The sequence below is a fragment of the Allolucifera butyrica genome (assembly GCF_900476375.1).
Taxonomy (GTDB): Bacteria; Bacillota; Negativicutes; order Sporomusales; family UPPP01; genus Lucifera; species Lucifera butyrica.
On sequence record NZ_UPPP01000054.1, the window covers coordinates 57672 to 115342 of the forward strand.

Here is a 57671-nt window from a genome sequence, read left to right on the forward strand (position 1 = left end):
AGTTATATGAACGAGTATAATTCAAGGGGAGTAGCCATACGCAGCAGGACCGTCATCCCGGGTTTATACCCCGGCCCTGCTGGCAACTGTTGTTGTTGGTAAGACCTTGCCTATGCTTTTTAGGCAGGGTCTTTTTGCATAGTTATGAATTTTGATTCGAAAAGGGAGGCGAAGAGATGGTGGAATTTTTTCAGGGGCTAATAGCCGTTGTTTTTATTGATTTGATTTTAGCCGGCGATAACGCCATTGTGATTGGTATGGCTGCCGGACAGTTGCCGGCAGCCCGACAAAAACAGGCAATTATCTGGGGTACGGCGGGGGCTGTGATGATCCGGACATTTACTACCATAGCCGTTGTCTGGATGCTTACGATTCCGGCCTTGTTAGCCGGCGGCGGAGTCCTGCTGCTGTGGATTGCCTATAAATTGCTGACCGGCTCGAAACGGCACAGCAAGATTGCCGCGCAGGGGAGTTTGCTGGATGCTGTGCGGACAATTGTTGTTGCCGACGGGGTTATGGGAATTGATAATGTGATGGGGGTGGCCGGCGTTGCCCATGGTGATGTTTTACTGGTCATTCTGGGGCTTTTAGTCAGCGTGCCGATTATGGTGTGGGGAAGTACTCTTTTCCTGCGGCTGATGGAGAAGTTTCCATTTATTTTGGATCTAGGCGGTGTAGTTTTGGCTTGGACGGCCGGAACCATGATTGGGGAGGATCCCCTTCTACGGTCTGTTTTAATTTCGTTTCCGGCTGCTAAGTGGCTGATTCCGGCCGGAGCAGTTGTGGCAGTATTCGCGGCGGTCCGTCTGTCGGCGGGCTGGAAGAGAACCCATTAACGGGTGAAGGCATCCGGGGAGGGAATCGATTTGCTGGTAGGATATTTATTGTGGAACGCGGCTGTTTTTTGGCTGATGCGACTGGATAAAAAACGGGCCCGGCAAGGTGGCTGGCGCATCCGGGAGCGAACATTGTTTCTTTGCGCTCTGGGCGGGGGTGCCGGCGGGGCTTGGCTGGGCATGTATGCTTTCCGGCACAAGACCCGTCATATTGCGTTCGTCATAGGCATGCCGCTGCTATGGTTTATTAATCTTGTTTGTTTGTATTTTTGGCAGGGACGGTAAGACAAGGGGGCAGCCAATCCGTCCGGACTGGTACCTTTGGCGGTGCAGGTGATATAATATAAAGTAGTTTTATAAATAGTGGAGGGCATTTTATGAATGAGAAAATATTAAAAGCAATTGAGGAAATTAATAAACAAAATGAAGAACGGTGCGAGGCCATTTACGCACCGCAAAATCTGGTTGAAGCTCAGAAAAAACTGGATCAGGCAGCTGCTTACGCAGTAATCGGGCTGGACGGTCTTTTTAAAGACGGCTTGATTATCGCTGAGGATAAGGGGAATGCATTTGTCGAATTACAGGAGCGCATTTATCATGCGTTGATGCTATATTCGCCGGATGAGGCAGAAAAAATCGCCCAAAAAATCCGGGAAGCCTTAAAAAAGTAGCTGTCATATTCCCAGGTCTTCGGGGCCGACTGAGAAGAAATTCTTCTGTTAATTTTTTTCTCCCTAATACCGATATAATAATAAACAAAGTCACTTTAAGCAGAATTTGATAAGAAAGGTGGCGGTTGGAATGGACAGGGAGCTGCTATCGGTGGAGCCGGTTGGGCGGATAAGCAGGGTTGCCGGTGTGCGTCCGGTAAAGGGAAAAAAGGATGATCCCGGAAAGCAGCGGCGGGATGAGAAAAGAAATCCTTCCTCCGCCGCAGTAGAAGGAAATTCGTCAGAGACGAATGGGTGCGTTTTTACCGGGAGCAAAGTGGATTGCAAAATATAACCGGGGATGAATAGCAGCCTGAATTCCCGCACAATCTAGAAAGAGACAGCGCTTGCTGCGGGAAGGTGAGTTATATGGCGCTATGGCTGGAATTGATTCTTATCGCTATTGGGGCTGCTGTTCTGGATAAGGCCGTTGAGCTATTTTTTACCCTGCTTTCCTATTTAACCCGCCTTTGAGGAGTGAATGAAAAACCGTCCTGATTGGACGGTTTTTTAATATTATACTATATAGAAGGAAAAGGCTGGTTAAGAAATAGGCCGGAAAAAACGATATTATATATAGGAATCCACTATCAAACCAGGGAGGGATATGATATGGTACCGAAAGTTGCGGCGATAGAAAACGTTAAAAATCAAACCCGCAATGGAAAGCCTCCCTATTTCACCAAGGATGGATATAAGAAACAGGGGGCTAATTCGTTTGATCTTGCATTACGGAAAGTAATGCGGCGAACCCCGTAAAGGAGCCTTCGGGCTCCTTTTCTTCTGCCTGGATTGTTCGCCCAAGATGCTTTCCAGATGGTTTCCCTTATTTTTAAAGGATACATTCTCCCGCTAATTCATAAACTTCTTCCGTTTGGCCCTCATTAGTCAAAACATAGAGGTAGTCACCGGCAATGATTTTGGTGTCACCCTTGGGGATAATTTCCATTTCTCCGCGCCGGATGCTGACTAGTAAACAATGGGAAGGCCAACTGATATTTTTAATTTTTTGACCGTCCAGTTTAGAACCGACGCAAACAACCAGTTCGGTAACCATACGGTTGCGGGGACCCATGCTGGCAGGCTCGCTGCCGCTTTTGGCCAGTGACCGTTCCATCAGTTCGTCATATACGGGTTTGGATTTGACAATGTCCGTAGTAAGATAAGCCGTCATCGAGACCGCGATAAGGGATAGCAGGTGAGTAAAGGAACCCGTCATTTCCAGGATCAGGATACTGCCGGTAATAGGGGCCTTTACTACGGCGGTGAAAAAGGCGGCCATAGCCAGAACAATAAAGTTATTATAATAGAAAGGATCGACTCCCAGATAATGAACGGCCACAGTTCCGGAGATACCGCCGGTTAAAGCACCAACGACCAGCAACGGCAGGAAAATGCCGCCGGGTACGCCGGAACCGTAGCTGATCATGGTGAAAATAAATTTAGCCGCAATTAAAATCAGCATAAAGTCAAGAGTAAACCGTCCCGAAGAGATCACATTTACCAAGTCATTGCCGCCGCCTAAAATTTCCGGCAGAACAAATCCGGCCAGCCCGCCAAGCAGCAGGGGAATGGCCGCTTGCATGCCTTTGGGCAGCACTCGCTGCCGGTCATAGAAATTTAATGTGCCAATTAATACTCTGTTGAATAAAACTCCTAACAAACCGGTTACAATGCCGAGAATTACCAGATAGCCATAATACCGGAAAGGAAAGACAGGGATGCCGGTAAAGCTGAAAATTGGATTGGCGCCGAAAAAACTCTGCGTTACCAGAGCGGCAGTTAATGAGGCGGCCATAGCCGACATGAGAACGGCGGGGGAAAAATTTTTATGCAATTCTTCCAGGGAGAAAATCACGCCTGCCAGTGGTGCGCTAAAGGCTGCCGCTAATCCGGCGCTGGCCCCGCTGGTGAGCAGGTAGCGTTCTTCCATCTTGGTCCGTCCCATAAGCCGGCTTAATCCCTGGCCGATGGCAGCTCCCAATTGAATGGAGGGGCCTTCCCGGCCAAGGGAAAGACCAGCGCCAATCGCTAAAACACCGCCAACAAATTTACTGGCAATAATTCTTTGCCAGTTCATTTTCATCAACCGCAAAATTACCGCTTTTACCTGGGGAATGCCACTGCCGCCGGACATCGGTTCATAAGCCACGATTTTGCCTAAGAGATAGGCAATAAACAGTAAACTGAGAAACCAAAGCAGGGTAAGACTCCACGGGCCCGTATGTAAATGCACATACAGTGCATTACGCATCTTTTCAGCCAATTCCAGGATATAACGAAAGAGAACAACGGTTATGCCGGCAATAAGACCGATGAAAATACCCTCAAGAAAAATTTTAAAGCGGAAATCGCGCCAATGTAAGAGTGCATGATATACTTTGCTTGCTTCCGGTCTGGTCATTTCATTTCCTCCATATACTGTACTGCTAAGGGATTGCAAAATAAAAAAGGTTTCACCGCAGCGAACCTATTGTTCCAGCAATAAAATTGGTTTCACACTATTTTAAACAAGATATCGCCTTCTTAGTCAATACTATTATTCTTACACGGGTGTAGGCAATTGTCAACGCCGGAAAAAATATTGGGACAAATAAATGGACGAAAGCTTGTGCCATAGCCACAAGGACTGGGGCACAAGCTTTCGTCTTGGGGTATATTTTTTTGACCCGGTGTTCACGCTTGGCGCCCAAGCCCTTATTCTAGGATCCCCGTCCAAGTAGTATAGTAGTTGCCGCCATAATGGCGGCAAAGAAATTCCCGGGTTCATATTTGTGTCAGCGGGAGCCGGACGCCGGAGCATAAGGCTTGCATCAGGGATAGCAACTGCGCTTCGGATAACAATTGGATTTCGGATAACAGTTGCTATTGGGATAACAGTTGGTGTGGGGGTAGCAGTTCGATTTGGGATAACAATTGGTGTTGGGATAACAACTGGTATTGGGATAGCAATTCGTATGGGGATAACAGTTGGTGTTAGGATAGCAGTTAGTATTGGGATAGCAACTGCTGTTAGGGTAGCAATTACTGCTGGGATAGCAGTTGCTACTGGGATAACAAGGAACTATGTTAGGCAGACAGCCGATCCCTCCAGGCCGGCAGCCGTAACCGCCGCCCCCGCCCCCTCCCTGTGGACGGCAGCCGTGTTGAGGATAACACTGGGGTGCACGATATTCCTCATTGTATTCATCCCAATAATTAATTTCCGGACTTTCAAATTTGGTGTCCTTTTTGCTGGAACTTCTTCTTTTGTGCGACACTCTGATCGCCTCCCTCCTTATATATGTTATGTGGTATATTTACCTTGGGTGATTGCTCCGAAAAAAACTGTCCGGTCTTAGTACCTTGGCCACATTATGTTTTAGTTTGATAACGGCAAAAATTCCAAATTACTACGTCAGCACCTCCTAGCAGACCCCTTCCAGTATGGGGCGTCGCTGCTTCCTTGCCCTTTGAAATTTTTGTTCGCTCTAAAACTAAACTCTAACATGGTCAAGGTACTAGTGGGGGCCGTTCACCGGACAGCAGTACGGCTGAGACTGAAAAACTACCAGCACTTTTGAGGGCTGTCCGCGCATTTCGGCGGTGACCCGGGCAAAACAGGCATAGTGGTCGGCGGTTAGCACGACCCGGTCCGTAATAAGCAGCGGCGGGGGAGTAAGGGTTATAATTGTGCTGTCAAGAAACCAGTCTTTGCAGTTATAGCTGGTTTGTACGTAGACCCTGACGGCGGGACCGCATAGGATTCTTATAAAAAAGGAAAAACGGAATAGTCCTGTAATATTATGAGGCTTGGCAGGGGATACCGTTTGCCGGACATCGAGAATCTCCGAATCTGTTACACACGCAGGCAATCCAGCGGTAACCGCCGGGTAGTGAAGGATGTTTGCTGTCGTCATACTACGCACCTCACAATGTTGCATCCTCCTTGTCGCATTCCTCTCTCTGTCATTCGTCAATAATTTTTTCCGATTTATCGCCGAAAGCTCAGGGTGCGAAATGGGGGGATCCAGCAGGATAGTATATTATATGAAAGGATTCCTACGAACGAAACAGTAAGAGAGCAGGCGTAACCTGCTCTCTTACTGTTTTTACTTGGTTGTTTTAATTCCCGGTTTTAATCTTTCCATTTAAAGAGAATCATGCCTGTCAGCATAAGGAAAAAACCAAATACTTTATAAAGGTCAAACGGGCGTGGTTCAGTGCCGAAAAGGCCGAATGTATCAACGGCGGCGGCGCTTAAAAGCTGGGCCGATAAAACAAGGGCAACGGAAAATGTAGTACCGAGCAGTGAGATCCCTTTCATTACTGAAAAAACAATCATGACTCCCAGCGTTCCGCCGAGGAGATACCATTTGTTGGCAGTGGCGATGTTTTTAAAATAGCCGTCGCCGGTGAACAGTAATATGAGTAAAGCTACGATCAGACCGCTGCCATGCACAAGTACATTAGTGCCCCATAAGCCGGTCTTTTCGCTGAGGCGGGTGTTGAAGACCGATTGTATGCAGATTAGAATACCGGCCATAAGAGAAAATAAGATACCTTTTATCATAATGCCTCCTGAATTGTGAAATGATGGAATTTATTTAATTCGTTGCAGTGGTCCGAAATCCTGTTTGTCTGAAAAGGAAAAGCCGTTTTGGCAAAATGCACTTTATGACAATAAAAGAACATAATGTTCAAAAACTTCAATTCCTTTGGCCGCAGTGCTATTCTGAAAATTGCAACGCACAGGAACGGGAGATGTCAAAAAAACAAAGCGGGTCCAAAAGAAAAAAAGGAGGAATCGATTTGTGGTTTGGCTGGGATTAGGCAGCAATTGCCGGAAGATACCCGGCCTTTGGTAACGCATTCAATTTATCGGATAAACCGTATCCGCAAAGGCTATCGCCCTTGTGGATACCATTATTTACTGGAGGTAATATTATGTCGCTTATTTCTCGCCCCGGACAGGCCGGTACTGTCGAATCCAACGATATTATGGTTACGGTTGCCCCGGCTGAACCGGGCAAAGGGATTGCCATTGAATTAAAAAGTCCTGTAGCCAAACAATTTGGCCGGCAAATCCGGGCGGTTATTATAGATACATTGCAGGAATGCGGGATTAGTGATGCCGCTGTTTTTGCCAATGACAAAGGAGCGCTTGACTGCACTATCCGGGCAAGAGTAAAAACCGCTGTAGGCCGGGCGCTAAAGCAGGAGGAAGAGAAATGAAACTGCGCAGAACGATGATGTTTGTTCCCGGCAATAATCCCGGAATGGTTCAGAATGCCGGGATCTATGGTGCCGATACCCTTATTTTTGATCTGGAGGATTCCGTAGCCATTACAGAAAAAGACGCCGCCCGCAATTTGGTGGAAAGCGCTATCCAGTCAATTCAGTATCCTTGTGAAATTGCGGTGCGTATTAACCATATCAGTACGCCCTTCGGCCATGCGGATTTGGCTTCGGTTCTGTCCGTAAAACCGGATCTTATCCGGCTTCCTAAGGCAGAAACGGCGGCGGAAATTCAGGAAATTGACGCAATGATTACGGAAGCGGAACGCAAGTATGGATTTCCTGCCGGTTCCATCCGGATGATGGCAGCAATCGAGACGGCCAAGGGGCTGATGAATGCCTATCAAATTGCGTCCGCCAGTCCCCGGATGGTGGCGATTGCGATTGGCGGCGAAGACTTTATTGCCGATTTGAAAACTTCCCGCAGCAAAGACGGGCGGGAATTATTTGCCGCCCGGGGGCAGTTGGTGCTGGCCGCCCGGGCAGCCGGTATCAATGCAATTGATACGGTTTTTTCCGATGTAAACGATGAGGAAACCTTTATTAATGAAGTCAAATTGATTAAACAAATGGGGTTTGACGGCAAATCGGTGGTTAATCCGCGCCAGATCAAACTGGTACATCAAGTTTTCAGCCCGACGGACAAGGAAATTGAAAAGGCCGAGGCTATCGTAGCGGCTTATCAGGAGGCACTGGCCCGTAATTCCGGAGTTATTTCGCTGAATGGAAAAATGATTGATCTCCCTGTAGTGGCCAGAGCGGAACGGGTCCTTTCCTACGCACAGGCAACGGGGTATAAAAGCGGGGAGGCGGTACAATGAGTAAGAATGCAGCAGGCCGGGAGATTCCCGAAGTTATAGCGGGAATGAATGTCCGTCCCTATGCGGGGCCATTTGCAGTGACACCGTCGGGACGGGCAGTAGGACCTAAATTGACAGTAAACAAACCACGGTCGGAAAAAGTTTTGAAATCTATCGAACAGGCCATTGACGCCGCCGGTCTTAAAGACGGCATGACGATTTCTTTTCATCATCACTTTCGTAACGGCGATTATATTTTAAATAATGTTATGGAAGTCATTGCCCGCAAAAAGATTAAAAATCTTACGCTGGCACCCAGTTCTCTGAGCACGGTTAATGATGCCATTATTCCTTATATTGAGCAAGGTATTATTACGGCCATTGAAACGAGCGGCGCCCGGGGGAATTTGGGCCGGTTCCTGACGGAAGGAAAACTGGCTAAACCGGTTATCATCCGGTCGCACGGCGGCCGGGCCCGGGCCATTGAATGCGGGGAACTGTCCATTGACGTAGCCTTTATCGGCGCTCCCTGTTGTGACTCTTACGGCAATATCAACGGACTGGACGGAAAATCAGCCTGCGGCTCCATGGGGTATGCCATGGTAGACGCAGCTCATGCGGATAAAGTAATCGTCGTTACGGACAACCTGGTGCCGCATCCCCTATATCCGGTTAGTATTCCTCAGACCCAGGTGGATTTCATTGTCGTTGTCGACAGTATTGGGGACCCCCAGGGGATTGCATCCGGCGCTCTGCGCATCAGCCGTGACCCCCGGGAACTCTTAATTGCCGAATATGCTTCGGCCGTCATTGAGTATTCCGGCTATTTCCGGGAGGGTTATTCACTCCAACTGGGCAGCGGCGGTGCATCCTTAGCTGTGGCCAAATTTATGAAGGAAAAAATGCAGCAGCAGAAGATCACCGGCAGCTTCGGCGTGGGCGGTATTACCGCGCCGTTTGCGGAAATGCTGGAGGAAGGACTGTTTAAAGTACTGTTTGACGTGCAGGATTTTGATATTCCTTCCATTCAATCCTTGAAAAAGAACCCCAATCATCGGGAGATGTCGGCTTCGTTTTATGCCAATCCCCACAACCGGGGCTGTATTGTGAATAACCTGGACGTAGTAATTCTGAGCGCAACCGAAGTGGATGTCGACTTTAACGTAAATGTGATAACCGATTCCAACGGGGTTATTATGGGGGCTTCCGGCGGACATTCCGATACGGCGGCCGGGGCCGGACTGTCCATCGTTGTGGCGCCGCTGCTGCGCGGCAGGCTGCCGATGGTGCGGGACCGGGTACATACCATTGTTACGCCGGGCGAATCGGTCGATGTAATTGTTACGGAACGGGGCGTAGCGGTCAACCCGCGCCGGCAGGAACTGCTGGACAATTTAAAAGAAGCCAATATTCCCTTGGTAGCCATTGAAGATCTTCATCGGACAGCCATTGGCCTGGCAGGAACACCGGAACCGGTTCCGGTGGATGAGGCGTGCATCGTGGGTTTGATTGAATACCGGGATGGAACAATCATTGATGCAATCCGCCGGCCGTTGTAAATACTTGCCGGTACGCATCACTCTTTCCTATGCAGGTCAAAGGGAGAATTTGTCGAAGAAATATAAGGGTGATGTTTGGTTGATAACAAAGCAAACAAGATTAAGGTTGGAATACAAGGTTGCCATTCTTATTATTTTGATGGTTTTCTTTGTTTTAGCTGTTACCGGGGCGATTGTCATCCGTATCAGCGATCAATACATTGAGAACAGCACCGGTAAAAAGGCGCTGGCGATTGGCGAGGTGATTGCCAGTGTTCCGTCGGTACAGGAGGCTCTTCTGTCCGATAATCCGTCGGCGGTTTTACAGCCCTTTGCGGAACGCTGGCGCCGGGCAACCGGGGCCGCTTTTATTGTTATCAGTAATATGCATGAGGTTCGGTTGTCCTATCCCCTGCCGGATATGGTCGGCACTCCCATGGCGGACCTTTACCGGGAACCGGTCTTGGAAGGCAAGGAATATGTTTATACCGGCCAGGGACATCTGGCGCCTTCGCTGCGGGCCAATGTGCCGATTTTTGCCCGCAGCGGCCGGCAAGTCGGCTTTGTTTCCGTGGGATTTTACCTGAATGACATTTCCAAAGTCATTCTGACTAATTCCCGCCATATTATGTTTACTCTTGTGTTTGCCCTGGTTCTTAGTGCAATGGGGGCTTTTTTGCTGGCCCGCAATATAAAGCAAGCCATCTTTGGGTTGGAGCCTTATGAAATTGCTATGGTTCTTAAAGAACGGGAAGCGACACTGGAGGCCATCCGGGAAGGAGTTGTGGCGGTCGACACGGCCGGGATAATTCGTTTGATGAACCGGGAGGCGGAGCATATTCTGGGACTGCGGGACCAAGAGGCCGCCGCCAGGCCGATCACGGACATTCTGCCGCAAAACGGGCTGGATACGGTAATCCGGGAAGGCCGGCCGCTGTATAATGAAGAGCAGCGGGTCGGAGATATTACCATATTGGCCAACAGTGTGCCGATTATGGTCGACGGGCAAGTTGCAGGCGCTGTGATTAGCTTCCGGGACCGGACCGAAATCAACCGGTTAGCGGAGGAAATGACCGGCGTGCATCGCTTTGTGGACGTACTGCGGGCTCAGACTCATGAATTTAAAAATAAGCTGCATACGATTGCCGGCCTGATACAACTGGGGCGTCACCAGGAAGCGGTGAATTACGCCGTGGATACAACCGAAGAAAACAAAGAAGTTATCAGCCAGCTTAGCGGAAAAATCAAGGACTCACTCTTGTACGGAATGCTCTTAGGCAAGGCCAGCCATATGCGGGAACAGGGGATTGCCTTTTCCATTTTGCCGGAAACCGAGTTGAGATATCTCCCGGCGTGTGTATCGGTCGGCGATGTACTGCTAATTCTTGGCAACCTGCTGCAAAATGCGGTTGAGGCCACCGCCGGTGCGTCGGAAAAAAAGATTGTTGTTGGAGTGATCCAGCAGCCTGAAGTTTTAACGATGATTGTCTGCAATTCCGGCGGGGAAATTGACGATGCGACGGCGGCACGGATGTATCAGCGGGGTGTAACGACCAAGAATGGCAACAGCGGATTGGGACTGGCCCTGGTGGCCGAGAAACTCAAGCTGGTGCACGGATCGATTGTTCATCGGAACTTGCCGGAGGGCGGTGTGGAATTTACCGTACGTATTCCCTATGAAACGGGTGATGCTGATGGATATTAAAGTGCTTATTGTGGAAGATGATCCGATGGTGGCCGAAATTAATAAAAAGTTTACTGAGGCGGTCAAGGGCTTTCTGGTTGTAGGACAGGCGCGGAACGGCATGGAAGCTATGGCGCAGATCCCTGTAAAACAGCCTGATTTGGTCATCTTGGATATATACATGCCCCAATGCGACGGCATGGAGGTATTGCAGGAGATACGCAAGCAGGACCGGCCGGTGGATATTATTATGATTACGGCCGCTGACGACACGGTTACCGTCAGTAAAGCGCTACGGCAGGGTGTCGTGGCGTATATTACCAAACCTTTCAAGTTTGAACGGTATAAAGCAGTACTGGAAGGATACCGGCATTTTAAGCAAACCATTATGCAGAAGGAAAACCTGGGACAGGAAGAAATCGACGGACTGTTGCCGGTACGGATGACCCGGGAAGAACGGGACATGCCCAAAAATATTCAGGCCCAGACGCTGCAGCGGATTTCCCAGTACCTTTTGGAACAGGCACAGTCCTTTTCTGCCGAGGAAGTGGCTGCCGGCGTAGGAATGTCCCGGGTTACTTCCCGGCGTTATCTGGAATACATGGCCGAACAGGGTCTGGCTGAACGGGAATTGTATTACATCGCCGTCGGCCGGCCGATTCACCGTTTTAGATTAGTGAGGCAACCGGAAAAGTAAAGAAATAATATAAGAGAGAGACCGCCGGGCAATCCCGGCGGCCTCTTTTTAGAAATTTCCCCGCGCCCTAGGCTCTGCGCCATGGACCGAAAGTATAAGTTTTATTAGCCATTAGCGGCAGAAGAATCGCCTTATCAACGCTGCGCCGTTACCACGTAACCTCCGCTTATGACAAGACGATCCTTCTACCGAGGTGGCTGCCCAAAATCATTTTTAGACGGGTTTTCCGCGCCCTGAGCCTTGCGCCATGGACCGAAAGACCGCGCTGGCGGTCTTTCTTAGGAGGTTGCCGGACGATTGCCGTATTTCTTTTTTTCGGACGAGGCGGGAGCCTCCTCTGTGCAGGGATCTATTATTATAAAGGTCGGTCCGGTGCCGGTTACACCGGAGAATGTATGGCAATGATTATCATCGTAACTGGTGGTGCCCTGGAAGTAATGGGTGTGATTACCGTCCGGCAGGTCAATAGGCGGACAGGTCATGACATCGACCCAGTGCCAGTGTCCGCCGTCTTCCTCGGCCAGAAAGGATGTACGAACGTGCAACCGGTGAACATGGACCGGCATATCCAGGCGAGCCGGTCCCGTGACGCCAACAATGACATGCTGGTGCTCCGCCGCTACATCGGCTTCCGTTAAAAAAGTATGCACATGCCTTTCATGAAGAACATCGTCGGCAGTAATTCGCTCTTCTTCGTTCGCAGGCATGGAAATAACACCTCCTTCATCATGACTCATAGTATTTTATGCAGCCGTAGCGGTTTTGGTTAGCTTGGAAAGGAAGAAAAGCGGCCAGGAAAGAATAAAGTAGGCAGGGAATATACAACTGTGCCGCTTTAATGGCATGGAAAAAATCGGCTTATCGTTTGGAAGGAATTTTCCCAAAATGATCGAATGAAAATTAGGATAAACTATCAACAAAATGAAGAATCAGCAGAAAGGTGGCTTTACAATGGCGAAATTGAGGGGCAATGCCGTCGTAGCTCAATCGGGTGGGCCGACAGCAGTAATTAACGCCAGCGCATGCGGTGTTATACAGGAAGCTCTGAAACATGAAGAAATTGAAAATGTATATGGAGCGCAGAATGGAATTGTCGGGATTCTAAACGGTGATTTATTCGATGTACGGAAAGAAAATCCCGCCGTAGTGGAGGGACTTAAATATACTCCGGGTGCCGCACTTGGTTCGGTACGTTATAAAGTAAAGACCAGGGAAGATTATGAACGGATTTTTGAGGCATTGAAGAAACATAATATTCGTTATTTCTTCTATAACGGCGGTAATGATTCCATGGATACGGCCGATAAGGTAAATAAGCTGGCCGTAGAAAAGGGTTATGAAATGCGCTGCATCGGCGTACCGAAAACAGTGGATAATGATTTACCCTTTACGGATCACTGTCCCGGTTACGCCAGCGCTGCAAAATATCTGGCAACAACGGTGGCGGAATCCTGGATTGACCAGCGCGACCTGCCGTCTACTAAAATTCTGATTGTAGAAGCCATGGGCCGTCATGCCGGCTGGCTGGCTGCGGCCGGCGCCCTGGCAAAGCGGGCCGATGACGATGGTCCCCATCTGGTTTATTTGCCGGAAGTGGTTTTTGATACTAATCAGTTTGTTAAAGATGTTCAAAATATATATAAAGCGGTTGACAGAGTGCTGATTGTGGTTTCGGAAGGGATTCATACCGCCGATGGTACGCTCTTGGGCGAAAGCGGCGCTCGCGACGCTTTTGGCCATGCCCAGCTCGGCGGTTGTGCGCAGGTATTGAAAGATATTCTTGATAAAGAAGTGGGCGCCAAGAGCCGATACATCATTCCGGCTTCGGCGCAACGGGCCGCGGCCCATGTGGCTTCTTTAACCGATATCAATGAAGCCTGGCTGGTAGGCAAAAAAGCCGTTGAATATGCGGTAGAAGGAATTTCCGGCGTTATGGTGACACTGGAACGTGAACCGGGTAATGGATACCGGATAACGACAGGGAAGGCCAATCTTTCGGAAGTGGCCAATGTCGAAAAGAAAGTGCCTCTGGAATGGATCAATGCCGAAGGCAATAATGTAACGGCGGATTTCATTAATTATGCCCGTCCCCTGTTAGAAGGCGAACCGCCGCTCCGTTATGAAGGCGGTATTCCCGTGTTCTCCCGCTTAGCGAAGCATTTCATAGTTAAATAAGATAAACTGTTAATAGAAAAAACGTGGCTGTCTGGCTAGACAGCCACGTTTTTTTACCGTTCCAGTGTATTTGTGTTGTTACGGCTACATGATTCCTAGCCGCTTCCATCCAATTTTCACCGTGCCCGGTGGTTAAGCAATTTCCTGAATTTCGGGACGGATTCTATCCTTTTATCTCCAGCTCCCGTTCTATCTCCAATTTCCAACATCTAACATCAATATCCAACATCCACCGTCTAATTTCCTGCCTCATTCCAAAAATTCGCTAAAAAATTCTATTTCTGTAAGGCTGGTCTAAAGGAGAATTTGTTTTTCTCAAGAATATGATCAAAAAAAGAATCATAAAGGCGGGAGTAAGGAATGAAAGGAACCGTAGTCGGAACCTGGGTAAATACGGCTCACAAAGTTTGGGGCAGTGAGCTTACGATAGAAGCGATGAAACAGGTTGGCTGGCCTAAGGATAAAATGTTTTTGCCGACGGAAGAGGTAGAAGATGACAAGCCAAGACAATTTGTCGCTTTTTTGGCCAGCCGTCTGAATAAGACGGAAGATGCCGTTTGGCTGGATATTGGTAAGGATAATGTAAAAACGTTTTTTCAAGTCTATCCAGCCTTTTTTCGTCAGGAAAATCTTTATTCGTTCTTGCGCTCCATGTATGATGTTCATGTTGTAATGGTGAAACGGATTCCCGGTGCCAAGCCGCCGGAATTGTTGATCGAGCCGGTATCCGAATATGAAGCCGTTCTAAGTTACCGTTCCCGGCGGGGAATGTTTGGTTATCTAAAGGGATTGCTGGCTGGAGCGGCGGAGCATTTTCAGGAAAATATTCAGACCGAGACGATCGAGTCTTCAGCGGAACATATGAAGATTAAAATTCGTTTTCCCCAAGCGATTACATATACTACTACCTATCATCTGAATCGTTTGTTATCGTTTGGCGTAATCCGCAGCGTGCCGGTTAAGGTGGCAGTGGCGGTAACGGTACTTTCCCTGATTGTGGACGGGGGACTGGCTGCGGCCGGAACCGGAATCCCGCTTTGGACGGCCGTTTTAAACGGGGTGCTGGCGGGGGGAACTGCGGCCTTCTTATTACGTCCGTTCACGGCCATCCGGGAAGAAATTCGCGCTATTCAGGAGCATCGCTATTTTGCCGAAACCAAGCTGGTAACCGGGGACTTGTTTGAAGATATTATGCAGATGCTGGCGCAGTATAAGAAACGGGTAAAAAGTGAATTCACCGGCTTCAAGGGCATCGGGGACGAAATGAGCCGGTTTGCCGATGACTTTAATATGCTGGCTGACCGCATGAAAGGTACGTCCAGTGAAATATCGGGTGTCGTTCATGATGTAGCGAATGCGGCAACTAGTCAGGCCATGGAGACGGAAGAGGCTGTGGGAATTTTAAACGGCAATTTGGAAATGCTGAAAACGGTGGTTAGAGAACAGAGCGAAAATAAACTGCAATTGGAAGTGGCGGTTGAGGAAATCAACAAAGGTTTTGGCGAGGTAAGAAGCTCCAGTGAAAAGTTGATGCAGAGTGTTGCTAAAACGGCAGATGTGAAGAAATCGGCAGAAAATCTGTTGGCGCAAGCAACTAAAATTAACGAAATTACCGGCATGGTAGCGGCGATTGCCGGCCAGACCAACCTGTTGGCGCTGAATGCAGCCATTGAAGCAGCCCGGGCGGGCGAACAGGGACGCGGTTTTGCCGTTGTGGCCGAGGAAGTGAGGCAGCTGGCGGAGCAGTCTCACCTGCATTCAGACAGTATATCCAGCGATCTTAAAGTATTGATGGAAATTATCAGTAGTATTGTAAGGTTAATTGAAGAAGAATATACCATGCTCAACGCGGAAAGTCATCAATTGAATGAAGTGGTAAAAAATAATAACCGTCATGTGGAAAATATCCACAAAGTGGCCGATAATATTGTTGACATGGTTGATAAACTGGAGCATGAAATGACCGGTCTTAATCAGGTATATGGTAAAATTGAATCGCTGGCTGCCATTTCCGAGGAAAATTCGGCAGCCGGTGAGGAAGTAAGCGCTGCTGTACAGGTTTATAATGAAAAACTGCAGGACATGATGGAAAAAATCGGCGAATTTAAAACCGTCATTGAACATTTTTCCGAAGATATCAACCAATACCGGACTTGACGGAAACCGGGGAAGTAATTCCCCGGTTTTTTTCTCGCCGGTTTTCCGTGCCCCGGCCCTGCGCAGGAAAACCGCATTAGGCGGTTTTTCTGATACCCTTCCAGTATGTGGCAGGATGAAAAGCCGCAAGTGCCGAATTAGGAAAAGAACATAAGAATAAACGGGGGGCTTGGCCAGTGGGAAAATGGGTCCGTAATGCGATTGTCGTATTGTTGACGTTGGTTTTTGCCGGGTTGGTTTCTCATTATTTTTATGCTAATTATCTAAGCGTAATGGCTGATTATGAAAAAGAGGTCCAGCACACATCCTATGCGCTGGAGCTTTATTTTAACGGCCATCTAAAGGCAATGCAATTACTGGCGGCCCAAAAGGAAGTTGTGTCGCTTGATCCGGTACAGGCTTATGCCAAACTGGCTAATATGCGGGAACAGTTTCATCTGGCCGATGCCGCCCTGATTGACCAAAACGGTGACTTTCTGGTTCGCCTGAATTCATCCCTTTTACCCAGAATTGACGACCCGGACAGTGTGGCAAAAGCATTTCAAGGCCGGCCGATTGTATCCGGGCAGCTTAGGCAACCGGCGTCAGGCAAGATTTTGGCCGGATGGCTGGTGCCTATTTTTAATGCCAAAGGCGATATAAAGGCCGCCCTTACCGGCATTGTTACGGGAGAGGACATTGGCAATATCTTAAACAATAGCAAACCGGCCAATGATCAGTGTATTTTTATTCTGGACAGCAACGGGAAGATGATTTATCATCCCTGGGGGCGGGAAATATATGATAGGGAAGCGAATTTAGTCCACGGCCGGCGGGATTATTACCGGCAAAACCAGGGTATTTTCACGCGTTGGTCGCCGGTGGAAAGAATGGAAAAACTGTATGTTTATTCCGCCGTAAATAATGCGGATTGGCGCGTAGTAATGGCCATACCGGTCAGGAGTGTTTATTGGGCGATATGGCAAAAATCGGCTCCCGGTATTGCCGTTTTAAGTTTGATTTTACTTTCTGTATTTCTTCTTATGCGCATTTTGTGGCAGGCCGCCGGACATGAGAAAGAACTGGAACGGCAACGCCTGGAACGAATGGACAGCGTCAATCAACTGGCGGCCGGGTTGGCCCATGAAATACGCAATCCCCTTACATCGATAAAAGGATTTATTCAGCTTATGCAATTAAGGAAAGGGCAAGTGCCGTCAGCCAGTCATCTTGAGCTGATATTAAGCGAGATCGACCGGATTGAACATTTGGTGAATGAATTCCGGCAATTAGCCCGTCCGGTAAAAAAGCTCAGTCTTCAGCCCGTAGACCTTGATCAAATTCTGCAGGATGTAACTTTATTTATGCAGAGTCAGGCAATTAACAAAAATGCGGTTTTAGATTATCAAAGTCAGGGTTCATGCATGGTATTGGGTGACGCCAATCAATTAAAACAAGTCTGGATTAATTTATTGCGCAACGCCGTGGAGGCTATACCCAAAGGCGGCTATATCCAGGTTACCTTGTTGGCGGCGGGAGAAGAAGCAGTGGTGATTGTACGGGACAATGGCGCCGGAATCGCTCCGGATGCTCTCAAAAAGCTGGGTACACCTTTTTTTACTACCAAAGAGAAAGGCACAGGCCTAGGACTGTCGGTTTGTTATGCGATTATTCATGAGCATCGGGGACGTATTCAGGTGGAAAGTTCCCTGGGGCAGGGAACGGCTTTTATTGTCCGGCTGCCGCGGGAAGAAAATCCGAGTATGAAAATGGTTCAAGACCCTTTAGCCGTGCCCTGAGCGATAAAAAAAGATAAATGATTAGAACTTTTTTTCTTTTTCATATCATGAATTGAAAATTATTTTCTAAAATGGCAGGGATTTCGGATTGTAGGCTCGAATATTGTAGCTATTGAGACTGCGGAAGGAGGAAAAGTATGGACGGACAATATGATATTGGACTGATCGGACTGGCCGTTATGGGGGAAAATCTGGCCTTGAATATGGCCAATAAAGGATTTCAGGTTGCGGTATATAACCGCACTGTTGCTAAAGTAGACAGTTTTCTACAGCAAAAGGCGACCGGCAAGCCGGTAGGCGGCGCTCATTCGGTCGCCGAACTGATTTCAATGCTGGCTAAACCGCGTAAAATTCTGCTCATGGTAAAAGCCGGCGGCCCTGTTGATGATATGATTGCCGAATTGGTGCCGCATTTGGAACAGGGAGATATTATCATTGACGGCGGCAATTCATTTTTTGCCGACACGCGGCGCCGGTATGAAGCATTGAAGAAACAAGGCATCCGTTTTATCGGTCTCGGTGTATCCGGCGGGGAAGAAGGGGCTTTGCACGGCCCGAGTCTTATGCCGGGCGGCGATGCCGACGCTTATGGGCAGGTTGCCCCCATTTTTACCACCATTGCCGCCCAGGTGGCCAATGGTTCCTGCTGCTCCTATGTTGGACCGGACGGGGCGGGGCATTATGTGAAAATGGTGCATAACGGAATTGAATATGGCGATATGCAGCTCATCAGTGAAGCGTATTTCATTATGAAACATGCCCTGGGCCTGACGGCGCCGGAACTTAATGCCGTATTCAGCAACTGGAACCAGGGTGAATTGAATTCTTATTTAATTGAAATTACAGCGGAGATCTTTTTGCAAACCGATGAGCAGACGGGAGCCCCGCTGGTGGAGATCATTCTGGATAAAGCGGGTCAGAAAGGAACCGGTAAATGGACGTCCCAGAGCGCGTTGGAGCTGGGAGTTCCCACGCCAACCATTACGGAGGCGGTATTTGCCCGCTGCATGTCGGCCTATAAGACGGAGCGGTTAGCAGCAGCCGGAATCCTTACCGGTCCGTCGGTACGGTATGACGGCAGCGGAGAGAAATTTATCCAGGCCATTCAAGATGCTTTGTATGCTTCCAAAATTTGTTCCTATGCCCAGGGTTTTGCCCTTTTAAAAGCGGCAGGGGAAGAATATAGCTGGAATTTAAATTATGGAGACATAGCCTTGCTATGGCGGGGCGGATGCATTATCCGGGCCCAATTTTTGGATCGCATTAATGAAGCGTTTAGGCAGGATCCTAAATTGCCCAATCTTCTCTTAGACCCGTTTTTCCGTGATGTATTGGCTCGGGTTCAGAGCAATTGGCGTCTGGTAGTCAAGGTCTGTAAGGAACTGGGAATTCCCACGCCGGCCTTTAGTGCATCTCTGGATTACTATGACAGTTATCGTCAGGCTGTGCTGCCGGCCAATCTGCTGCAGGCCCAGCGCGATTATTTTGGCGCTCATACTTATGAACGGAGTGACCGGCAAGGCATATTCCATACGGAGTGGCTGAAAAAGTAAATTGCGGTGAAAATAGGGCGGATTTGGCCGAATTGCCGGGAATATATTTCCCGGCAATAATAATTTGACGAGCCCTGTCTGATCCTTTTTTATAAGTTCAGGGGGCGAAATATGGGTTCTTTGGCATTTGTCTGAAAATATGATATGATTATGTCAAAGTTTAGATGTATTGTGGAGGTCGGCTCATGATTCGTGAACTTCGCAGCAAGGAGAAGCTGGAACAATATTACCGTAAATTTATGCAAGAAGGCATCCTGGACCCGAATGTGCATCCCTGGGTGGCCGAATCCTGGCAGCGGAGCCGGGATTGGAATGTACCCCATGAAACCATGCCGGTGTTGTCCAGATTAGATAAAACTGAGATTGAGAAACACCGGGAAAAGCATTATCCGGCCATGGAGTTTCTGGGAGGTCTTCACCGGGAAATCGGTGAGTTCTTTAACATTTATAATTTGAGTTTGTTGCTTTTAGACAATGAAAGTTATGTCCTGGAAAGTTACGCCCTCCCGTTCTTTCAAAGAACCCCGGGTGAGCTTTTAGGGGCACGTCTGGCGGAGAAAGATATCGGTACATCAAGCATTGGTATCGCGCTCGAACACAAGACTCCTTTTCTTTTATTCGGCCCGGAAATGTGGATTAAAGAATGTCAGACAGGAGATGCCTGTTCCGCGCCGATTCTGGTTGACGGACAGGTGCAGTACATTGTGACTCTGGTTTCGGTAGAACAGGAAAAATTGCCGCATACGGCGCTGCTTTCCTTGCTGTTAAGTATGAAATATGCCATGGAAAATTATCTTTCCATGGCTTCCCGTCTGGATGCCCGGCATGCTATTCTGGATGCCGTTCCTTTGGCCGTGTATCATATCATGCCGGGTGGTGAAGTAGCGTATACCAACGAATTGGGGCATAGCCGCCTGACAGGTATCAATCCTCAGGGCGATAAAGCAGGCTCTTTCCCCAATCTGGGAGATGTAGTGCTGAACTACCGGCATACACCTTTATTTAAGGGCTTTTTAGGGATTCCGTCATATAATAAGGAAGTAACGTGGATTACGCCGCGCAAAACCTATGAAGATATTACCACCGTAGTTCCCCTGCTGCGAAGCGGGCAGGTAAACAGCGTCGTGGCCGTATCTCTGCCTATTGAAGATTTGCGCATGCTGGTGGCCCATGCCGCAGGATACAAGGCCCGCTATAGTTTAACCAGTATTGTTGGCCAGGTGCCGGCGGTTGAAGCTATGAAGGAAAAGGCGGCCAGAGCAGCCCGCAGTTCCCACCATTTATTGCTGCAGGGAGAGTCGGGTACAGGCAAACAGAGACTGGCCCACGGCATTCATCAGGCCAGCCCCCGGGCGGCCGGACCGTTGATCGGGATCCGGTGCGGCGATATGCCGCCGGAATTACTGGAAAGTGAACTGTTTGGCACGGCCGATTCCCTGGAGGAAAGCCGGCCGGGAAAATTGGAACTGGCGAATGGAGGAACGCTTTTCCTGGATGAGGTGGAAAAGCTGCCGGCAGCATTGGCGGACCGCTTGAGTAAAGCGTTGCGGCAGGGCCAGTTGTACCGGACCGGCGAGGAGGTAATCCGGGCTTTTGATGTCAGGGTAATTGCCGCTTGTGATAATGATTTGAAACGGCTGACAGAAAAGAATTTATTTTCGGCTGAGTTATTTGAATTGATAGCCCGGACAGTGATCCGCATTCCTCCTCTCAGGATGCGGCGTGACGATATTCCCTTATTGGCGGAGCACATTATTGCGGAACTGGCGGAACAAAATCATCTGACAGTAAAGAATCTGACTCCGGAAGCAGCGGAAGTTCTGAAAGCCGGTGACTGGCCGGGCAATATTAAACAACTGCAGGGCGTGGTGGAGCAGGCTTTCTTCCGTACACAAAAAACGGTGATCACGCCGGAGGATATTACTCTTCCGGGGGAATCCGGCCCGGGGAAAGCCTGGAAGGAAGACCGGGAGGCATTTATCGAGTTATGGAAAGCAACCGGCGGAAATATCAGCCGGCTGGCGAATATGCTTGACGTTAGCCGGGTTACATTATACCGGTATCTGAAAAAATACGGAATTGAGAAAGAATAAGGTACACCGGCAATAACCGGCGTGACTTATTCCGGAGGGATAACACGGGTGAGGCTGCGGAGAAAGGCCTGGATCGGTGAGGCCATAAAGGAATACAGTGATTTAGTAATACTACTACAGTCCGGGAATGCTTATCAAGGGCGCTGGCGGGAAATCCTCGGCCGGGATGCGCCCTTACATGTTGAACTTGGTACGGGACGGGGCACGTTTATAACAGATCTCGCCGCTTTACACCGCTCAACTAATTTTATTGGCATGGAGGCTGTGCCGGATGTTCTCTATAATGCGGCTCAGAAAGCGCAATTCAGGGAATTGAACAATCTTAAACTGTTACTTGCCGATGTCAACAATATTTTAGATATTTTTGCGCCGGGGGAAGTGAACCGGCTATATATTAATTTTTGCGATCCGTGGCCGAAAAGACGGCATGCTAAGCGTCGCTTGACTCATGCCGGTTTTTTGGCTAAATACAAGGTGATTTTGGCGCTCGGCGGCGAGCTGTTTTTCAAAACGGACAATATAAAACTGTTTGAGTTTTCGCTGAATCAGTTTGCCGATATGGGACTTTCTCTGGGGAATATTACTTTTGATCTTCATAATAGCAGTTATGAAGGCAATATTATGACTGAATACGAGGCTAAGTTCAGCGCTCTGGGACAACCGATTTACCGTTGTGAAGTACGGTTTTAACAGGGACGAACAAAACGGTGGGAAGCGGCATACAATGTAGTAGTGATACAATCACGAGATAGGAGTGTGTTGTTATGCCGCGTCAGCAGATACCTTTTGCCGTGCCCCACCCCGTTCCGCCCCTCAACCTGGAAGAAGTTAAATTCTGGCTAATGATTATGCAGGAACATGCTGTGTTTATTAAGGCTGGATTACCGGCTGACGATATGGAACGAATGAATGAAGCGCAAAGTTTTTTCCAGGGGTTTGGAGCATTGCGGGCGCGGGCCGACAAAGTACAGAGCGAGAAAAAATTCGGTGAGCTGGTGGCAGATGCGCAGAGTCTGGTGCGGGATTTTTATCATTTTAAACGTCGTCTGCTTCGGAGAATGTTGGCGTGCAAATTGGGAGGCAACAACTTCCCGCTCTTTTTGGACCATCTGGCACGGGAAGCAGAATATTTTCTCCGGCTTTTGGACAAAATGCGCCACGACCGGTCACCGTTTGTTGTCGTATCCACTGCCCGGGAAAATGCTTTCTGGGTACGATTGATGGATGACCATACCCGCTTTATCAGACAAAAGTTTGACCCTTCCGAAAGAAATTTAATTAAGACCATTGAAGGGTTTTCTGAGGATTTTGACGGACTGCAGCTAGAGGGGCAGGACTGGGTAAGTATGCTGGGCTCCGGTTCCGGCGGGAACCCTCCGTCCTACGGCAGGTATTTGCAGGACGTTCGGTTTGCCGTTTTGCGGCTCCGGGATTTCAAACGGGCCATAACGGAGATGATTGCCGAATGCAAGCTGCTCGGCATCCTTCCCGAAATGATGGCAGAGCATGTACGCTGTGAAGCGGAACATTTTCTCATGATTTTGTCAATGATTGACAAGGGGCTGCTGAAAGAAGACGCCGATTGCGGTCAGGAAGAGGAAATAGAAGAGATAGAGGAAATCGAGGAACCTATTCAATGTGAACCGGAACCGGTGATGGAGGAGTGCCCGGTTTTCCTGGAAGAGGAACCGCGGGAGAAGACCCCTTGCGTTTCGGAAACGCCGGAGCAGCCTGAAATAGCTCCTGTTTTGCCGACGTTAAATGCTGACAAAGACATAAAGGATGCCGGGGATGACGAGGAAGAAGAAGATGAAGATGAAGATGACGAGGAAGATTTGGTAGTTCCTCCGCCTCCACCGTCTCCTAAGCCGCCGGTGACATCGAAAAAGTATAAATGGAGCGGCAAATGGCCCCGGGCCCTGGGAAAGATAAGAGACTAATTCCTTGACGGGTCCAGTACATGACAAAAAAACCCTTTCCATTGAAGGAAGGGTTTTTTTATGGGATTAGCGCCCTGCGCCCTGAGCCACGAGCCGAAAGACCGCGCAGCGGTCTTCCTCATGCTCATACGGCAGGAACGACAGCCATATAACCGGAGAGTTCCCGCTGCGTCTGAGTGAAAGACAACAACTTACCATTGACCAGATCAATCATCGCTAAGTCACCAAACATGTGACTGGCGGCTAAAGCGAATTTACCCGAAGGCAGAATGTGCAGACAGGAGATGGAGCGTCCTACCGGGATCCAGCCGGCAATGTTCTTTTCTGCAGCATCAATCACCGTGACGGAGGCACTGTCTTCATTGACAACGTATGCCGTCTCTTCGTCCGGAGAGAGAGCCACGTAACAGGGGTACGTTTTTAGATTTTTTTTATGTAGCGGGCACTGGGTGGTTATAATGTTGTAAGGCTGCCCGGAATTGGTTTCATCAATTATAATGACACCTTCACCGGCAAAGAGATTGCTGGTAAAAGGAATATAAACGCGTCCATGGCGGTCCCGGGCGATGTTGGTGGGAGTACCGGGGAAGTTCCAATCATACTGGAAAATCCCTTGATTATCTAAAACGAGAAGGGTACCGCCGGCATCGTGTTCCCATACGCTGTAAATCCGTTCCGGTCCGGCGGTAAGACCGGAGCACAGGCTTTTGGCGGCTGACTGGCCCCAGCAGTTTTGTTCCAGGCTGGTGATATTAACCTGGTAAAATACACTGTCGGGAGTAACTAAGTAAGCCTTGCTGTCATCGGGTGCAAGGATAAACCGGGCGGGGGGAGGCAGTTCTAGCGGCAACCGGTAGATTTTTAACGCGTCAAGGTTGACAGCCCATAGTCCACCCTGCTCCGACTGCTGGTTGACGGCCGGAAGATAAGCCTTTTTATAGTCTGCTGTAAGAGCAATGCCGGTGGGAGTAAAGTCCGGGTCATAGGGCAATTCCGCCAAAATTTCGCCGCTCAGTCCGTCGACGGCTAACAGGGCGTGCCCGCTAATGTCAATAACCAGTATTTTATAGGACGCCGGTTCCATACTATCACCTCTTTAGAATTCCTCCCCTATACTATGCAGTATATGCTGTAGAAGTTCTTGGGTAAGCATGGTCCTTTTTGTATTTTTCAATAAAAATGCAGTCGGATTACAAAAAAACGGAGACCTGCGTTCGAAGGGGGAAGCGGTCATTTCTTTGTATATGGTATAATAAAAATAAATCAATCGGTTACTGCGGGAGTGTTGTTCATGGATCGGTCGCTCAAGCTTTGGCGCAGCCACAGTGAGGCTGTGCTTGTTATTGCCCTGTTGTTGTTTCTAATCGGTACAGTCAATATTTTCAGTGCCAGCTTTGTCCTGGCCGGGCAAATGCTGCACGACAGCTATTATTTTCTCAAACGGCATTTACTGGCTTTTTTCATTGGTGCTGTATTGCTGGTGTTTTTTGCCAAAATAGATTACCGGCGACTGGTTAAACCATGGCCGCTTCTGGTCATGATCATGGCCGTTCTCGGCATGCTGATGGCTGTTCATTTTGGCGGTGTCAACGCGAATGGGGCCCGGCGCTGGCTAAAACTGGGGGTTCAATTCCAACCGTCTGAATTTGCCAAACTGGCAGCGATCTTAATGGCGGCGGCTTATCTTGGTCCCCGGGTGGAAAAAAAGCAGCCAATTACGCTTTTTTCCTGGCCTTTTTATTTTACTTTGATCATGGGCGGGCTGGTATTGAAGCAGCCGGATATGGGTACGGCTATGGTAATCGTTGGGTTATGCCTGTTATTATATATCATAGCCGGAATTCCAAGGCATGAATTGCTGGGATTAGGCATGGCCGGGGCTGGAGCTGTTGTTTACTTTATTTTTGCCGCCGCTTACCGGGCTGAGAGAATTATGGCTTGGATTGACCCGTGGTCGCATCAGCAGGACAGCGGCTATCAGACGGTGCAGTCCCTTCTGGCTATTGGTTCAGGCGGATTTTTTGGTGCTGGGTTGGGAATGGGCGCAAGCAAGTTTCATTATTTGCCGGAAGCTCATACCGACTTTGCTTTCGCCGTCTTATGCCAGGAAATGGGTTTTATTGGCGCATTGGCCGTAATTCTGCTTTTGGCGGCGCTGGCCTGGTATGGTATTCAAATTGCGCTTAAGGCGGCCGACGGGGTTGGCATGATTATGGCTACAGGGATTGTAGCGATGATTATCGGGCAGGCTATTGGGAATGCCGCTATGGTTTCCGGCGTTATTCCCGTTACGGGTATTCCTATGCCGTTTATCAGCTTTGGCGGGACGTTTCTCCTCGTAATCATGGCGGCTCTCGGTATATTAATCAGCGTGGGGCGAAGGGCTGCCGGCATTGTCTCCTCCGCTCCCGGGCCGGAAAAACCTATGGGGCGGACCCGGCTTCGGTTGGCCGGTAAGACCCAGCAGCCTTAGCAAGATTAATAGTGCAAAAATAAAAGGACTACCCGGTTGGGCAGTCCTTTTTTCTTGCTTTTTATGCCGCGTTGTTCCTGGCCAAAATTGTCCGCAGCTCGGTGCCGGAGAGTGTCTCTTGTTCCAGCAATATCTGGGCCAAATAGGACAAGGTAGACTGATAGGTCAGAAGTAAGCCGCGGGTTTTATCTTCAATATCGCGCAAAATGGAGGTCATTGTCCGGTGAAGCAACTCTCCGGGTATATCCTCAGCAGAAACAATACCCAATTCCGACAAGCCGTTGAAAATGATTTGTTTGGTCATATCCGCCGCCTGTTTAAAATCATTGGCCGCACCGGTACTGCGGCAGGCAAGCAGGATTTCCTCCGCTACGGCACCGGCTAAGGCCACAGCGATCCGGTCGCGAAGATATTCCAAAGTATATAAATAGATATCATCTTCCTGCGTCTGCCGTACATAGCCAAGTGCATTACTGCGGGAAGCTACGTTAACGCTGGCTACGGAGTTGGTCCGCACCAGCTCACTGACCAAAGCGTGTCCGGCTTCATGAATGGCTACCCGTTTTCTTTCATCCAGACTGGGTATTTTGTCCAGTTTTTCTCCCATCATAACCTTCTCGATGGCGCTTTGGAAATGGCGTGGCGCTATATCCTGACATTCTTCCCTGAGTGCCAGAATGGCCGCTTCATTGGTTACACTTTCCAACTGGGCGCCGGAGAAACCGAACGTATCCTGGGCGATTGCCTCCAGCGATACGTCCGTTGACAATGGTTTATTCTTAGTATGCAGCCGCAAAATATGCAATCGTCCTTTTTTGTCGGGAAGATCCACTTTTACCTGACGGTCGAAGCGGCCGGGACGCAACAGGGCGGTATCAAGCATATCCACCCGGTTGGTGGCTCCGATGACGAGAATGTGGATATCGTCCCGGACAGGCAGTCCGTCCATCTGCACCAGGAGTTCGTTTAATGTTTGGTCATGTTCTGTATGACTATGATTTTGGCCGCGTTTTCCCCCCAGCACTTCCATTTCGTCAATAAAAATGACAGCCCCGGTTTTATTCCTTTTTTTCGCCGCCAGACGGGCTTGTTTAAATAGCTGCCGCACTCTTTGCGCGCCAACGCCCACGTACATTTCCACAAACTCGGAACCACTTACGGCCAGAAAGACCGAATCGGTGAAACGGGCGGCGGCTTTGGCAAGCAGTGTTTTTCCAGTACCCGGCGGACCACTGAGTAAGATGCCTTTTAAAGGCCGGATGCCCATACTTTGAATCTGGTCGGCTTTTTTTATAAATTCCAGAGCTTCACATAATTCATTTTTGGCCACATCCTGCCCGCCAATATCTTCAAACGTGACGGGCGGGACCTCTTTTTCACTGAAAGAAGCAAATGATTTGGTACCGGAGCGCATGTGTTTATTAGCAAAAATGAGAAGACCGGCGATGGCGGCCAAAAAAAGGACCGGCAGGATATCCACGCCTTGTAGGGCAAGAAATAAGAGAATGCCTGCCAGAGCACCTGCCAATAGATCAAGGTATTGCATGGGTTTGCCTCCCTTGTACAGCCTGACGGGGAACCAGGGTATAAAAAGAGTTGTCACCCTGGGCAAGCTGCAGATAAATAGCCTGGGAATCGACATAAACATGAGCTGTTACACCGGCATTACTGGCGATTTCCTGGATTTTGTCCGCCATCCGGGGAAAGTTCCCTGTCATAATAGCCTGCTGAAGATAATACTGGGCACGATAATCGATTTGTTCCAATTCCGGAGTACTGCGGTCTTCGACCCGAATCCGAAAAGGCCTGTTTCCTAAAAAACGGACTGCCGTTTGTTGAATATGAACATAGGTCTTTTGAAAATTGGCAGATGGGTCCAACGTCACGGATAAGGTGAGTAAGTTTTTAGGCTGGCCGCTGTCCTGGCATATAACCTTTTTCACACCGTCAATATGTTGCAGGGCATTATTCAAAGGCCGGGTTGTGGTTTGCTGCCGCCACATAGATTGGCCTGCATATAGAATTCCCAGTGTGAGCAGGAGGGCTAACGCGGCTTTAAGCCATTGCTGTTGAGTCCAGTTCACTAAGCCACCTCCTTGTTAACATAAGACATTATAACATAGAGACGGCCGTTCACCTAATCCAGTTTTTTGCTAACGGTATAAAATTTGCTAATTAACATATAATAGGATAATATGACCAATTAATAACTGTGGGAGAACAGATCCATTTGGTTTATCAGAAAAAGGGGGGAAAAGCATGGATCGGGTAGCGTTATTGCTGGTGATTTTTGGTGCCTTAAACTGGCTGTTGATAGGCTTGTTCCGGTTCGATTTGATAGCCGTTCTGCTGGGAGGGCAGGAGGCGGTACTGAGCCGCGCCATATATATACTGGTAGGTTTAGGCGGTATTTGGTCTATTTCTTTATTTTTCCGGGAACGTGGTAAAACATAGGTTGTACCACGTTTCGCTGTTTTTTCCGTGTCCTGAGCCCTAGAAAGACCGCATCAGCGGTCTTTCGGTCCCTCTTCTCTGAAAATTGTATGTTTAATAACCGGCTGTTTAAGTTAATACTTATAAGGGAAACGCAGAAGGGGGAATTCTTGTGCTATGGCTTATTCGTGCGGGAGCCTATCTTGTCAGCGGGCTGACAATATGGCAATTTGCCCATGGGGGCGCAGGCATTGGCAGTATTCTTGCAGCCCATAAGCCGCTGACGCTGGATCCGGACCATTCTATGATTTTTGGAGTGTGTGCCGGACTTAGCAACTTTACCGGGATGGATGTCACGCTGATTCGTCTGATTTGGGTGATTCTGGCGTTTTATCGGGGAATCGGGATTGGGCTGTATCTTCTGGCGTTTTTAATTATGCCCGTAAAGGGATAATAGATAATAGATTGTCGTCCGCCATGCAGGCGGACGGCTATTTTTTTTCTACGGTGACCATTTCCCAAACGTTCACATAAAATATACTAGATTACGCGAGGAGGTATGAACGGTGAGGATACAACCTGATGATTTTCAAGATGACGAGGATAGAACCATGTTTTGTGACTGCGATTGTGATACGGAAGAAAAATGTCTGGATGAAGAGGGGAGTATGCCTGAGCAGGTAATATTAGCTCATTCGTATGTTCCCTGGCAATTTTATGTAAAGGCGTACAGCCCGCAGGAAGCGTTAATGCGTGGAACCTTATTCCCCGAATTATTCGGAGTTTACCCCATTCCCAGATAAATGAAGATGGAGGTGAATTGTTATGTATTGTGAAAAACAAATGATGCTTTTAAGGAAAATCCAGGAAATGAGTTTTGTTGCGACCGAACTGCATCTGTATTTAGATACGCGTCCGTGCGACCAGGATGCGCTTAACGATTACAACTGTGCCGTTGATGTAGTGAAAAAGTATAGGAATGAATACGAGGCTGAATTTGGTTCGATCATGGCCCTCGGCTTTCATGGGGACAAAGAGTGGACTTGGATTTGCGATCCCTGGCCCTGGGAAATGTAATTTAAATGAAAGGAATGGTGAAATATGTGGCAGTATGAAAAGAGATTGGAATATCCGGTGCAGGTGACTTGTCCGGATGTTAAGTTTGCGAAGCTGGTTATCACTCAATACGGCGGGCCGGACGGAGAGCTTTCGGCTTCCCTGCGTTATCTGAATCAGAGGTATTCGATGCCTACTAAAGAAGCGAAAGCAATACTCACGGACATCGGGACGGAGGAAATGGCGCATATGGAAATGATTGCCGCCCTGGTATACAAACTGACCGAGGGAGCCGATCCTAAGGATTTTGAGGCAGCAGGCTGGGGAGGGCAATGGGCGCAGCATGACAGCGGTTTGTTTTGGACGGACGCGAATGGTGTGCCGTGGACGGCCAAGTATATTGCCTGTCTGGGAGATCCCATCACCGATTTAACGGAGGATATGGCGGCAGAGCAAAAAGCCCGGGCAACATACGAACACTTGATAGCCGCTACGGAAGATCCTCTGGCCAAGGCTACGCTGCGTTTTCTATGGCAACGGGAAGTGGTGCACTTCCAGCGTTTTGGTGAAACGCTGAATGCGGTGCAGGAGCATTTGTGCGGCAAGCACATGTGGATGGGGCAGGAAATGAAATAGACGGAAAAAACCTCCAGCCGGCAAGGGGTGGAGGTTTTACTTTTTAGTTTGGCATCGCTGTTCGAGATGTAAAATGCCAAGCAGTACGGCCCGTGACAAGGACGCAATGAGAATGATAAGAAGGAAGCTGTAAACATGGTTCCAGTGAAAATAGGTTAGAATATTAACGGCAATAGATACCGGAAAAAAAATAAAAGTGATAATCCCTGTGACGATAGAAGTCCAGATTAGAAAAGTTCTCCATGAAGAACAGTATTGATAGACCAGCATTAAAACGAGTGGTGTATCTGTGATGTCATGGATAAAAGGACTGGGGATAAAGGGAGTTAAACTAATGTCATAACTCCAGAGGACCATGTTGGTCCCAATCAGATCCATTATCATCCTGCCGACTGCGATGAAAGAACCAAATAAAAGTATTTCTGATAAGCGGTGCTTATCGACGAATCTCCACCATATTATATAGGCTGCGACAGCTAAAATAAACAAACTCCACCATTGAATTGAAAAAAGCACTGACGTCTTCCAATGTGTATAGGATAAATGCCACAGACTGACTTTAAACTGGTGCATCGTATCGATAGTGTTCATGAAGTTCCCCCTTCTTTTGAGCATTCATAAGCTATTGTCAGTATCTCCCAAAGTCTTTTTAAAAATGCGAACATGACCCGAAATAAAAAGCCTCGGGGCTAGACTGCTTTTTCAGAGAATACATCTTGCAGCAGCTAAACTGTTACCTAAATTACATAGATAGCCGTTAACGGCAGGAAAATCGCCTTATCAACGCTCCGCCGTTACCACTTAACCTCCGCTTATGACAAGACGATTCTTCTGCCTGGATTGTTCGCCCAAATGATTCCCGGGTGGTTCCTTGCGTCCCGAGCCCTGCGCCATGAGCATTTTTTATTATATTGAATTAAATTTCACGCATATTGCCCCAATCTATGCGTAGATCTATAAGGAGCGAGGGGGGATCTCAGTGCGGTATTTTCGCTTTGCTCTGTGGGGAATCGCAATTATAGGATTGATGTTTGCCGGCGCGGAATTTAAAGAAGATTTACAGCTTAATGCCAAGATAATAAGTAAAGTGCCCACCGACCAAAAGGTGGTCGCCTTAACGTTTGATGATGGTCCAAGTTCTAAAACGACGCCTGAAATTTTAGCGATACTTAAAGAGGAAAAAATAAAAGCAACCTTTTTTGTTGTGGGTGAGAATGTTGAAAAATTACCCAGTATAGTAGCGCAAGAAGTAAAGGACGGCCATGAAATTGGTATTCATACTTATGGTCATAAGAATTTACCAAGACTAAGCCCGCATAGGGTTAAAGAAGAAATGGAAAAATCAGAGAAGGTGATTACCGTAATCACTTCTAAACCGACATTATTCCGTCCGCCCGGTGGGGCATACAATAAAACCGTGCTAAGAATAGCCCGGGATATGGGATATACGGTGGTATTATGGTCGGTCGATCCTCTCGATTGGAAGTGTCCACCTGCAAGGAGCATAGTAAATTATGTAGTTAAGAATGTTAAACCAGGGGGAATTATTCTTCTACATGATCTTAGATATCCCTCACCAACAATAGGGGCTATTCGTACTATCATTGACCGTCTTAAAGCGCAAGGTTATCAATTTGTTACAGTAACTGAACTATTGCAATATTATCAAGGGAGAAATTTAATATAGTTTAATATGACCTAGCCTGGACTATTTGAGAGACAAGTGCATTTGGCCGGGGCATGAAATAAATTTAGACAGAAAAGAGCCTCCAACCGATAAAGGTAGGGAGGTTTTTACTTTACATAACAAAAAAGAGACGAAGGATCTTTAATCAAGAAGGGAGTATTTCTCGGCAGTTCAGTTTCTGTTACTGAACAAGAAGCGGAGACATTTGGTAAAAGGAGAATGGCCGCATCATGTCGAAAATGCACGAAAATCATACTGCTCACATTTAGCACCCTGAGCTTACGGCGACAATATTTTACCAATCTATAGCTTTTTTAAGCAGACTCAAGAAAAGGTGATAAACAATGCAGACTACTGACCGGCGGAGTCATAGTGAAGCCCATCCTGGAAATGAGAAATTGCTGAATCAAATCAAAGTTCTGGAGCGAAAACTCTTCGAAGCGGAAGCGAAGTGCCTGGCAACGGAGGAGAAATACCAACGGATTATCAATAACGTCCAAACGGTAATATTCCAGACTGATGCCGCAGGGCGGTGGACGTTTCTCAATTCTGCGTGGACAAAGATTACCCGGTTTGCTATAAGCGAGAGTGCTGGCACCCTTTTTCTGGATTATGTGCATCCGGACGACAGGGAGCATAATCAGGAACTATTAAAACTTCTCATTGAACGAAAGAAAGAATACTGCCACCATGAAGTCCGTTACCTGACGAAAGGTGACGGGGTCCGGTGGATGGAAGTGTACGCCCGGCTGATGCTGAACGACGCCGGCAAGATAATCGGAATAACGGGGACGCTGAACGACATTACCGAGTGGCGATTGAACAGGGAGCTGCAACTGGAGCGGGCATTGCAGTTATCATGTAAACTGCAGCTGCAGAGTGACTTTATTAATGACATCGTGAGCGGGCGTACCTTTGTCGACGAGCAGGCGATTGTTTTCGCCAAATCGATAGGATTGGATTTTTCCCAACCGTTATGCTGCTGCTTGGTAACATGTGGCTACCATACGGAAGCGGACCGCAAGAATGACGAAGCGGATTACCGGCAACTGCTCAAAAACAGGATTATTACTGTATTGAGTGACGAATCAAATTGTATCGTCTGGAACGGCCGCGACAATATCGGCATTCTTTATCAGGGCGGAGAAGGCGGGATGCGATTGGCGGGACGGCTCCGGGATAAAGTCCGGCGGTTCTATCCTCAGCTTGATGTGATCGTCGGAGTCGGCGAATCTAAGTCCGGACCGGGTAGTGTATATGAAAGTTACCGGCAGGCGTGGAGCGCCGTCGCCGCCGCCCGGTGCAAAGGCGGGAGCAGCGAGGGAATATATCATTACCGGGACCTGGGTCTTTTTCAATTATTGGCGTCTATCGGACGAAAAGAGACGGCCCAGGTCTTCATAGAAGAAAAAATCGGTAAACTCTTGGACTATGACAGGGAAAAAGGCACGGACTATTTGGTCACTTTGGAGGCGATTCTTCAAACTTCCAATTTAAAAGAGGCTGCGGAGAAATTATTCATTCACCATAAAACGGCGGTGTTCCGCAAACGGCGCATTGAGAAGATGCTCGAAATTTCCGTTGACCATTTCGAAGATCGGCTGTCTCTTGCAGTGGCAATAAAATTGCATAAATTGAACGGCCCTGACTGAGAATTATTTATTAATTTGAATGTAGTTTTGGTTAACAGACTATTATCTTTCAAAGATAATAGTCTGTCGTTTTTTGACGAAAAAATATAGTTTTTGTAGATAATAGAAAAAAATGAAATGGTATCTTACAATTTAAGTAAGCTTTGCGGGAGGCAAAAGTATTTTTGTTGTGCCACTGCAAGGTGTCTGCAAATTTTGGACAAGTAAAAAACAAGGGCGAAAATCTAGAATAACGAGGAGGAAGAGAGTATGGCTATTCAAAATGAAGTTCAATTGAGAGATGGTTTGGATTTAGATGCGGTTAAACTGGCCGATGTAATCGATCTAAAGTTTTTGCAGCAATTCCAGGACGATTTTGCCACCGGTGTAGGGCTGGCAAGCGTAACCGTCGATCCTCAGGGCAACCCGGTTACCAATCCGAGCCGTTATATCAGATTCTGCAAGGATTATACCCATTCGACGGAGTGCGGGGACAAACGGTGCGCCGAGTCGCACCGCAAAGGCGGCGAGGAAGCGGTCCGGACAGGCAAACCGGTAGTATATGAATGCCATGCGGGTCTTATCGACTTTGCCGCGCCCATTATGCTAGAAGGCCGCTTGATCGGCACTATTTTAGGCGGCCAGGTTTTGACGGCTCCTCCCGAGGAGGAAAAATACCGCCGGATCGCTAAAGAAATTGGAGTAGACCCGGATGGATATGTTGCGGCATCGAAAGAGGCGCGGATTTTATCCAGGGAAGCAATTGAGGCGGCTGCTAATGTATTGTTTATTGTGGCCAACAACATGTCGAAGGCCGCTTATCAACAATTGAAACTGAAAGCGGTGGTTAATACTCTGTCCGACGGCGCCCACCAGATTTCGGCAACGATGGAGGAACTGGCCGCCTCTGCTACTTCCGTGAGCGGCAATCAGGCGGATCTGAATAAGGAAATTAAGAATGTTAATACGGTAACAGGTAAGATTGATGAGGTAATGGATTTTATTAAGGATATTGCCGACGAGACCCGTTTGCTGGGGCTGAACGCTGCCATCGAAGCTGCCCGCGCCGGGGAGGCCGGTCTGGGTTTCGGGGTTGTTGCCCAGGAAATTAGAAATCTTTCCGCTGATTCCAAGCAAACCGTAGGCAAGATTAAGGAATTGACGACAATTATTAAGGATTCGGTGGATAAAACCGTAAGAATGGGAAGTGAAACGACGGCAACGATTGAGCAGCAGGCTGCGGCGATTGAGCAAGTAACGGCAAGTGTGCAGGAGATTGCCGGCCTCACCGAACAACTGAGCCAACTGGCTAATCAGAAATAAAGAATAGCAGAGGAGGCGAAAATCTGTGAGCGTCCAACTCGTAGTTTTTGCATTAGATGAAAAAGAGTATGGCGTCGATGTTTCGGCCGTCAACGGTATCTTACGTTCGAAGAAATTCAGCATTCAGCCTATACCGGGGGCGCCGAAAATATTAGAAGGAATAATAAATTTACGGGGACAGGTAAATTATATTTTTAATCTCAGGACCAAGTTCGGATTAGCGAAAAAGGAATTATCCGATGAAAGCAAATTTATCATGCTGAATGCGCATGAGTCAACTACCGGCTGTATTGTAGACGAGGTTACGGATATTGTTAAATTGGAAGAGTCCGACATGCAGCCTTCGCCTGCCTTTGTTTGCGGGGATAAAACCAACTATATCAAGGGAATCGGTAAAATTGGCGAACGAATGGTTGTTATTTTAAATCCGGAAGTGATGTTGTCAATCGAAGAATACGAGACGATCGGGAATCCAGCCGGCGGTTAAAGCCGGGCGAACCAATTACAGGTGATAAGAGGATAAATGGAAAGACCTCGTTGTATTAGCGGAGTGCTAACGAACGGGGTCTTTTTAATCGGGCTCAAACGGATGGATCAGGCCGTTCCGCTTTCGTTCCATTATCATTATTCTGAACGGTCGATTCATTGTCTGCATTGTTCCATTGGGCATTCAACGTTTCCGTGACTAACGCGGCATCGGGCACACTTGAGAAATAACCGGATATCAGTCGTTTCTTCATAAAGCATACCTCCCCGTCATTTTAAAATAAAGGCGAGTCCATTTTTATGTATATGTAATGCTGGCGATGATTATTCCGATTAATTTGTTCCTGCGTTTGGTGCCGGAAGCTGCACCGCGTTTTTTGTGGACAAATGTCTCATTTTCCAACAAGAAATTGCGGTAAATACGAAATATAGCAGGAATTGTCGAGTGTAGTGGAAAAATATATCATAATATCACGGGAGTTTGCTGTCCCTCCCGGGTTCGGTTTAACGGCAAGTTTTTCCCGGTGATAGGACGCCTGTATAAACCTTATTGTTTTAACAGATACTGTTGAACAGTCCGTCTAAATTTGAAAACCTACAGAGATATTGGTATGACCGGGTAAATGTCTTTATGCTGAAAACCAATTCAGAGCAAAGGACTGATAAAATGGATGAGATTCAAGAGATTGAACGTATTATTGAAAAATTACGCACCCGGCTGCATGCAACGGCACAAGGAAAATGTTTTACCGATCCGGAAGTAATACGGGCCAGTCAGGAATTAAACCAGATGCTGAACCAATATGAAAAACTTCTTTCCCGCAAGTGCAAGGCATAGCCGATATTTGCAGGTCAGCTTTCTCCGGAAGCGGAGAAACCGAGGCTATATATGATATATAAATTAAGAAAACCTCCGGCAATGCCGGAGGGATTTTTTATGGGGTCTTTCTTGGCAGGGATATGGCACAAAGAAGAGAATGAAAGTAGGGAGTACAAAAGTAAGATACCGGCTTGGCACTATGATGAGGAGGTATTTTGGTGGAATCCACACGGGATAACAGACTGGTAGTCGCTATTTCCTCCCGGGCCTTGTTTGATCTTGATGAAAGCAATGGAATTTTTGAGACGCAGGGGTTGCGGAAATATACGGCTTACCAGATTGAACATGAAAATGAAACGCTTTGTCCGGGTGTTGCCTTTCCGCTGATTAAGCGGCTGTTAGCACTGCGTTTGCCGCATACGGACGAAAGCGCCGTCGAAATTATCCTGGTTTCGAAGAATGATCCCAATACGGGGTTACGGGTGTTTAATTCCATCGAGCATTATAATTTGAATATTACCCGGGCGGCTTTTACCAACGGCCGGTCACCGTATCATTATCTGGGAGCCTTGGGAGCCGATCTTTTTCTGTCGGCCAATTCCGAAGATGTACGGCTGGCGCTGGACCATGGCTATGCCAGTGCTGCCATTTATACCGGGCTGGCCTTCGTCGATGATAATACGGATGAAATACGCATTGCCTTTGACGGTGACGCGGTCATATTCAGCGATGAAGCGGAACGGGTATATCAGGAAAAGGGTTTGGAAGAATTCAAACGGCATGAAACGGAAAACTGTGAAATTCCGTTGCCGCCGGGACCCTTCAAACCATTTTTGGAAGCTTTGAACAAAGTGCAGAAAGCTTATGAAGGCCTGGATCACAAACCCATTCGCACCGCTCTGGTTACGGCGCGTAATGCACCGGCCCATAAACGGGCGGTTAAAACCCTTCGCTCATGGGGTGTCGGGATTGATGAAGCCTTTTTTCTGGGCGGTTGGGACAAGGCGCCTATTTTAGAAGGCTTTCGGCCGCATATCTTTTTTGACGACCAGCAGACATACTGTCAAAATGCGGCCCGTTTCGTACCGACCGGGCATGTGCCAAGCGGAATTAAAAATATGGCGCTATGAGCCAAAAGACCGCATTAGCGGTCTTTCTTTTTAAAACATTCGCTTTCGCCACAAGATGTAGCCAGTGCTGCCGGTAAGCACCAAACAAATTATAACGACATGCCAGAATCCGGTTTGAGTTCCCTGCCAGGGAACCACCAGGCTCATGCTCCAAAAGTTGGTGACTAAAGCGGGAATGGATAATAAGATGGTAACCGACGCCAAAAATTTCATAACCCGGTTCAGGTTAATGCCGACGGCAGAGGAGAAGGCATCCATCATACTGCTCAAAATCTCGCTGTAGGTTTGAACAATTTCCAGGGCGCGTTTATTTTCAATAATTACATTTTCTAAAATATCTTCTTCTTCTTCATACATTTTTAAAAAACTGTGCAGCCGGGGATCGCTGCGCAGGCGTAGAATCGTTTCCAGCACAATCCCGTTGGCCCGCAGTGATGCAGTGAAGTGAGCTAGTCCTTTAGCCAGATTGAGCAACTGAAAAATTTCCACATTATCAAGCGATTTGCGCAGACGTTGCTCAATTTCATCCGTCCGGTGGCGGATGGCGTAAATATGGCGCAAAAATACCGATCCCATATGATACAGGATTTGGAATAAGAACATGCTGCCTTTATCTGTAGGCAGCAGCATCGGCTTGGGCGGTGTATGAATATCCGGCAGGATATCGGTAACCAGCCGGCAGGAAGTAATGATGTGGTCCGGCGTCAGAATTACCGCCAGCGGCGCCGTATCATAGGCGTCGGCATCATGCATGACGGGAATATTCATAATAACGAGAATGCATTTTTTGCCGATCACGATGCGGGAGTATTCCTGTTCGTTATAGGCTGCTTGCAAAAAGTCAGCGGGAACGCCGGTTGCCGCTGCTACTTGCTTAATTTCAGCCGGTGTGGGATTGACAATATTGAGCCAGGTACCCTGTCCGAGGTCTGACAGAGGAATTTCCACGTAGTTTTCCGCAATGCTTTTACAGATTGTCAGCATAATTTCATCAGCCTTTTTGTACCCAATACTGCGCTTTGGCCACGCCTTCCAGTTCCATTGTATCGACAATGCCGACAATGGCGGCATCGACGGCGCTCTTGTCGGTGCTGGCTACTTTTCGGGCTGAGCTTCCTTCCAGCACCAAAACTGTTTCCCCGTTTCCGGCGCCTACCGTGTCGATGGCCACCCGGATACTCATGGTATTGAGTCCGTCCAGATTCAGGGGCTGAACAATGAGTAATTTATAGCCTACCAAAGTGTCGTCTTTCCGGGTTGCCACAACATTTCCCACAACTTTTCCGAGCCACATAGTCTAACATCCTTTCCCCTTAAAATAAACGGGTATCACTTATTCTTTATATTGGCTGATCCTCCAATTCTACCTATGGACTATCTTGCTCACTGATCAGACAATTTTGTGATTTACGGCCGCCGCGGCAGGAGGCTTCCTGTCTGGCGGGAATAAAGTAAAGGCGGGAGAGGATGTGAGGGGATTGTTGGCCGGTATTTTTCAGGATTTTGTCACTGGTTTGCAGTTTTTAACCCGCTTACGAATTTTTGCCGAATCGGAATGGTCGCCGGAGCGCTTTGGCCGGAGTGTCCGGTTGTTTCCTTTAATCGGGGCGGTGGTGGGCAGCCTGTTGGCAGCGTTGTATGGGGTATTTTCCTTTCTCCGGGAAGGACGGCCGCCGCTCCACGTTATGGCTGTCAGTCTGGTGCTGGCTGATATTTTGCTTACCGGCGGCATGCATTGGGATGGCCTGATGGATACCATGGACGGCTTATTGTGCGGCCAGTCCCGGGAAGATACGCTGGCTATTATGAAAGACAGCCGGGTAGGCTCCGGCGGGGTCATGGCCTTTGCCGTTATCATCTTTTCTAAGGTAGCCCTTTTAATGGCCATGAATCAGGCACTGCTGCCTATCGCCTTATTTTCCATGCCGGTGGCAGGACGCATGGCCATGGTTATCGGCGTCAGCTTATTCCCCTATGCCCGGTCCAAAGGACTGGGCAAGGATTTTGCCGTTTATTCGGGCCGAAAAACATGTTTGATTGCCGGGCTATTGTCACTGTCACTGCTTGGGCCGCTGGGCCCGGCAGCCCTGGCCGGTTTAGCCGCCGCCGCCGTTTTTGCCATTTTATTTGCCCGGCATGTTGCCGGAGTTTTGGGTGGACTGACGGGCGACGTATACGGGGCCGTCAAGGAGCTGTCTGAAGTTGTCTGTTTGGCCGCTTATTTGCTATTTCTCCAATGAGAAACCTGCTTGGAGAAATAATACTTTTTTGACGTCTTGCAGCAGTATTTTGCCAACTGTATTTTTTTAGCAGGGATTAAGTGGTCTTAAGCGAAAAATAGGGTTCAACAATAGAATACATAGCCACCAAACAGGTGCCCCTTTGCGCTTGTTAAGCAAGCGCAAAGGGGAGAATAGGGAAGTTCGGAAGGATGTTCTATCCTGAAACGACGCGGTCGCGCCACTGTAATCGGGGAACCGCCTCTGCCAATGCCACCGGATAACGGGAAGGCGCAGGGGCTGTAATGATCCGCAGCCAGGAGACCTGCCTGTTTGCGCTGACATAATGCCCCCGCGCAAGGGGCTATGCCGGAAGGATAGGACATACATAAACCGCCTAGCCTTTTTTGGCTAGGTATTTTATTTTTTCTTACCAATTTTTTAGGAGGGTTAGAGTATGGATTTTGCCGCCTATGTGGATGAGTGGATTGATGGAATGGCTAAACCGCCGGCTAGTTTGGGCCTGATGGAACAACATGTGAAGAAGATTTTTCTGGCGTGGGGAAAAATGCAGCCGGAGATAAAACCGCATCATCTGGTCTTTGCTGCCGACAACGGAATTGTGGAAGAAGGGGTAGTGAATTATCCGGCCGAGATTACCTATTTACAGGCTAAGAACATGGTTGCCGGCAAGGCGACGATTAGCTGTTTTTGTTTGTGCAACCAGATTCCCTATCAGGTCGTCGACGTGGGGATCAAGAGCGAAGACGCGGTCGGCACTGACCGGAAGGTGGCAAAAGGAACCAAAAACTTTTTAAAAGAGGCAGCCATGAACGAAGCGGAGTATAACATGGCGCTGCAAGCCGGCCGGGAGATGGTCCGTCTGGCGGTGGAAGCGGGGCATAATCTGCTTTCCTTTGGCGAGATGGGTATCGGCAATACAACGACTTCATCGGCTGTATTGCATGCTTTATCGGGAATGCGGCCGGAGTTTGTCGTGGGTTATGGAGCCGGCTGCCATAATAAGGATATCGTAAACCGGAAACGGCTGGTTATTGCCAGGGGAGTGGAAAAGCATAAGGCCGCTATGAAAAATGAGGCGGATATCATCCGCTGTGTAGGCGGTTTTGACATTGCCGCCCTGTGCGGCGCCATGCTGGAGTGCGCCGACTTGAATACGCCCTTTGTCATTGACGGTTTTATTGCCGCCGTAGCTTATGTCTGTGCTGCCCGTCTAAACCAGGCGGTAGAGAGGTTTGGCATTCCGTCGCATCTGTCCAGGGAGCCGGGAATGATCTACGCGCTGATGCTGGGCAATATTTTAACCGACGAGGTGCCGATCCGGGCTAATATGGCATTAGGGGAAGGGACAGGGGCGCTGCTCATGGTGGGAATGTTAAAAACAGTTCTATATACTGTGATGCATGCCGCCAGAATGAGCGATTTCGGCGCAACCGTTCAGGCAGTATCACCGCCGGTGGCATTATAATATTATAGATAGTACTATATTGCGGTATTGCGGGATTTCTTTGCGCTGAGTAAAACGGACCGCCTTATGAGGGCAGGAGAAAATCAGATTGGTAGCCAATTGAATACTATGAATTCGCAGAATATTTTTATTATACCGCCCTGGAGACCCAATCCGTTTTAATGGAGGAGATCCTGTGCAGAAATATCAAGGTTTTGCTTTGGGGGAAATTGTCAATGTAAGCATTTTGCAGGAAATTCAAGACAAGTTTTCCGAGGTAACTGGTTTGGCTTCCGTCATTGTTGATGTCAATGGCAAGCCGGTTACTTCACCCAGCCGGTTTACCGGCTTTTGCAATTATGTCCGTTCCTGTCCGTCCGGTTTTCAACGCTGTATGGCCTGCGATGACCGGGGCGGACGCCAGGCGACGGCCGACAAACGTCCGTTTGTCTACCATTGCCATGCCGGCTTGACTGATTTGGCGGCGCCGATCATTGTTCATAATGAATATATGGGGGCTTTTCTGGCCGGGCAGGTGGTACTGCCGGAGGACAATTATAACGCCAAGGAAGAAATGCGCCGCCGCGTGGCGGACCTGGGATTGGAGGCTTTCCTTTTAGAAGAGCATTTTAACGCTGTGGAAACGGTTCCGGCCAATAAAGTGAAAGCGGCGGCCGACCTGATTTATCTTATGGCTAACTACATTGTGGAAATGGGGATTGCCAATATTGTCCAAAAACAGCTTATGAGTGAAATGAAGGCCAAGGCGGACCTGGAGAACATGCTGCGGGCTACCGAACTAAAGGCCCTGCAGTCCCAGGTTAATCCCCACTTTCTGTTCAATACGCTGAATACTATTGCCAGACTGGCACTGCTGGAGGGAGCCGGCCGCACCCAGGAAGTGGTATATGCGTTATCCGATTTGCTGCGCAACAATTTACGGGATATTGATCAACTGGAAACACTGGCCAGTGAAGTATCCTCTATCAAACATTATCTGGTGATTCAGCAAGTCCGTTTTGGGGACCGGATTCAGGCCTGCATTGATATAGCGCCCGATTTAATGGGAATCCGGATACCGGCCATGACCCTCCAGCCGTTGGTGGAAAATGCGATTATTCACGGACTGGAGCCTAAAAAGGAGGGGGGACGGATTCTAATCAATGCAAGCAGGCAGGGGCTTAAAGTACGGCTTACTGTAGCCGATACCGGTGTAGGAATCACACCGGAACGGGTCCGGGAAATTTTCCGGGCCGAAAAGCGGACGGCAACACGGGGGCAGACGACAGGTTTGGGGATCATTAACGTTCACAAGCGGATTCAGCATTATTTCGGCGGTGACTACGGCGTCAGCATTGAGGGAACTCCGGGGGCGGAAACCCGGGTCCACATATTCCTGCCGTTTGCTCAATAATTTTAGAAGGGAACTCTTACTATGTATAAGTTACTCATTGCCGACGACGAACAACTGGAACGGCAGGCGATCCGGTTTATTGTGGAACGTCATTGCCCGGACATTACCCTCGTCGGTGAGGCCGGCGACGGGGAAAGCGCTGTGCGGCTGGCGGAACGGGAAAGACCGGACATTGTGCTTATGGATATTCGTATGCCGGAAATGGATGGGCTGGAAGCGACCCGGGAGATTCGTATTTTGCTGCCCGATGCCAAGGTTATTATTCTGACGGCTTTCGATGAATTTGATTATGCTAAGCAGGCTTTAATGCTGGGAGCAGCCAATTATCTGCTGAAACCGACGCGGCCGGACGACCTTGTGCAGGCGCTTTTAGAAGTTACCGCCGAGGTGGGTCTGGTAAAATCCAGACAGGAAGAGGAAGCCCGTCTGCGGCAAAGTCTGGCGGAGGCCATTCCTTTTATTCAGATGTCGTTTGTGTATGATTTAATTTCCGGGAACATTGTGGACCCCGGGCATTTCCGGGAGAGGTCCCGGTTCCTAGGACTGTTGGTTGATCCGGGTGTAGCGCTGGTGGTAGACGTGGACAATTTTAAGCAGTTAACCATGAGCGACAGTGAGCTGCAAAAGCAGATCGTCAAGCAGGCTATTTATAAAAACATTTGCAGTGTAACCGGCTATAACGGTCTGGTCACACCCTTTGGCAGCGACAGCATTGTTGTACTGCTGGGATTCGAGAACGGAGAAAATCAGGATGTGGTCAGGCAGAAAACCCGGAAAATGGCGGAAGCTATCCGGGACACGCTGAATCAGGATATGGGAATCAGTGTAACCATCGGCATCGGGCGTTATTATACGAATCCGCTGGATATTCATAAGTCCTATGTGGAAGCGGTTAACGCTCACCATCAACGTTTTTTTCTGGGAGACAGCCAGATCATTCCGGTCGAAGAAGTACCTCACTTGCGGGTAGGCCCATTTATTTATCCCTTTCACTATGAGCGGGCCGTGCTGGACAAGGTGCGCTGCGGCGAACGCAAAGCCGCCAGGGATGCCCTGGATAAGCTTCTGAAAGAAATGTTCGCCAGTCAGACCAGCATAGAAACCGTGAAGGCCTGTGTGCTGGAATTACTGATTGTTTTGTCCCGGGCCGCCGTCGAAGGCGGTGCCAATTTAGACCAACTAACGCTGCTCAATTTTGATGGAATTCGTCATTTAGTCGAATGCCACAGCCAGGAAAAGATATATCGTTGGATGATGGAGTCCCTTGACCGTTTCCTGGATAATATGCTGGAGAGCCGTTCCGGTATGAATCGCCGCGTCATAAATAAAGCCTGTGAATACATCGTGCAAAATTGTCATAAGAACGTATCACTGGAGGAGATTGCGCAGACTATCCACTTGAGTCCTTTTTATTTCAGCCGTTTATTCAAACAGGAAAAAGGCTGTAACTTTGTCGATTATCTGACGAAAGCCAGAATCGAAAAGGCCAAGCGGCTGCTCCGCAACCAGGACTATACGGTCGTACGCGTAGCCGCCGAATCCGGTTATCAGGATGCCAGTTATTTCTGCCGGGTATTTCGTCATGAGGTGGGAGTAACTCCCAATCAATACCGGCGAGGCTTACGTTCGCAGCAAGACAAACTGGAGACAAAATAATTCTAAAATTGAATAAAAAATTTTCATTCTACAAGAAGACTGCGATGGAATGAAAATTCTATACAAAAGGACTGCGTAAAGGCAGTCCTTTTTTGCTTTGCCGGTAATTAAACTGCGTTATGCCGGCAAGAAAATACTATTCCGGAAATGACAGTGGAGTTTTGCGAAAATTCAAAGTTTATTCCGCAAATATGTTGCATGGAAGGGCAAGATTGGCTCAAGGGCTAAGGACAATTACCGCCAATTTATAACATGCCGGGAGGAGCCTACAGGCTCCGGAAAAGAAAGAACAAAGCTGGAGGGAAATTCATGCCGCAGGAAATACCACGGGTGGTGCAAGAGTATGTACCGGGCAAACAAGTTACGCTGGCCCATCTTATCGCCAATCCCAAGCGGGAACTATGTGAAAAGCTGGGATTATCCGCCAGTACGGCCATTGGCATATTAACGATTACACCCTGCGAAGCGGCCATTATTGCCGCCGACGTGGCAACCAAAGCCGCCGCGGTGCAGATCGGTTTTCTGGACCGCTTTACGGGTTCCCTGGTCATTTGCGGCAATGTCGCGGCTGTTGAGGCGGCTTTATCTCAGGTTACCAGCCTGCTGGAAGGCATGGGATTTACCGGTGCCAGGCTGACGCGTTCCTGATATGAATAAAGTGATGCTGATTGGTCCCGTGGGGGCCGGCAAAACGTCATTGGCTGCTGCTCTCGCGAAGAATTCCCGGCCCGTAACTAAGACGCAGGACATTTCGTTTGCCGACGGCGCAATTGATACACCGGGTGAATATGCGCAAATTCCCCGGTTTTATTCCGCACTTATGGTGACGGCTATGTCGGCCTCCCTGGTGATTATGGTGCAGGATGCCACCGAAGGGAAGAGTACTTTGCCGCCGGCCTTTGCCGGTATGTTTGCCCGGCCGGTGATTGGGGTGGTTACCAAAGTGGATTTACCCGCAGCCGACAGAGAAAGGGCTCGAGCCTGTTTAGAGCAGGCGGGAGCAGGAAAGACGGTTTTCTTCGTTTCCACGGTTACCGGCGAAGGGTTGAATGAGCTTATGGATTACTTGCAGAGAGGGGGTGCATGTCATGAGTGAAGCCTTGGGAATGGTGGAGACCAAAGGATTGGTCGGAGCGATTGAAGCAGCCGATGCCATGGTGAAAGCAGCCAATGTCATTTTAATCGGTTATGAAAAAATCGGTTCCGGACTGGTCACGGTCATGGTCCGCGGCGACGTGGGCGCCACCAAAGCGGCGACGGACGCCGGTGCGGCGGCGGCGCAAAAAGTGGGGGAAGTAGTTTCAGTCCATGTAATTCCTCGTCCTCATAGCGATGTGGAGAAAATTCTTCCTAAAATTAAGTAGGAATAAAATGGAGGTGGCCTGTTTATGCAAGATCAGCTCATTGAAAAAGTAATGGATGAAATTAAAAAACGGATGGAAACGCAAACGGCGGCGCCGGAAGCGCCTGCTGCAGCCAGCGCCCCCAAATTTACGGGAATGACCGAGTTTGTCGGTACGGCTATTGGGGATACCATCGGCCTGGTTATCGCCAATGTGGACCCCAGTCTGCATGAGAAAATGAAATTAGACCCGAAATTCCGGTCCATCGGTATTCTTGGGGCCCGAACCGGCGCCGGTCCTCATATTATGGCGGCCGATGAAGCTGTAAAAGCCACTAATACGGAAATCGTTACGATTGAGTTGGCCCGTGACACGAAAGGCGGCGCCGGCCACGGCTCATTGATTATTTTCGGAGCGGAAGAGGTTTCCGATGCCCGCCGGGCGGTGGAAGTGGCCCTGAAAGAACTCAGTCGCACTTTTGGCGATGTATATGGTAATGATGCCGGTCATATTGAATTGCAATATACCGCCCGGGCCAGCTATGCCATTAACAAGGCTTTCGGCGCTCCCGTAGGCAAGGCGTTTGGCTTGATTGTCGGCGCTCCGGCGGCAATCGGTGTGCTTATGTCCGATGTGGCGGTTAAGACGGCGAATGTGGAACTGGTGGGATATGCCAGCCCGGGCGGCGGCACCAGTTATTCCAACGAAGTAATTATCATGATCACCGGGGATTCGGGTGCTGTGCGCCAGGCTGTACTGGCTGCGAAAGATGCCGGCAAGAAGCTGCTGGAAGCAATGGCCGGACCGGCGCCGTCGTCTACGACGCCGTACATCTAAGGATTGGGAGGGGAGAAACATGAAAAGATCAAAACGGTTTGAGGCTTTGGCGGCCCGTCCCGTAAATCAGGATGGCTTCGTAGTCGAATGGCCGGAAGTCGGCTTAATGGCCATGGGCAGCCCGAATGATCCGGTGCCGAGCGTGAAAATCCAAAACGGTAAAATTGTGGAACTGGATGGTAAGCCGCGGGAACAATTTGATTTTATCGATCAATTTATTGCCGATTGGGCCATTGATGTGAAAGCGGCGGAGAAAGCCATGGCTATGGATGATCTGACCATCGCCAAAATGCTGGTTGATGTCAACGTTTCCCGGGAGGAAATCCTGCAAATTACCCGCGGCATGACACCGGCTAAATTTGTAGCCGTATTCAATACCATGAATGTTGTGGAAATGATGATGGCGCTGCAAAAAATGCGGGCCCGCAAGACTCCGTCCAACCAATGCCATATTACCAATGTGAATGACAATCCCGTATTGATTGCTGCCGATGCTGCCGAAGCGGCCCTGCGCGGGTTTGATGAAATGGAAACGACCGTAGCCGTTGTACGGTATGCTCCCTTTAATGCTTTGTCCATGCTGGTCGGCAGCCAGGCCGGCCGCGGCGGCACTTTGATCCAGTGCGCCCTGGAGGAAGCGACAGAATTGCAGCTTGGCATGCGCGGCATTACCGCTTACGCGGAAACCATCTCCGTATATGGTACGGAAAATGTGTTTGTCGACGGGGATGATACCCCGTGGTCCAAATCCTTTCTGGCCTCGGCCTATGCTTCCCGCGGCCTCAAGATGCGGTTTACCTCCGGAACCGGTTCGGAAGTGCAGATGGGCTATGCGGAAGGCAAATCCATGTTATATTTGGAAGTCCGCTGCATTATGATTACCCGGGGCGCCGGCGTGCAGGGCCTGCAGAACGGCTCTGTCAGCTGTATCGGCGTACCGGCGGCGGTTCCTTCCGGCATCCGGGCCGTGCTGGCGGAAAATCTCTGCACCACCATGCTGGATCTGGAAGTCGCCTCCAGCAACGATCAGACCTTTACCCATTCGGATATTCGCCGTACTGCCCGCACGCTGATGCAGATGTTGCCGGGCACCGACTTCATTTGTTCCGGCTATAGCGGCGTGCCCAATTACGACAATATGTTTGCCGGTTCCAACTGGGATGTGGACGACTATGACGATTGGAATATTATCCAGCGCGACCTGATGGTTGACGGCGGCCTTCGTCCGGTGTCGGAAGAAGAGGCCATTGCTGTCCGCAACCAGGCGGCCCGTGCTTTGCAGGCCGTTTACAAAGAACTCGGTTTCCCGGCGATTTCCGACGCCGAAGTGGAAGCAGCGACGTATGCTCATGGCAGTAAAGACATGCCGCCGCGTAATGTCGTGGAAGACCTGAAAGCGGCCCAGGAAATGATGAGCCGCGGTCTTACCGGCATTGATGTGGTCAAGGCCCTGGCCAAAGGCGGCTTTAACGACCTTGCTGAATATGTGCTCAATCTGCTGAAACAGCGTGTTTCCGGCGACTATCTCCACACGTCGGCCATTCTTGACCGGCAATTCGGCGTTGTCAGCGCCGTAAACGACCGGAATGATTATCGCGGTCCCGGCACGGGCTACCGGATAAGTCAAAAACGGTGGGATGAAATTAAAAACATCAGCCAGGCGATTAAACCGTCTGATTTTGACGTGTGAGTCAGGAAGAGGGGTGTATGTATGCAAATCAATGAACAAATGATCCGGGAGATTGTCACGCAGGTGCTGCAGAGCATGGAAGCCCCCCAGACCCCGCAAAGGGCAGTGAGTGGACGCCCCATGACGCTGGTGGAAAAAGGGGAAGCCCGTCCGGGGACCAAAGAGGATGAAGTGGTAATCGCCCTGGCGCCGGCATTTGGCAAATACCAAAATAAGACCATTGTGAACATTCCTCATAGCGATGTTTTGCGGGAAGTAATCGCCGGCATTGAGGAAGAAGGTCTTAGGGCCCGTGTTATCCGCGTACTGCGGACGTCGGACGTGGCCTTCTGTGCCTTGGACGGGGCCAAACTCTGCGGCTCGGGGATTGCTATCGGCCTTCAGTCCCGGGGGACATCCATTATTCATCAAAAAGATTTGGCTCCTTTGAGCAATCTGGAATTATTTCCCCAGTCACCGCTCCTGGATTTAGCAACCTACCGGGCGATTGGCCGCAACGCGGCTCAGTATGCCAAAGGCGGGTCACCGATACCGGTGCCGACCAAGAACGACCAGATGGCCCGGCCGAAGTATCAGGCGAAAGCAGCCGTGCTGCATATCAAAGAAACTGAACACGTCGTTCCCGGCGCCAAACCGGTGGAAATCGACGTGCAGTTTTAAGTCGGTGGAGGTGAGAGAATAATGAGTCAACAGAAGATGGTGGAAGACATTGTACGGGAAGTACTAAGAACCATGTATCAGGAACCGAAGAAAACCGCTCCGGCGCCGGCAGCGGCTGGCCTGGATCCCGTACGGGATTATCCCTTGTCCAGCAAACGGCCGGAATTGGTAAAGACGCCGACCGGCCGCAAACTGAACGAGATTACGCTGGAAAAAGTACTGAACGGTCAGGTAACAGCGGAGGATGTACGCATTACGCCGGAGACGCTCCGGATGCAGGCCGAAATTGCCGACGGGGTAGGCCGCAACCAGTTTGCCGCCAATTTACGGCGGGCGGCGGAACTTACGGCCATTCCCGATGACCGGCTGTTGGAAATTTACAACGCGCTGCGCCCGAACCGTTCCACTAAACCGGAATTGATTGCTATTGCCGAAGAGATGGAAACCAAATATAATGCCAGAATTAGTGCCGCCCTGGTACGGGAAGCGGCCGATGTATATGAACGCCGGGGCCGGTTAAGACAGGATTAGCAGCAATCATGACTTATAATCCAACGGCTGGTTCCGCGGGATCCGTATTAAAAGGCGGATTTCCGGCTCGGGAACGGCCGTAAGTAGGTGGGAAACGTATGGCCTTAGTTGCGGGTGTGGATATTGGAAACTCCACGACAGAAGTATGCCTGGCCAGGTTTAGCGGTCGGAACATAGAGTTTTTAGCCGGCGGCCTGGTCAAAACCACAGGAATTAAAGGAACAACGGCCAATTTACCGGGCATTATCAACGCCCTGGAGGATGCACTGAAAAAGGCCGGCCTGACAATGAGCGACCTTGCTGAAATCCGTCTTAACGAGGCCACTCCCGTTATTGGAGACTTGGCAATGGAGACCATTACGGAAACAATTATTACCGAATCCACTATGATTGGACATAATCCGTCCACGCCGGGCGGTATTGGCCTGGGGGGCGGCCGTACGGTTGCCTTTAGCGAGCTGAGTGCCGTACGGGCCGGTGAGAAAGTGATTGTAATTATTCCCGGCGGAATCGACTTTGAAGCGGTGGCGGCTGCTCTCAATACGGCCCACCAACGGGGCGTGGACGTACAGGGGGCCGTAGTCAGGCAGGATGACGCAGTGCTTATTGCCAACCGTTTGTGCAAGAAAATCCCTGTCGTGGATGAAGTCACGTTTATTGATAAGGTGCCGTTAGATATGCTGGCAGCCGTGGAAGTAGCCGAACCGGGACAGACCATTAAGACCTTGTCCAACCCGTACGGGATTGCCACCGTCTTTGAGCTGTCGCCGGAAGAAACCCGGTTGGTAGTGCCCATTGCCAGAGCCCTCATCGGTAACCGTTCGGCCGTAGTTGTGCGGACACCGCAGGGCGACGTCAAAGCGCGGACGATTCCGGCCGGCTTCATAACCATTACGGGGCGGCGCGGCAAGGTGGATGTGGATGTGGAAGCCGGGGCGGTCCGGATTATGGAAGAAGTGGAAAAAATTCAGCCCGTACAGGATGTGCAGGGCGAAGCAGGAACCAATGTGGGCGGCATGCTGGAGCGGGTACGCCAGGTCATGAGCGAACTGACGGCCCAGCCGCTGGCGGAAATGAAAATCCAGGACATCCTGGCAGTTGACACGTTTATGCCACAAAAGGTGCAGGGAGGCCTGGCGGGTGAATTTGCCCTGGAAAATGCCGTGGCGCTGGCGGCGATGGTAAAAACCAGCCGGCTGCCCATGCAGCAGATCGCCGACCAATTAACAGCCCGTTTGGGCGTTAAGGTAGTGATTGCCGGTGTTGAAGCCAATATGGCGATCCGGGGCGCGCTGACAACACCGGGAACAGCCCAACCCCTGGCGATTTTGGACATGGGCGGCGGTTCAACCGATGCGGCGATTGTTACCCGGGACGGGGTAGTACAGGCGATTCATTTGGCCGGCGCCGGCGATATGGTTACCATGTTGATAAATTCCGAACTGGGTCTGGATAACATTGATCTGGCGGAAGATATCAAAAAGTATCCGCTGGCCAAGGTGGAAAGCTTGTACCATGTACGACTGGAAGACGGCACTGTCCGGTTTTACGAACAGCATCTGCCGCCGGCGGTATTTTCCAGGGTGGTCATCCTGAAAGACGGTGAGATGGTTCCTATTCCAACGACCCATCCTTTGGACAGAATCCGCCATGTACGCCGGGAGGCCAAAAAGAGAGTGTTTGTCACTAACGCAGTCCGGGCTTTGGCCCGGGTGGCTCCCACCGGCAATATCCGGCACATTCCCTTTGTGGTTTTGGTTGGCGGGTCGGCTCTTGATTTCGAGGTGGCCGACATGGTCACCGATTCTCTGGCCGAATACAGTATCGTTTGCGGCCGGGGCAACATCCGGGGCAGTGAGGGACCCCGCAATGCGGTGGCTACCGGTCTGGTCCTGTCCTATCCGGATGGAAAGGCGTGATGAATATGGCGGCGATTGCCACACCGGTCAAGCCTTGCGTCATGATTTATATAGAGCAGCAGGCGGGACAGGAAGAAAAAGTAAGGGAAATAGAAGCCGGTCTGGAGGAAGAGGGCATTCCTTACCTGCTGGTTACGGGATGCGGCAGTCATGCTGCCGAACTGGCCTATCAGGGTGCCGCTGCTTCGCCGCTGGGGGTAGGCATCGGCATTCACCGGGAATCCCTGTGTATTCATTATCACCGTTTGCCGCCGGAGGAACCGCTGTTCCGGCTCGACGGTTCAGCCCGTCCGGAGGACTGGCGGCGGGTTGGCTATAATGCCGCCCGGCTGGTTAAGGGAACACCCTTTAAGGAAATGGAACCGCCGGAACCGGTTAAGGAAAATGACGGAGATCTGCCAGACTTGATTAATCAGATTATCTGCCGAATTTTACAGGAACAGCGCAGTTGAAACAATCGGTTAAACTGCAGACCAAGGGAGGTGAAGTCTTGGTCAAAACGGCGTTAGGGTTGATTGAAACCATTGGTTTGGCGGCAGCGGTGGAAGCCGCAGATACGGCTGTCAAGGCCGCCAATATCAAACTGATAGGCTATGAATTGACAAAAGGCGGCGGCATGGTGACCGTCAAGCTGTGCGGTGATGTGGGAGCGGTTCAGGCTGCCGTACAGGCGGGGGCCCAGGCTGCCGCCAAGGTAAATAAAGTTTGGGCGGTTCATGTGATTCCCCGGCCGCACAATGAACTGGAAAAGCTGATTCAAACCAGGGAAACGACAGGCTGCGCCAGTGAGCCGCCGCCGGCGGCTCCTGAGTTCGTCCCGGTCCAGCGGGAGGAAAAGGTTGAGCCGGCTCCGGTGCCGGCAGTAACGGCGGAAGAATTGCCGCCGGACGATAAGGCGCCGGCAGCAGTGCCCGGTAAAAAAGCACCGGAAGTATGCAATTTGTGCGGTGACCCGGCCTGCTCCCGCCGGAAGGGCGAACCAAGGACAACATGCATTCACTATGAAACAAATAAGGAGGAAGAATGATATGCGCGGAGAGGCATTAGGAATGGTTGAAACCAAAGGGTTGGTAGGAGCAATCGAAGCGGCTGACGCCATGGTTAAATCGGCCAACGTAGCGTTAGTCGGTTACGAAAAAATCGGTTCCGGGTTAGTGACTGTCATGGTCCGGGGTGACGTGGGAGCCGTTAAGGCCGCTACCGACAGCGGCGCGGCGGCGGCCCAGAAAGTGGGAGAATTGGTGTCCGTCCATGTAATTCCCCGTCCTCACACGGATATCGAAAAAATATTGCCCAATTCCGACGTTAAGGCCTAGGGCATTGGCTGCATAGCACTTGGTTGAACGGAATGTGTTTTCGGCGGAAAATACAGCCGCCAGCCAAGTGCTTTGCCCAAATTCTCAAACAAAGAACGGGTGAAAAACATGGACCAACGGAAAATCGAGCAAGTTGTGAATAAGGTGCTGGCAGTGCTGGCCGATACGACGACTGCGGATTTGGCAAAAGACAAAATTCCGGTGGGTGTGTCCAACCGGCATATTCACTTAACCTCCGGTCATGTGGAATGTCTTTTCGGACCGGGTTATCAGCTGACGAAAGCCAAAGACCTTAAACAAGTGGGGGAATTTGCCGCCAATGAAACGGTAACACTGGTTGGACCGAAAGGAGTTCTACGGGGTGTGCGGGTCCTCGGACCGGTACGGCGGCAGAGTCAGGTAGAGATTTCCCGGACCGACAGTTTTCTGCTCGGGGTCAAAGCGCCTGTGCGGGATTCCGGTAAAACGGCCGGAACGCCCGGAATTTCCGTCGTCGGTCCCGCCGGCGCCATTACCCTGGAAAATGGTGTGATTTGTGCCGCCCGGCACGTACACATGCAAACCGAAGAGGCCAGTCATTTTGGCCTAAAAGACGGCGACAGGGTGAAACTGGCAAGTGACGGCGAACGGGGCTGCATTTTCAGTAATGTTTTGCTGCGGGTGGGTCCCGATTTCCGTCGGGAGTTTCATATTGATACGGACGAAGCCAACGCCGCCGGTTTGAATAACGGGGATCTGGTCACTTTGCAGCAGTAAGGAGGGGGACATGGAGCAAGAAACCTTAGTGCGAAGGATTACTGCCGAGGTAATGCGGCGATTGGAACAAAAGGCAAATCCTGACCCAAAGTGTCCCGGACGGAAGATTATGGCCGTGGTTACGGGCGGGACAATCGGCCTGGAAGCGGGGATGGTGGCGATGCAGGAACTGCAGTCGCTGCCGTCACAATTGTCGGTGATTCTTTCCCCGGCGGCGGAGAAGATTGTGGGATCGGAGCGGATACGGAACTTTTTGGGGCAGGACATTGCTATCCTTACAGCGCAAGATCCCTATCCCGGCAAGATGCTGCGCGAAGCCGACCTGGTTATCGTGCCGGTATTGACGCAAAATACGGCGGCTAAATTAGCCTACACCCTGGCCGATACTTTGCCGTCGATTCTCATTATCCAGGCGCTCATGTTCGGCAAACCGGTTATCGCTGCCCGCAATGCGGCCGATCCCCGGGACGAATGGCGGGTTCGGAACGGCATGGGGCAAGGGCCGGCCGGATTAACCCGGGTTTTGCAGGAAAACCTGAACCGCATTGAAGGACTGGGAATTCAACTGGTTCCGATTGAACAGCTGGCGCAGCGAGCTCAGGAGCTTCTGTTGCCAAAGGTTAAACCGGAGAATCAGCGTCTGGTGAGGAATGGCAAAAGAACGCTGGTTGACGCGGCAGCCATTCGCCTGGCGGCGCAAACGGGCGCCGCCGAGTATCAGGCACCTACGGGGGCGCTAATTACCCCGCTGGCCTGGGATGAGGCCCGGGAATATGGCATTGAGATTGTTGCTAAGGAGCAATCCTATGAAAGTATATACTAAAACGGGTGATGCCGGTGAAACCAGTCTGTTGAGCAAGCAACGGGTATCCAAAGATCATATCCGGGTGGAAACGTACGGAACGGTGGATGAAGCCAATGCGGCCATGGGTCTGGCCAAGTCGTTCGTCAAGGATGAGGCAACGGCGGCGTTAATCGAGAAAATTCAAAAGGAATTGATTTCCCTTAATGCCGATCTGGCTACGGAATATACGGCCGCCGATGTACCGGCCCGGATTACGCCGGAACATGTGCAAAGACTGGAACAGATCATCGACAGGCTGGAAGAAAAACGGATTCCCCAAAACTATTTTGTTACGCCGGGCAGTTCTTCCGCCGGTGCAGCTTTCGATTTGGCCCGGACGATCGTCCGCCGGGCCGAGCGGTGTGTAGTCCGCCTTAAGCGGTCCGGCATGATACCGGCGACAGTACCGCTTTATTTAAACCGTTTGTCTGATTTATTATTTGTTCTGGCCAGATGTGTAGAACAGGAAGAACTGGTTCAAACCCTAACCCGGCAAGTTCTTACGGTGATAAACAGTACTCCGGCGACGCGGGAAGGTGGTGTTACCATGCTGGAAAAGGCGAAAAAAATCATTGAAGCGGCCGAGAAAAAGGCGGTGGAAATAAAAGTTCCCATGGTGATTGCCGTAGTGGATGCCGGTGGCAACCTGGTGGCGCAGCACCGGATGGATGGGGCCTTGATTGCCAGCATTGCCATCGCCCGGGATAAAGCCTATACGGCAGTTGCTTTACAAATGCCGACCGACCAGGCAGCGTTGCAGACGTTACCGGGACAGCCGTTATATGGACTGAATACGACTGACGGCGGACGTCTGGTGATTTTTGGCGGCGGGTATCCTATTTACGAAAATGGGGCAATTGTTGGCGGTCTCGGTGTCAGCGGCGGGGCAGTGGAAGAAGATATGGCCGTGGCCCGGGCCGGTCTGGCCGGGTAAATAGTGCGGCGGCAAAGGAGGATTAGAAATGATTGTAGATGATAACTTGATTGCCAGAGTCACGGCGGAAGTGCTGGCTCAAATGCAAAATAGCCCGTCCGGGGAAAAAACCAATACTCCCTATGGCATATTCGATACGGTGGATGAAGCGGTGGCGGCCGCACTGAAAGCGTATAAAGAATTGCGGGGTTTGTCTTTGGAACGGCGGGAAGAAATTATTCAGGCGATCCGGGATGCCGCCTATGAAAATGCGGAAGTACTTGCCCGCATGGCGGTGGAAGAGAGCGGCATGGGCCGGATCGAAGATAAGATTATCAAAAACCGGCTGGTCGCCCGCCAAACCCCCGGTACGGAAGATTTAAAGACGGAAGCCTGGAGCGGTGATAAGGGATTAACGCTTGTCGAGATGGCTCCCTTTGGCGTGATTGGCGCCATTACGCCCACTACCAATCCGACGGAAACTATCATCGGCAACGGGATCTGCATGATTGCGGCCGGCAACACGGTGGTGTTCAGCCCGCATCCTACAGCCAGGAAAACCTCGGTTAGGGCAATTCAGACGTTGAATGCGGCGGTGGAAAAAGCTGGCGGACCGGCCAATTTGATGACGGCCGTAGCGGAACCTTCCATCGAAGCAGCCGGACGGATGATGCAGCATCCCGACATCCGGATGCTGGTAGCTACCGGCGGTCCGGGCGTAGTGAAAGCCGTACTTTCATCCGGCAAAAAAGCGATCGGGGCCGGCGCGGGCAATCCGCCTGTTGTTGTCGATGAGACGGCGGATATCGCCAAAGCCGCCCGGGATATTGTGGCCGGCTGCTCTTTTGACAACAACCTGCCCTGTATCGCCGAGAAAGAAGTAATTGCCGTCGGCTCCATTGCCGACGAGTTGATGGCCTATATGCGCAAATATGGCGCCTATCAAATTACCGGTTCGCAGATTGAGCAACTGATGAAAGTGATCCTGACGGAAAAAGAAGCCAAGATGGCAACCGGCTGTACCCCTAAGACGCGGAAGTCCTATGCGGTGAATAAGGATTACGTAGGTAAGGATGCCAAATATATTTTAAGCAAAATTGGTCTGGATGTGCCGGACAGCATTAAGGTTGTATTATGCGAGACCGAAGCAGACCATCCTTTTGTCCTGGAGGAACTGATGATGCCGGTATTGCCGCTGGTGCAGGTAAAAGATGTGGACGCCGCCATTGAACTGGCGGTAAAGGTAGAGCACGGCAACCGCCATACCGCCATAATGCATTCTAAGAACGTCGATAATATGACCAAATATGCCCGGGCAATTGAAACGACTATTTTTGTTAAAAATGCGCCTTCCTATGCCGGCATCGGCGTCGGCGGCGAAGGATATCCCACATTCACGATTGCCGGACCGACGGGAGAAGGCCTTACTTCACCCCGCAGTTTTACCCGTCTGCGGCGCTGCGTGCTTGTTGACGCATTTTCCATAGTTTAGCGAAATGATTATAGTTTGGTAGAAAAACAAAGAAGGTGGTCGGCGCAAATGCGAGATGAGATTATTGCGGCGGTAAAAGCGGCCGGAGTGGTGGGAGCGGGCGGGGCCGGCTTTCCCACTCACGTCAAAATAAATGCCGGTGTCGATACGGTCATTGCCAACGGAGCCGAATGTGAACCGTTGCTGCGCGCTCACCAGCATATTATGGCCGCCGAAAGCGCCAAGCTGATTATGGGGCTAAAAACAGTCATGCTGGCTACCGGCGCCGGGCGGGGATTTATCGGACTGAAACGGAAATATGAAGCGGCCGTTAACAATCTTCAGGCAACCTTGCAGCGGATGAACGAACAACAGGTGGAAATTCTTTTCCTGCCGGACTTTTATCCGGCCGGTGATGAGCAAGTCCTGGTGCACGAAGTAACAGGACGCATTGTGCCGGAAGGGGGAATTCCCCTTAACGTAGGGGTTGTGGTAGCTAACGTAGAAACGCTGATTAATGTGACCCAGGCGTTGGAAGGACAGCCGGTTACCGATAAATATGTTACCGTAACCGGCGCTGTTGCCAGGCCGGTCACGCTAAAGGCGCCTGTCGGCACCGGAGTCGGGGAACTGATCAGTCTTGCCGGAGGAGCGGCAGTAAAAGATTATACCGTCATTGACGGTGGTCCGATGATGGGCAAGGTAATCCCGGCTGAAGCTGTGATAACGAAAACTACGGGCGGACTGATTATTTTGCCGTCGGATCATCCCTTGATTTTGCAAAAGACGACGCCGTGGGCAACGGTTGCCAACCGGGCCAAGGCTGTTTGCTGCAATTGCCGGGCCTGTACGGACGTCTGTCCGCGCTATCTCTTAGGCCACAGTCTGGAGCCGCACCGGATTATGCAGGCTGTCGGCCGGGGTGTGTCCGGTGACACGGCCGTATATACGCGGGCTTTTCTCTGTTCGGAATGCGGCGCCTGTGATACATTCGGCTGCACCATGGGGTTGTCGCCGCGCCGGGTTAATGCTCAGTTTAAGCAGCAACTGGCTAAAGGGGGCATTAAAAACCCCCATCATATTGAGCCGGGACGAACGCGGGCGGAACGCGACTACCGGCGGATTCCCATCAAACGGCTGATCGCCCGCTTAGGATTAACCGGGTATGACCGGCCTGCGCCGCTCGAATTGCGGGATATAACACCGGGTGAAGTCCGGCTGCTTCTTTCCCAGCACATCGGGGCGCCGTCTAAGCCGCTGGTTAAGCCGGGCGACCGGGTTAACCGGGGTGATTTAATTGCTGCTGCCTGTGAAGGAGCGGCGGTCAGTGCCAACCTTCACGCCAGTATATCCGGTGAGATTTTCGCAGTGGAGAATTATATCGGCATCCGGTCAGCGGAAGCAGCAGGGGGGAACGTAACATGAAACATGCCATTGGCTTATTGGAACTTAAAAATATTACCCAAGGCATTCTCGTCGCCGATGCCGTCTTGAAAGCAGCTCCTATTGAACTGATTATGGCGCAGCCCCTGTGTCCGGGAAAGTATGTTGTTATGTTTTCCGGGGATGTCGGGGCGGTACAAAGCGCAGTCCGCAGCGGCCGGTCAATCGGGGAGGACAGTGTGGTGGACGAATTCGTCCTGCCGAACATTCATCCCCAGGTGTTTCCGGCATTGAACGGGTGTGCGGAGATTAAGGAACTGAAATCCCTGGGGATAATT

At 50.0% G+C, this 57671-nt stretch carries 61 protein-coding genes and 1 riboswitch (1 of these 62 only partly in view); of the genes, 50 read left to right on the top strand and 11 right to left on the bottom strand.

Annotated elements, in window-relative coordinates:
* Window positions 1-176 precede the first annotated feature (176 nt).
* The 5 genes from LUCIF_RS02225 (at window position 177) to LUCIF_RS25915 (ending at window position 2305) form a co-directional block, all read left to right on the top strand.
* Entirely contained in the window at window positions 177-836 is a 660-nt protein-coding gene (locus tag LUCIF_RS02225) for a YjbE family putative metal transport protein (RefSeq protein WP_122626244.1), read from the top strand.
* A gap of 30 nt (window positions 837-866) precedes the next feature.
* Window positions 867-1121, top strand: a complete 255-nt coding sequence (locus LUCIF_RS02230; RefSeq protein ID WP_243638651.1) for a DUF1294 domain-containing protein — start codon at window positions 867-869, stop codon at window positions 1119-1121.
* A 92-nt stretch (window positions 1122-1213) separates the two neighbouring features.
* Window positions 1214-1507: a hypothetical protein gene (locus tag LUCIF_RS02235; protein WP_122626245.1), complete on the top strand. Its 294-nt coding sequence runs from the start codon at window positions 1214-1216 to the stop codon at window positions 1505-1507.
* A 130-nt stretch (window positions 1508-1637) separates the two neighbouring features.
* Window positions 1638-1841 carry a hypothetical protein gene (locus tag LUCIF_RS02240; RefSeq protein ID WP_122626246.1) on the top strand — a complete coding sequence of 68 codons (204 nt, stop codon included), beginning with the start codon at window positions 1638-1640 and terminating at the stop codon, window positions 1839-1841.
* Window positions 1842-2158: 317 nt separating this feature from the next.
* Window positions 2159-2305 (top strand): hypothetical protein, encoded by a 147-nt coding sequence (locus LUCIF_RS25915; RefSeq protein ID WP_165865852.1) that lies wholly within the window; start codon window positions 2159-2161, stop codon window positions 2303-2305.
* Between the two features lie 73 nt (window positions 2306-2378).
* On the opposite strand, the gene LUCIF_RS02250 is transcribed toward LUCIF_RS25915, so the two are convergent.
* The 3 genes from LUCIF_RS02250 to LUCIF_RS02265 all read right to left on the bottom strand — a co-directional run bounded on the left by LUCIF_RS02250 (window position 2379) and on the right by LUCIF_RS02265 (window position 6098).
* On the bottom strand, window positions 2379-3950 hold the full coding sequence (locus tag LUCIF_RS02250) for a ClC family H(+)/Cl(-) exchange transporter (RefSeq protein WP_122626248.1): 1572 nt from the start codon (window positions 3948-3950) through the stop codon (window positions 2379-2381).
* 1096 nt (window positions 3951-5046) lie between these two features.
* On the bottom strand, window positions 5047-5445 hold the full coding sequence (locus LUCIF_RS02260; RefSeq protein WP_122626250.1) for a hypothetical protein: 399 nt from the start codon (window positions 5443-5445) through the stop codon (window positions 5047-5049).
* Between the two features lie 218 nt (window positions 5446-5663).
* On the bottom strand, window positions 5664-6098 hold the full coding sequence (locus tag LUCIF_RS02265; RefSeq protein ID WP_207856859.1) for a DMT family transporter: 435 nt from the start codon (window positions 6096-6098) through the stop codon (window positions 5664-5666).
* 374 nt (window positions 6099-6472) lie between these two features.
* On the opposite strand from LUCIF_RS02265, the gene citD reads away from it, so the two are divergent.
* The 5 genes from citD (at window position 6473) to LUCIF_RS02290 (ending at window position 11542) form a co-directional block, all read left to right on the top strand.
* On the top strand, window positions 6473-6760 hold the full coding sequence (gene citD / locus LUCIF_RS02270; protein WP_122626251.1) for a citrate lyase acyl carrier protein: 288 nt from the start codon (window positions 6473-6475) through the stop codon (window positions 6758-6760).
* Window positions 6757-7644 (top strand): aldolase/citrate lyase family protein, encoded by an 888-nt coding sequence (locus LUCIF_RS02275; protein ID WP_122626252.1) that lies wholly within the window; start codon window positions 6757-6759, stop codon window positions 7642-7644. The genes citD and LUCIF_RS02275 overlap by 4 nt, the downstream gene beginning before the upstream one ends.
* Window positions 7641-9182 (top strand): citrate lyase subunit alpha, encoded by a 1542-nt coding sequence (gene citF / locus LUCIF_RS02280; protein WP_122626253.1) that lies wholly within the window; start codon window positions 7641-7643, stop codon window positions 9180-9182. Before LUCIF_RS02275 ends, citF begins: the two co-directional genes overlap by 4 nt.
* 79 nt (window positions 9183-9261) lie before the next feature.
* Entirely contained in the window at window positions 9262-10866 is a 1605-nt protein-coding gene (locus LUCIF_RS02285) for an ATP-binding protein (protein WP_207856861.1), read from the top strand.
* Complete coding sequence (locus tag LUCIF_RS02290; protein ID WP_207856863.1) at window positions 10838-11542, top strand: response regulator; 705 nt, start codon at window positions 10838-10840, stop codon at window positions 11540-11542. The genes LUCIF_RS02285 and LUCIF_RS02290 overlap by 29 nt, the downstream gene beginning before the upstream one ends.
* Window positions 11543-11820: 278 nt before the next feature.
* Here the strand turns inward: LUCIF_RS02290 and LUCIF_RS02295 are convergent, their stop codons facing one another.
* Window positions 11821-12249 (bottom strand): YmaF family protein, encoded by a 429-nt coding sequence (locus LUCIF_RS02295; RefSeq protein ID WP_165865853.1) that lies wholly within the window; start codon window positions 12247-12249, stop codon window positions 11821-11823.
* A gap of 244 nt (window positions 12250-12493) precedes the next feature.
* Here LUCIF_RS02295 and LUCIF_RS02300 point away from each other — a divergent pair, with 244 nt between their 5' ends.
* The 7 genes from LUCIF_RS02300 to LUCIF_RS02330 all read left to right on the top strand — a co-directional run bounded on the left by LUCIF_RS02300 (window position 12494) and on the right by LUCIF_RS02330 (window position 23238).
* Window positions 12494-13717: a 6-phosphofructokinase gene (locus tag LUCIF_RS02300; RefSeq protein WP_122626256.1), complete on the top strand. Its 1224-nt coding sequence runs from the start codon at window positions 12494-12496 to the stop codon at window positions 13715-13717.
* 360 nt (window positions 13718-14077) lie between these two features.
* Entirely contained in the window at window positions 14078-15874 is a 1797-nt protein-coding gene (locus tag LUCIF_RS02305; protein WP_122626257.1) for a heme NO-binding domain-containing protein, read from the top strand.
* Window positions 15875-16050: 176 nt separating this feature from the next.
* Window positions 16051-17652 (top strand): ATP-binding protein, encoded by a 1602-nt coding sequence (locus LUCIF_RS02310; RefSeq protein ID WP_122626258.1) that lies wholly within the window; start codon window positions 16051-16053, stop codon window positions 17650-17652.
* A gap of 137 nt (window positions 17653-17789) precedes the next feature.
* On the top strand, window positions 17790-19205 hold the full coding sequence (gene gnd, locus LUCIF_RS02315) for a decarboxylating NADP(+)-dependent phosphogluconate dehydrogenase (RefSeq protein WP_122626259.1): 1416 nt from the start codon (window positions 17790-17792) through the stop codon (window positions 19203-19205).
* Between the two features lie 185 nt (window positions 19206-19390).
* Window positions 19391-21298, top strand: a complete 1908-nt coding sequence (locus LUCIF_RS02320) for a sigma-54-dependent Fis family transcriptional regulator (RefSeq protein WP_122626260.1) — start codon at window positions 19391-19393, stop codon at window positions 21296-21298.
* A gap of 48 nt (window positions 21299-21346) precedes the next feature.
* On the top strand, window positions 21347-21988 hold the full coding sequence (trmB, locus tag LUCIF_RS02325; RefSeq protein WP_122626261.1) for a tRNA (guanosine(46)-N7)-methyltransferase TrmB: 642 nt from the start codon (window positions 21347-21349) through the stop codon (window positions 21986-21988).
* A 74-nt stretch (window positions 21989-22062) separates the two neighbouring features.
* On the top strand, window positions 22063-23238 hold the full coding sequence (locus LUCIF_RS02330; RefSeq protein WP_122626262.1) for a DUF2935 domain-containing protein: 1176 nt from the start codon (window positions 22063-22065) through the stop codon (window positions 23236-23238).
* Window positions 23239-23362: 124 nt separating this feature from the next.
* On the opposite strand, the gene LUCIF_RS02335 is transcribed toward LUCIF_RS02330, so the two are convergent.
* Entirely contained in the window at window positions 23363-24322 is a 960-nt protein-coding gene (locus LUCIF_RS02335) for a YncE family protein (RefSeq protein ID WP_122626263.1), read from the bottom strand.
* A gap of 207 nt (window positions 24323-24529) precedes the next feature.
* Here LUCIF_RS02335 and LUCIF_RS02340 point away from each other — a divergent pair, with 207 nt between their 5' ends.
* Window positions 24530-25711: an FtsW/RodA/SpoVE family cell cycle protein gene (locus LUCIF_RS02340; RefSeq protein ID WP_122626264.1), complete on the top strand. Its 1182-nt coding sequence runs from the start codon at window positions 24530-24532 to the stop codon at window positions 25709-25711.
* Between the two features lie 61 nt (window positions 25712-25772).
* Here LUCIF_RS02340 and LUCIF_RS02345 read toward each other — a convergent pair whose 3' ends face one another.
* Both LUCIF_RS02345 and LUCIF_RS02350 read right to left on the bottom strand, forming a co-directional pair.
* Window positions 25773-27257, bottom strand: coding sequence for an AAA family ATPase (locus tag LUCIF_RS02345; protein WP_122626265.1), 1485 nt, complete (start codon window positions 27255-27257; stop codon window positions 25773-25775).
* Window positions 27244-27795: a hypothetical protein gene (locus tag LUCIF_RS02350; protein ID WP_122626266.1), complete on the bottom strand. Its 552-nt coding sequence runs from the start codon at window positions 27793-27795 to the stop codon at window positions 27244-27246. The genes LUCIF_RS02345 and LUCIF_RS02350 overlap by 14 nt, the downstream gene beginning before the upstream one ends.
* Before the next feature lie 175 nt (window positions 27796-27970).
* Here LUCIF_RS02350 and LUCIF_RS02355 point away from each other — a divergent pair, with 175 nt between their 5' ends.
* The 5 genes from LUCIF_RS02355 (at window position 27971) to LUCIF_RS02375 (ending at window position 29836) form a co-directional block, all read left to right on the top strand.
* Window positions 27971-28165, top strand: a complete 195-nt coding sequence (locus LUCIF_RS02355; RefSeq protein WP_122626267.1) for a DUF378 domain-containing protein — start codon at window positions 27971-27973, stop codon at window positions 28163-28165.
* 151 nt (window positions 28166-28316) lie between these two features.
* Entirely contained in the window at window positions 28317-28598 is a 282-nt protein-coding gene (locus LUCIF_RS26685; protein WP_122626268.1) for a PspC domain-containing protein, read from the top strand.
* Between the two features lie 112 nt (window positions 28599-28710).
* Window positions 28711-28947 carry a spore coat associated protein CotJA gene (locus tag LUCIF_RS02365; protein ID WP_207856865.1) on the top strand — a complete coding sequence of 79 codons (237 nt, stop codon included), beginning with the start codon at window positions 28711-28713 and terminating at the stop codon, window positions 28945-28947.
* Window positions 28948-28969: 22 nt separating this feature from the next.
* Window positions 28970-29221: a spore coat protein CotJB gene (locus tag LUCIF_RS02370; protein ID WP_122626269.1), complete on the top strand. Its 252-nt coding sequence runs from the start codon at window positions 28970-28972 to the stop codon at window positions 29219-29221.
* Between the two features lie 24 nt (window positions 29222-29245).
* The gene (locus LUCIF_RS02375) at window positions 29246-29836 is read left to right on the top strand and encodes a manganese catalase family protein (protein WP_122626270.1); all 591 of its coding nucleotides are present in this window, start codon (window positions 29246-29248) and stop codon (window positions 29834-29836) included.
* A 36-nt stretch (window positions 29837-29872) separates the two neighbouring features.
* On the opposite strand, the gene LUCIF_RS02380 is transcribed toward LUCIF_RS02375, so the two are convergent.
* Window positions 29873-30427, bottom strand: a complete 555-nt coding sequence (locus tag LUCIF_RS02380) for a CBO0543 family protein (RefSeq protein WP_122626271.1) — start codon at window positions 30425-30427, stop codon at window positions 29873-29875.
* Window positions 30428-30815: 388 nt separating this feature from the next.
* Between LUCIF_RS02380 and LUCIF_RS02385 the strand changes: the two genes are divergently transcribed.
* The 4 genes from LUCIF_RS02385 (at window position 30816) to LUCIF_RS02400 (ending at window position 34964) form a co-directional block, all read left to right on the top strand.
* A complete protein-coding gene (locus tag LUCIF_RS02385) occupies window positions 30816-31523 on the top strand; it encodes a polysaccharide deacetylase family protein (protein ID WP_207856867.1) in 708 nt (235 codons plus the stop codon).
* Between the two features lie 344 nt (window positions 31524-31867).
* The gene (locus LUCIF_RS02390) at window positions 31868-33175 is read left to right on the top strand and encodes a PAS domain-containing protein (protein WP_122626272.1); all 1308 of its coding nucleotides are present in this window, start codon (window positions 31868-31870) and stop codon (window positions 33173-33175) included.
* Between the two features lie 249 nt (window positions 33176-33424).
* The gene (locus LUCIF_RS02395; RefSeq protein WP_122626273.1) at window positions 33425-34477 is read left to right on the top strand and encodes a PocR ligand-binding domain-containing protein; all 1053 of its coding nucleotides are present in this window, start codon (window positions 33425-33427) and stop codon (window positions 34475-34477) included.
* Window positions 34478-34502: 25 nt separating this feature from the next.
* A complete protein-coding gene (locus tag LUCIF_RS02400; RefSeq protein WP_122626274.1) occupies window positions 34503-34964 on the top strand; it encodes a chemotaxis protein CheW in 462 nt (153 codons plus the stop codon).
* A gap of 94 nt (window positions 34965-35058) precedes the next feature.
* Here LUCIF_RS02400 and LUCIF_RS25920 read toward each other — a convergent pair whose 3' ends face one another.
* The gene (locus tag LUCIF_RS25920) at window positions 35059-35217 is read right to left on the bottom strand and encodes a hypothetical protein (protein ID WP_165865854.1); all 159 of its coding nucleotides are present in this window, start codon (window positions 35215-35217) and stop codon (window positions 35059-35061) included.
* Between the two features lie 413 nt (window positions 35218-35630).
* Between LUCIF_RS25920 and LUCIF_RS02405 the strand changes: the two genes are divergently transcribed.
* On the top strand, window positions 35631-35801 hold the full coding sequence (locus tag LUCIF_RS02405; RefSeq protein WP_165865855.1) for an aspartyl-phosphate phosphatase Spo0E family protein: 171 nt from the start codon (window positions 35631-35633) through the stop codon (window positions 35799-35801).
* A gap of 200 nt (window positions 35802-36001) precedes the next feature.
* Window positions 36002-36913: a 5'-nucleotidase gene (locus LUCIF_RS02410; protein WP_122626276.1), complete on the top strand. Its 912-nt coding sequence runs from the start codon at window positions 36002-36004 to the stop codon at window positions 36911-36913.
* A gap of 30 nt (window positions 36914-36943) precedes the next feature.
* Here the strand turns inward: LUCIF_RS02410 and LUCIF_RS02415 are convergent, their stop codons facing one another.
* Both LUCIF_RS02415 and LUCIF_RS02420 read right to left on the bottom strand, forming a co-directional pair.
* Entirely contained in the window at window positions 36944-37897 is a 954-nt protein-coding gene (locus LUCIF_RS02415) for a magnesium transporter CorA family protein (protein WP_122626277.1), read from the bottom strand.
* Between the two features lie 7 nt (window positions 37898-37904).
* Entirely contained in the window at window positions 37905-38207 is a 303-nt protein-coding gene (locus LUCIF_RS02420; protein WP_122626278.1) for a EutN/CcmL family microcompartment protein, read from the bottom strand.
* Window positions 38208-38382: 175 nt separating this feature from the next.
* On the opposite strand from LUCIF_RS02420, the gene cobS reads away from it, so the two are divergent.
* From cobS to LUCIF_RS02525, 21 genes are all read left to right on the top strand, one after another.
* Complete coding sequence (cobS, locus tag LUCIF_RS02425; protein ID WP_207856869.1) at window positions 38383-39153, top strand: adenosylcobinamide-GDP ribazoletransferase; 771 nt, start codon at window positions 38383-38385, stop codon at window positions 39151-39153.
* Between the two features lie 115 nt (window positions 39154-39268).
* Window positions 39269-39479, top strand: a riboswitch (cobalamin riboswitch).
* Between the two features lie 110 nt (window positions 39480-39589).
* Window positions 39590-40621, top strand: coding sequence for a nicotinate-nucleotide--dimethylbenzimidazole phosphoribosyltransferase (locus tag LUCIF_RS02430; RefSeq protein WP_122626279.1), 1032 nt, complete (start codon window positions 39590-39592; stop codon window positions 40619-40621).
* A gap of 175 nt (window positions 40622-40796) precedes the next feature.
* A complete protein-coding gene (locus tag LUCIF_RS02435; protein ID WP_122626280.1) occupies window positions 40797-42014 on the top strand; it encodes a sensor histidine kinase in 1218 nt (405 codons plus the stop codon).
* Window positions 42015-42035: 21 nt separating this feature from the next.
* The gene (locus LUCIF_RS02440) at window positions 42036-43670 is read left to right on the top strand and encodes a response regulator (RefSeq protein WP_122626281.1); all 1635 of its coding nucleotides are present in this window, start codon (window positions 42036-42038) and stop codon (window positions 43668-43670) included.
* Window positions 43671-43979: 309 nt separating this feature from the next.
* Window positions 43980-44318, top strand: a complete 339-nt coding sequence (gene eutS / locus LUCIF_RS02445; RefSeq protein ID WP_122626282.1) for an ethanolamine utilization microcompartment protein EutS — start codon at window positions 43980-43982, stop codon at window positions 44316-44318.
* A gap of 1 nt (window position 44319) precedes the next feature.
* Window positions 44320-44766, top strand: a complete 447-nt coding sequence (locus LUCIF_RS02450; protein ID WP_122626283.1) for a EutP/PduV family microcompartment system protein — start codon at window positions 44320-44322, stop codon at window positions 44764-44766.
* Entirely contained in the window at window positions 44759-45034 is a 276-nt protein-coding gene (eutM, locus tag LUCIF_RS02455) for an ethanolamine utilization microcompartment protein EutM (RefSeq protein WP_122626284.1), read from the top strand. The genes LUCIF_RS02450 and eutM (LUCIF_RS02455) overlap by 8 nt, the downstream gene beginning before the upstream one ends.
* Before the next feature lie 24 nt (window positions 45035-45058).
* Entirely contained in the window at window positions 45059-45850 is a 792-nt protein-coding gene (gene pduB / locus LUCIF_RS02460; RefSeq protein WP_122626285.1) for a propanediol utilization microcompartment protein PduB, read from the top strand.
* A 19-nt stretch (window positions 45851-45869) separates the two neighbouring features.
* Complete coding sequence (locus LUCIF_RS02465; RefSeq protein ID WP_122626286.1) at window positions 45870-47540, top strand: propanediol/glycerol family dehydratase large subunit; 1671 nt, start codon at window positions 45870-45872, stop codon at window positions 47538-47540.
* Window positions 47541-47561: 21 nt separating this feature from the next.
* Window positions 47562-48200, top strand: a complete 639-nt coding sequence (locus LUCIF_RS02470; RefSeq protein WP_122626287.1) for a propanediol/glycerol family dehydratase medium subunit — start codon at window positions 47562-47564, stop codon at window positions 48198-48200.
* A gap of 21 nt (window positions 48201-48221) precedes the next feature.
* Window positions 48222-48731: a diol dehydratase small subunit gene (locus LUCIF_RS02475; RefSeq protein ID WP_122626288.1), complete on the top strand. Its 510-nt coding sequence runs from the start codon at window positions 48222-48224 to the stop codon at window positions 48729-48731.
* Between the two features lie 98 nt (window positions 48732-48829).
* Entirely contained in the window at window positions 48830-50650 is a 1821-nt protein-coding gene (locus LUCIF_RS02480) for a diol dehydratase reactivase subunit alpha (RefSeq protein ID WP_122626289.1), read from the top strand.
* Complete coding sequence (locus LUCIF_RS02485; RefSeq protein ID WP_243638664.1) at window positions 50650-51102, top strand: glycerol dehydratase reactivase beta/small subunit family protein; 453 nt, start codon at window positions 50650-50652, stop codon at window positions 51100-51102. Before LUCIF_RS02480 ends, LUCIF_RS02485 begins: the two co-directional genes overlap by 1 nt.
* A complete protein-coding gene (locus LUCIF_RS27505; RefSeq protein WP_306438780.1) occupies window positions 51099-51677 on the top strand; it encodes a BMC domain-containing protein in 579 nt (192 codons plus the stop codon). Before LUCIF_RS02485 ends, LUCIF_RS27505 begins: the two co-directional genes overlap by 4 nt.
* Window position 51678: 1 nt before the next feature.
* Entirely contained in the window at window positions 51679-51966 is a 288-nt protein-coding gene (eutM, locus tag LUCIF_RS02495; protein ID WP_122626290.1) for an ethanolamine utilization microcompartment protein EutM, read from the top strand.
* Between the two features lie 108 nt (window positions 51967-52074).
* On the top strand, window positions 52075-52722 hold the full coding sequence (gene pduL, locus LUCIF_RS02500; RefSeq protein ID WP_122626291.1) for a phosphate propanoyltransferase: 648 nt from the start codon (window positions 52075-52077) through the stop codon (window positions 52720-52722).
* Between the two features lie 10 nt (window positions 52723-52732).
* Window positions 52733-53545: a flavoprotein gene (locus LUCIF_RS02505; RefSeq protein ID WP_122626292.1), complete on the top strand. Its 813-nt coding sequence runs from the start codon at window positions 52733-52735 to the stop codon at window positions 53543-53545.
* On the top strand, window positions 53529-54500 hold the full coding sequence (locus LUCIF_RS26695; RefSeq protein WP_122626293.1) for a cob(I)yrinic acid a,c-diamide adenosyltransferase: 972 nt from the start codon (window positions 53529-53531) through the stop codon (window positions 54498-54500). The genes LUCIF_RS02505 and LUCIF_RS26695 overlap by 17 nt, the downstream gene beginning before the upstream one ends.
* 28 nt (window positions 54501-54528) lie before the next feature.
* A complete protein-coding gene (locus LUCIF_RS02515) occupies window positions 54529-55971 on the top strand; it encodes an aldehyde dehydrogenase family protein (protein ID WP_122626294.1) in 1443 nt (480 codons plus the stop codon).
* Between the two features lie 48 nt (window positions 55972-56019).
* Window positions 56020-57375, top strand: coding sequence for a 4Fe-4S dicluster domain-containing protein (locus LUCIF_RS02520; protein ID WP_122626295.1), 1356 nt, complete (start codon window positions 56020-56022; stop codon window positions 57373-57375).
* A protein-coding gene (locus LUCIF_RS02525; protein ID WP_122626296.1) for a BMC domain-containing protein crosses the window boundary here: on the top strand, window positions 57372-57671 show its 5' portion. It continues 249 nt past the right edge of the window; the window shows 300 of its 549 coding nt (coding positions 1-300); its start codon is at window positions 57372-57374; the stop codon falls past the right edge of the window. Before LUCIF_RS02520 ends, LUCIF_RS02525 begins: the two co-directional genes overlap by 4 nt.

Coding starts and splice junctions, on each gene's coding strand:
- LUCIF_RS02225 (WP_122626244.1), top strand. CDS start 177: ATGGTGGAATTTTTTCAGGGGCTAATAGCCGTTGTTTTTATTGATTTG.
- LUCIF_RS02235 (WP_122626245.1), top strand. CDS start 1,214: ATGAATGAGAAAATATTAAAAGCAATTGAGGAAATTAATAAACAAAAT.
- LUCIF_RS02240 (WP_122626246.1), top strand. CDS start 1,638: ATGGACAGGGAGCTGCTATCGGTGGAGCCGGTTGGGCGGATAAGCAGG.
- LUCIF_RS25915 (WP_165865852.1), top strand. CDS start 2,159: ATGGTACCGAAAGTTGCGGCGATAGAAAACGTTAAAAATCAAACCCGC.
- LUCIF_RS02250 (WP_122626248.1), bottom strand. CDS start 3,950: ATGACCAGACCGGAAGCAAGCAAAGTATATCATGCACTCTTACATTGG.
- LUCIF_RS02260 (WP_122626250.1), bottom strand. CDS start 5,445: ATGACGACAGCAAACATCCTTCACTACCCGGCGGTTACCGCTGGATTG.
- LUCIF_RS02265 (WP_207856859.1), bottom strand. CDS start 6,098: ATGATAAAAGGTATCTTATTTTCTCTTATGGCCGGTATTCTAATCTGC.
- citD (WP_122626251.1), top strand. CDS start 6,473: ATGTCGCTTATTTCTCGCCCCGGACAGGCCGGTACTGTCGAATCCAAC.
- LUCIF_RS02275 (WP_122626252.1), top strand. CDS start 6,757: ATGAAACTGCGCAGAACGATGATGTTTGTTCCCGGCAATAATCCCGGA.
- citF (WP_122626253.1), top strand. CDS start 7,641: ATGAGTAAGAATGCAGCAGGCCGGGAGATTCCCGAAGTTATAGCGGGA.
- LUCIF_RS02290 (WP_207856863.1), top strand. CDS start 10,838: ATGAAACGGGTGATGCTGATGGATATTAAAGTGCTTATTGTGGAAGAT.
- LUCIF_RS02295 (WP_165865853.1), bottom strand. CDS start 12,249: ATGCCTGCGAACGAAGAAGAGCGAATTACTGCCGACGATGTTCTTCAT.
- LUCIF_RS02300 (WP_122626256.1), top strand. CDS start 12,494: ATGGCGAAATTGAGGGGCAATGCCGTCGTAGCTCAATCGGGTGGGCCG.
- LUCIF_RS02305 (WP_122626257.1), top strand. CDS start 14,078: ATGAAAGGAACCGTAGTCGGAACCTGGGTAAATACGGCTCACAAAGTT.
- gnd (WP_122626259.1), top strand. CDS start 17,790: ATGGACGGACAATATGATATTGGACTGATCGGACTGGCCGTTATGGGG.
- LUCIF_RS02320 (WP_122626260.1), top strand. CDS start 19,391: ATGATTCGTGAACTTCGCAGCAAGGAGAAGCTGGAACAATATTACCGT.
- LUCIF_RS02330 (WP_122626262.1), top strand. CDS start 22,063: ATGCCGCGTCAGCAGATACCTTTTGCCGTGCCCCACCCCGTTCCGCCC.
- LUCIF_RS02335 (WP_122626263.1), bottom strand. CDS start 24,322: ATGGAACCGGCGTCCTATAAAATACTGGTTATTGACATTAGCGGGCAC.
- LUCIF_RS02340 (WP_122626264.1), top strand. CDS start 24,530: ATGGATCGGTCGCTCAAGCTTTGGCGCAGCCACAGTGAGGCTGTGCTT.
- LUCIF_RS02345 (WP_122626265.1), bottom strand. CDS start 27,257: ATGCAATACCTTGATCTATTGGCAGGTGCTCTGGCAGGCATTCTCTTA.
- LUCIF_RS02355 (WP_122626267.1), top strand. CDS start 27,971: ATGGATCGGGTAGCGTTATTGCTGGTGATTTTTGGTGCCTTAAACTGG.
- LUCIF_RS02370 (WP_122626269.1), top strand. CDS start 28,970: ATGTATTGTGAAAAACAAATGATGCTTTTAAGGAAAATCCAGGAAATG.
- LUCIF_RS02375 (WP_122626270.1), top strand. CDS start 29,246: ATGTGGCAGTATGAAAAGAGATTGGAATATCCGGTGCAGGTGACTTGT.
- LUCIF_RS02380 (WP_122626271.1), bottom strand. CDS start 30,427: ATGAACACTATCGATACGATGCACCAGTTTAAAGTCAGTCTGTGGCAT.
- LUCIF_RS02390 (WP_122626272.1), top strand. CDS start 31,868: ATGCAGACTACTGACCGGCGGAGTCATAGTGAAGCCCATCCTGGAAAT.
- LUCIF_RS02395 (WP_122626273.1), top strand. CDS start 33,425: ATGGCTATTCAAAATGAAGTTCAATTGAGAGATGGTTTGGATTTAGAT.
- LUCIF_RS25920 (WP_165865854.1), bottom strand. CDS start 35,217: ATGAAGAAACGACTGATATCCGGTTATTTCTCAAGTGTGCCCGATGCC.
- LUCIF_RS02405 (WP_165865855.1), top strand. CDS start 35,631: ATGGATGAGATTCAAGAGATTGAACGTATTATTGAAAAATTACGCACC.
- LUCIF_RS02415 (WP_122626277.1), bottom strand. CDS start 37,897: ATGCTGACAATCTGTAAAAGCATTGCGGAAAACTACGTGGAAATTCCT.
- LUCIF_RS02420 (WP_122626278.1), bottom strand. CDS start 38,207: ATGTGGCTCGGAAAAGTTGTGGGAAATGTTGTGGCAACCCGGAAAGAC.
- LUCIF_RS02430 (WP_122626279.1), top strand. CDS start 39,590: ATGGATTTTGCCGCCTATGTGGATGAGTGGATTGATGGAATGGCTAAA.
- LUCIF_RS02440 (WP_122626281.1), top strand. CDS start 42,036: ATGTATAAGTTACTCATTGCCGACGACGAACAACTGGAACGGCAGGCG.
- eutS (WP_122626282.1), top strand. CDS start 43,980: ATGCCGCAGGAAATACCACGGGTGGTGCAAGAGTATGTACCGGGCAAA.
- LUCIF_RS02450 (WP_122626283.1), top strand. CDS start 44,320: ATGAATAAAGTGATGCTGATTGGTCCCGTGGGGGCCGGCAAAACGTCA.
- eutM (WP_122626284.1), top strand. CDS start 44,759: ATGAGTGAAGCCTTGGGAATGGTGGAGACCAAAGGATTGGTCGGAGCG.
- pduB (WP_122626285.1), top strand. CDS start 45,059: ATGCAAGATCAGCTCATTGAAAAAGTAATGGATGAAATTAAAAAACGG.
- LUCIF_RS02465 (WP_122626286.1), top strand. CDS start 45,870: ATGAAAAGATCAAAACGGTTTGAGGCTTTGGCGGCCCGTCCCGTAAAT.
- LUCIF_RS02470 (WP_122626287.1), top strand. CDS start 47,562: ATGCAAATCAATGAACAAATGATCCGGGAGATTGTCACGCAGGTGCTG.
- LUCIF_RS02475 (WP_122626288.1), top strand. CDS start 48,222: ATGAGTCAACAGAAGATGGTGGAAGACATTGTACGGGAAGTACTAAGA.
- LUCIF_RS02480 (WP_122626289.1), top strand. CDS start 48,830: ATGGCCTTAGTTGCGGGTGTGGATATTGGAAACTCCACGACAGAAGTA.
- LUCIF_RS02485 (WP_243638664.1), top strand. CDS start 50,650: ATGAATATGGCGGCGATTGCCACACCGGTCAAGCCTTGCGTCATGATT.
- eutM (WP_122626290.1), top strand. CDS start 51,679: ATGCGCGGAGAGGCATTAGGAATGGTTGAAACCAAAGGGTTGGTAGGA.
- pduL (WP_122626291.1), top strand. CDS start 52,075: ATGGACCAACGGAAAATCGAGCAAGTTGTGAATAAGGTGCTGGCAGTG.
- LUCIF_RS02505 (WP_122626292.1), top strand. CDS start 52,733: ATGGAGCAAGAAACCTTAGTGCGAAGGATTACTGCCGAGGTAATGCGG.
- LUCIF_RS26695 (WP_122626293.1), top strand. CDS start 53,529: ATGAAAGTATATACTAAAACGGGTGATGCCGGTGAAACCAGTCTGTTG.
- LUCIF_RS02515 (WP_122626294.1), top strand. CDS start 54,529: ATGATTGTAGATGATAACTTGATTGCCAGAGTCACGGCGGAAGTGCTG.
- LUCIF_RS02520 (WP_122626295.1), top strand. CDS start 56,020: ATGCGAGATGAGATTATTGCGGCGGTAAAAGCGGCCGGAGTGGTGGGA.